General features: G+C 33.7%; 47 protein-coding genes, 6 tRNA genes and 1 pseudogene (1 of these 54 running past the window's edge). 18 read left to right on the top strand and 36 right to left on the bottom strand.

Annotation, left to right across the window (positions count from 1 at the left end; genetic code table 11):
• Positions 1-372 carry the 3' portion of a ribosome-associated heat shock protein Hsp15 gene (gene hslR, locus JMI89_RS04450; protein WP_187754343.1) on the top strand. 21 nt of this gene lie to the left of the window's left edge, so 372 of the gene's 393 nt are visible here — the last part of the coding sequence; its start codon lies off the left edge, out of view; its stop codon occupies positions 370-372.
• A 44-nt stretch (positions 373-416) separates the two neighbouring features.
• On the top strand, positions 417-1,283 hold the full coding sequence (gene hslO, locus JMI89_RS04445; RefSeq protein WP_343066761.1) for an Hsp33 family molecular chaperone HslO: 867 nt from the start codon (positions 417-419) through the stop codon (positions 1,281-1,283).
• A gap of 464 nt (positions 1,284-1,747) precedes the next feature.
• On the opposite strand, the gene argF is transcribed toward hslO, so the two are convergent.
• The gene (gene argF / locus JMI89_RS04440; protein WP_220679421.1) at positions 1,748-2,755 is read right to left on the bottom strand and encodes an ornithine carbamoyltransferase; all 1,008 of its coding nucleotides are present in this window, start codon (positions 2,753-2,755) and stop codon (positions 1,748-1,750) included.
• A gap of 293 nt (positions 2,756-3,048) precedes the next feature.
• Between argF and carA the strand changes: the two genes are divergently transcribed.
• Positions 3,049-4,209, top strand: coding sequence for a glutamine-hydrolyzing carbamoyl-phosphate synthase small subunit (gene carA / locus JMI89_RS04435; protein ID WP_255562849.1), 1,161 nt, complete (start codon positions 3,049-3,051; stop codon positions 4,207-4,209).
• Between the two features lie 5 nt (positions 4,210-4,214).
• Positions 4,215-7,430 (top strand): carbamoyl-phosphate synthase large subunit, encoded by a 3,216-nt coding sequence (carB, locus tag JMI89_RS04430; protein ID WP_220679419.1) that lies wholly within the window; start codon positions 4,215-4,217, stop codon positions 7,428-7,430.
• A 62-nt stretch (positions 7,431-7,492) separates the two neighbouring features.
• Here the strand turns inward: carB and smrB are convergent, their stop codons facing one another.
• Both smrB and nth read right to left on the bottom strand, forming a co-directional pair.
• Positions 7,493-8,041, bottom strand: coding sequence for an endonuclease SmrB (gene smrB, locus JMI89_RS04425; RefSeq protein WP_220679418.1), 549 nt, complete (start codon positions 8,039-8,041; stop codon positions 7,493-7,495).
• Positions 8,042-8,045: 4 nt separating this feature from the next.
• Positions 8,046-8,684 (bottom strand): endonuclease III, encoded by a 639-nt coding sequence (gene nth / locus JMI89_RS04420; RefSeq protein ID WP_187754338.1) that lies wholly within the window; start codon positions 8,682-8,684, stop codon positions 8,046-8,048.
• Between the two features lie 438 nt (positions 8,685-9,122).
• Between nth and JMI89_RS04415 the strand changes: the two genes are divergently transcribed.
• The 7 genes and pseudogenes from JMI89_RS04415 to flgL all read left to right on the top strand — a co-directional run bounded on the left by JMI89_RS04415 (position 9,123) and on the right by flgL (position 15,666).
• Positions 9,123-9,836: an RNA polymerase sigma factor FliA gene (locus tag JMI89_RS04415; RefSeq protein ID WP_220679417.1), complete on the top strand. Its 714-nt coding sequence runs from the start codon at positions 9,123-9,125 to the stop codon at positions 9,834-9,836.
• A 198-nt stretch (positions 9,837-10,034) separates the two neighbouring features.
• On the top strand, positions 10,035-10,352 hold the full coding sequence (gene flhD, locus JMI89_RS04410) for a flagellar transcriptional regulator FlhD (protein ID WP_370633715.1): 318 nt from the start codon (positions 10,035-10,037) through the stop codon (positions 10,350-10,352).
• 8 nt (positions 10,353-10,360) lie between these two features.
• Positions 10,361-10,876, top strand: a pseudogene (gene flhC, locus JMI89_RS04405) (flagellar transcriptional regulator FlhC); the annotation flags it as partial.
• 161 nt (positions 10,877-11,037) lie between these two features.
• Positions 11,038-11,937 (top strand): flagellar motor stator protein MotA, encoded by a 900-nt coding sequence (gene motA / locus JMI89_RS04400; protein WP_220679416.1) that lies wholly within the window; start codon positions 11,038-11,040, stop codon positions 11,935-11,937.
• Positions 11,938-11,946: 9 nt separating this feature from the next.
• Positions 11,947-12,903, top strand: coding sequence for a flagellar motor protein MotB (motB, locus tag JMI89_RS04395; RefSeq protein WP_220679415.1), 957 nt, complete (start codon positions 11,947-11,949; stop codon positions 12,901-12,903).
• Between the two features lie 148 nt (positions 12,904-13,051).
• Entirely contained in the window at positions 13,052-14,695 is a 1,644-nt protein-coding gene (gene flgK / locus JMI89_RS04390) for a flagellar hook-associated protein FlgK (protein ID WP_187754332.1), read from the top strand.
• 14 nt (positions 14,696-14,709) lie between these two features.
• Positions 14,710-15,666 (top strand): flagellar hook-associated protein FlgL, encoded by a 957-nt coding sequence (gene flgL, locus JMI89_RS04385; RefSeq protein ID WP_220679414.1) that lies wholly within the window; start codon positions 14,710-14,712, stop codon positions 15,664-15,666.
• A gap of 404 nt (positions 15,667-16,070) precedes the next feature.
• Here flgL and JMI89_RS04380 read toward each other — a convergent pair whose 3' ends face one another.
• From JMI89_RS04380 to JMI89_RS04325, 12 genes are all read right to left on the bottom strand, one after another.
• On the bottom strand, positions 16,071-18,221 hold the full coding sequence (locus JMI89_RS04380) for a polysaccharide biosynthesis tyrosine autokinase (protein ID WP_220679413.1): 2,151 nt from the start codon (positions 18,219-18,221) through the stop codon (positions 16,071-16,073).
• A gap of 29 nt (positions 18,222-18,250) precedes the next feature.
• On the bottom strand, positions 18,251-18,682 hold the full coding sequence (locus JMI89_RS04375; RefSeq protein WP_187754329.1) for a protein tyrosine phosphatase: 432 nt from the start codon (positions 18,680-18,682) through the stop codon (positions 18,251-18,253).
• A 13-nt stretch (positions 18,683-18,695) separates the two neighbouring features.
• Entirely contained in the window at positions 18,696-19,865 is a 1,170-nt protein-coding gene (locus JMI89_RS04370; protein ID WP_220679412.1) for a polysaccharide export protein, read from the bottom strand.
• Positions 19,866-20,009: 144 nt separating this feature from the next.
• Positions 20,010-20,086, bottom strand: a tRNA-Arg gene (locus tag JMI89_RS04365).
• Positions 20,087-20,106: 20 nt separating this feature from the next.
• Positions 20,107-20,183, bottom strand: a tRNA-Arg gene (locus tag JMI89_RS04360).
• Between the two features lie 17 nt (positions 20,184-20,200).
• Positions 20,201-20,277 (bottom strand) — tRNA-Arg (locus JMI89_RS04355).
• A gap of 12 nt (positions 20,278-20,289) precedes the next feature.
• Positions 20,290-20,382: transfer RNA gene (locus JMI89_RS04350), tRNA-Ser, on the bottom strand.
• A gap of 150 nt (positions 20,383-20,532) precedes the next feature.
• Entirely contained in the window at positions 20,533-20,724 is a 192-nt protein-coding gene (gene csrA, locus JMI89_RS04345; RefSeq protein ID WP_187754327.1) for a carbon storage regulator CsrA, read from the bottom strand.
• Positions 20,725-20,751: 27 nt separating this feature from the next.
• A complete protein-coding gene (alaS, locus tag JMI89_RS04340) occupies positions 20,752-23,385 on the bottom strand; it encodes an alanine--tRNA ligase (protein WP_220679411.1) in 2,634 nt (877 codons plus the stop codon).
• A 289-nt stretch (positions 23,386-23,674) separates the two neighbouring features.
• Positions 23,675-24,166: a regulatory protein RecX gene (locus JMI89_RS04335; RefSeq protein ID WP_187754325.1), complete on the bottom strand. Its 492-nt coding sequence runs from the start codon at positions 24,164-24,166 to the stop codon at positions 23,675-23,677.
• Positions 24,156-25,199: a recombinase RecA gene (gene recA, locus JMI89_RS04330; protein WP_187754324.1), complete on the bottom strand. Its 1,044-nt coding sequence runs from the start codon at positions 25,197-25,199 to the stop codon at positions 24,156-24,158. Before recA ends, JMI89_RS04335 begins: the two co-directional genes overlap by 11 nt.
• Before the next feature lie 375 nt (positions 25,200-25,574).
• Positions 25,575-25,901, bottom strand: a complete 327-nt coding sequence (locus JMI89_RS04325) for a helix-turn-helix transcriptional regulator (protein ID WP_187754323.1) — start codon at positions 25,899-25,901, stop codon at positions 25,575-25,577.
• 278 nt (positions 25,902-26,179) lie between these two features.
• Between JMI89_RS04325 and JMI89_RS04320 the strand changes: the two genes are divergently transcribed.
• Positions 26,180-27,337 (top strand): MFS transporter, encoded by a 1,158-nt coding sequence (locus tag JMI89_RS04320; RefSeq protein ID WP_370633714.1) that lies wholly within the window; start codon positions 26,180-26,182, stop codon positions 27,335-27,337.
• 108 nt (positions 27,338-27,445) lie between these two features.
• Here the strand turns inward: JMI89_RS04320 and JMI89_RS04315 are convergent, their stop codons facing one another.
• Positions 27,446-27,883, bottom strand: a complete 438-nt coding sequence (locus tag JMI89_RS04315; RefSeq protein ID WP_220679409.1) for a hypothetical protein — start codon at positions 27,881-27,883, stop codon at positions 27,446-27,448.
• Between the two features lie 124 nt (positions 27,884-28,007).
• Positions 28,008-28,586, bottom strand: coding sequence for a hypothetical protein (locus JMI89_RS04310; protein ID WP_187754321.1), 579 nt, complete (start codon positions 28,584-28,586; stop codon positions 28,008-28,010).
• A 1,041-nt stretch (positions 28,587-29,627) separates the two neighbouring features.
• Here JMI89_RS04310 and JMI89_RS04305 point away from each other — a divergent pair.
• Positions 29,628-30,131 carry a hypothetical protein gene (locus tag JMI89_RS04305; RefSeq protein ID WP_220679408.1) on the top strand — a complete coding sequence of 168 codons (504 nt, stop codon included), beginning with the start codon at positions 29,628-29,630 and terminating at the stop codon, positions 30,129-30,131.
• A 790-nt stretch (positions 30,132-30,921) separates the two neighbouring features.
• On the opposite strand, the gene JMI89_RS04300 is transcribed toward JMI89_RS04305, so the two are convergent.
• The 6 genes from JMI89_RS04300 to JMI89_RS04275 all read right to left on the bottom strand — a co-directional run bounded on the left by JMI89_RS04300 (position 30,922) and on the right by JMI89_RS04275 (position 39,879).
• A tRNA-Asn gene (locus tag JMI89_RS04300) sits at positions 30,922-30,997 on the bottom strand.
• A gap of 75 nt (positions 30,998-31,072) precedes the next feature.
• A complete protein-coding gene (locus JMI89_RS04295) occupies positions 31,073-31,702 on the bottom strand; it encodes an MBL fold metallo-hydrolase (protein WP_187754319.1) in 630 nt (209 codons plus the stop codon).
• Positions 31,702-33,135 carry an MFS transporter gene (locus JMI89_RS04290; protein WP_220679407.1) on the bottom strand — a complete coding sequence of 478 codons (1,434 nt, stop codon included), beginning with the start codon at positions 33,133-33,135 and terminating at the stop codon, positions 31,702-31,704. The genes JMI89_RS04295 and JMI89_RS04290 overlap by 1 nt, the downstream gene beginning before the upstream one ends.
• A 477-nt stretch (positions 33,136-33,612) precedes the next feature.
• Positions 33,613-34,398, bottom strand: coding sequence for a TatD family hydrolase (locus JMI89_RS04285; RefSeq protein WP_187754318.1), 786 nt, complete (start codon positions 34,396-34,398; stop codon positions 33,613-33,615).
• Complete coding sequence (gene recC / locus JMI89_RS04280; protein ID WP_220679406.1) at positions 34,395-37,712, bottom strand: exodeoxyribonuclease V subunit gamma; 3,318 nt, start codon at positions 37,710-37,712, stop codon at positions 34,395-34,397. The genes JMI89_RS04285 and recC overlap by 4 nt, the downstream gene beginning before the upstream one ends.
• A gap of 196 nt (positions 37,713-37,908) precedes the next feature.
• Positions 37,909-39,879 carry a TonB-dependent receptor domain-containing protein gene (locus JMI89_RS04275; RefSeq protein WP_187754316.1) on the bottom strand — a complete coding sequence of 657 codons (1,971 nt, stop codon included), beginning with the start codon at positions 39,877-39,879 and terminating at the stop codon, positions 37,909-37,911.
• A 168-nt stretch (positions 39,880-40,047) separates the two neighbouring features.
• On the opposite strand from JMI89_RS04275, the gene JMI89_RS04270 reads away from it, so the two are divergent.
• Positions 40,048-40,971 (top strand): siderophore ABC transporter substrate-binding protein, encoded by a 924-nt coding sequence (locus tag JMI89_RS04270; protein ID WP_187754315.1) that lies wholly within the window; start codon positions 40,048-40,050, stop codon positions 40,969-40,971.
• Positions 40,972-41,651: 680 nt separating this feature from the next.
• On the opposite strand, the gene fabF is transcribed toward JMI89_RS04270, so the two are convergent.
• From fabF to mrcB, 9 genes are all read right to left on the bottom strand, one after another.
• Complete coding sequence (gene fabF / locus JMI89_RS04265; protein ID WP_187754314.1) at positions 41,652-42,896, bottom strand: beta-ketoacyl-ACP synthase II; 1,245 nt, start codon at positions 42,894-42,896, stop codon at positions 41,652-41,654.
• Between the two features lie 144 nt (positions 42,897-43,040).
• On the bottom strand, positions 43,041-43,274 hold the full coding sequence (gene acpP / locus JMI89_RS04260) for an acyl carrier protein (protein ID WP_065561838.1): 234 nt from the start codon (positions 43,272-43,274) through the stop codon (positions 43,041-43,043).
• Between the two features lie 150 nt (positions 43,275-43,424).
• Positions 43,425-44,159, bottom strand: coding sequence for a 3-oxoacyl-ACP reductase FabG (fabG, locus tag JMI89_RS04255; protein ID WP_187754313.1), 735 nt, complete (start codon positions 44,157-44,159; stop codon positions 43,425-43,427).
• Between the two features lie 20 nt (positions 44,160-44,179).
• Complete coding sequence (gene fabD / locus JMI89_RS04250) at positions 44,180-45,115, bottom strand: ACP S-malonyltransferase (protein ID WP_220679405.1); 936 nt, start codon at positions 45,113-45,115, stop codon at positions 44,180-44,182.
• 49 nt (positions 45,116-45,164) lie between these two features.
• Positions 45,165-46,118, bottom strand: coding sequence for a beta-ketoacyl-ACP synthase III (locus JMI89_RS04245; RefSeq protein ID WP_220679404.1), 954 nt, complete (start codon positions 46,116-46,118; stop codon positions 45,165-45,167).
• Positions 46,100-47,140 carry a phosphate acyltransferase PlsX gene (plsX, locus tag JMI89_RS04240; RefSeq protein WP_187754310.1) on the bottom strand — a complete coding sequence of 347 codons (1,041 nt, stop codon included), beginning with the start codon at positions 47,138-47,140 and terminating at the stop codon, positions 46,100-46,102. Before plsX ends, JMI89_RS04245 begins: the two co-directional genes overlap by 19 nt.
• A gap of 24 nt (positions 47,141-47,164) precedes the next feature.
• The gene (rpmF, locus tag JMI89_RS04235; RefSeq protein WP_039103400.1) at positions 47,165-47,332 is read right to left on the bottom strand and encodes a 50S ribosomal protein L32; all 168 of its coding nucleotides are present in this window, start codon (positions 47,330-47,332) and stop codon (positions 47,165-47,167) included.
• Positions 47,333-47,348: 16 nt separating this feature from the next.
• Positions 47,349-47,870: a 23S rRNA accumulation protein YceD gene (yceD, locus tag JMI89_RS04230; protein ID WP_220679403.1), complete on the bottom strand. Its 522-nt coding sequence runs from the start codon at positions 47,868-47,870 to the stop codon at positions 47,349-47,351.
• Between the two features lie 180 nt (positions 47,871-48,050).
• A complete protein-coding gene (gene mrcB / locus JMI89_RS04225; RefSeq protein WP_220679402.1) occupies positions 48,051-50,408 on the bottom strand; it encodes a bifunctional glycosyl transferase/transpeptidase in 2,358 nt (785 codons plus the stop codon).
• Between the two features lie 96 nt (positions 50,409-50,504).
• On the opposite strand from mrcB, the gene sfsA reads away from it, so the two are divergent.
• Positions 50,505-51,218, top strand: a complete 714-nt coding sequence (gene sfsA / locus JMI89_RS04220) for a DNA/RNA nuclease SfsA (protein ID WP_187754307.1) — start codon at positions 50,505-50,507, stop codon at positions 51,216-51,218.
• A gap of 149 nt (positions 51,219-51,367) precedes the next feature.
• Here sfsA and mepM read toward each other — a convergent pair whose 3' ends face one another.
• The gene (gene mepM, locus JMI89_RS04215) at positions 51,368-52,756 is read right to left on the bottom strand and encodes a murein DD-endopeptidase MepM (RefSeq protein WP_220679401.1); all 1,389 of its coding nucleotides are present in this window, start codon (positions 52,754-52,756) and stop codon (positions 51,368-51,370) included.
• A gap of 34 nt (positions 52,757-52,790) precedes the next feature.
• Positions 52,791-53,663 (bottom strand): zinc ABC transporter substrate-binding protein ZnuA, encoded by an 873-nt coding sequence (gene znuA / locus JMI89_RS04210; protein ID WP_187754306.1) that lies wholly within the window; start codon positions 53,661-53,663, stop codon positions 52,791-52,793.
• A 129-nt stretch (positions 53,664-53,792) separates the two neighbouring features.
• On the opposite strand from znuA, the gene znuC reads away from it, so the two are divergent.
• From znuC to JMI89_RS04195, 3 genes are all read left to right on the top strand, one after another.
• Entirely contained in the window at positions 53,793-54,554 is a 762-nt protein-coding gene (gene znuC / locus JMI89_RS04205) for a zinc ABC transporter ATP-binding protein ZnuC (protein ID WP_187754305.1), read from the top strand.
• Positions 54,547-55,347 (top strand): zinc ABC transporter permease subunit ZnuB, encoded by an 801-nt coding sequence (znuB, locus tag JMI89_RS04200; protein ID WP_187754304.1) that lies wholly within the window; start codon positions 54,547-54,549, stop codon positions 55,345-55,347. Before znuC ends, znuB begins: the two co-directional genes overlap by 8 nt.
• A 160-nt stretch (positions 55,348-55,507) precedes the next feature.
• Entirely contained in the window at positions 55,508-57,031 is a 1,524-nt protein-coding gene (locus tag JMI89_RS04195; RefSeq protein WP_220679400.1) for a YifB family Mg chelatase-like AAA ATPase, read from the top strand.
• Position 57,032: 1 nt separating this feature from the next.
• On the opposite strand, the gene JMI89_RS04190 is transcribed toward JMI89_RS04195, so the two are convergent.
• Together JMI89_RS04190 and JMI89_RS04185 are read right to left on the bottom strand one after the other, a co-directional pair.
• Complete coding sequence (locus JMI89_RS04190; RefSeq protein ID WP_187754302.1) at positions 57,033-57,371, bottom strand: DUF413 domain-containing protein; 339 nt, start codon at positions 57,369-57,371, stop codon at positions 57,033-57,035.
• 138 nt (positions 57,372-57,509) lie between these two features.
• Positions 57,510-57,585: transfer RNA gene (locus JMI89_RS04185), tRNA-Trp, on the bottom strand.
• Positions 57,586-57,671 lie beyond the last annotated feature (86 nt).

Below are 57,671 nucleotides of genomic sequence, written 5' to 3'. Positions count from 1 at the left end.
ACTCGGCTCGATAAGTGGCTTTGGGCGGCACGTTTTTATAAAACCCGTTCGATTGCTAAAGAAATGGTCGATGGGGGTAAAGTTCATTATAATGGACAAAGAACAAAGCCAGGAAAAATCGTTGAAGTCGGAGCTGAATTAAAACTGAGACAAGGTCATGATGAAAAAACAGTCATCATTTTAGCCATAAGTGAACAGCGTCGTTCAGCGAGTGAAAGTCAACGACTTTATCAAGAAACCCAACAAAGTATTATTAAACGTGAAAATATAGCCCAAGCACGTAAACTTGGTTCTTTAACCATGCCCCACCCGGATAGACGGCCGGATAAAAAAGAACGTCGAAATTTAATTAAATTTAAATATGGTGAATAATCTATTCACTTGGAGTTACTATGACACAATCGCATAATCCAACAATTTTACATGATAAGTTATCTCGTTTTTTATTCGATAATCACGCAGTACGTGGTGAGTTGGTTAATTTAAATGAAACCTATCAACATATTTTAAATACTCAGGATTATCCTTTAGCAGTACAAAACATACTGGGTGAGTTACTTGTTGCCACTAGTTTACTTACCGCGACATTAAAATTTAAAGGTGATATTACGGTTCAATTACAAGGTGATGGTCCATTAAGTCTAGCCGTTATTAACGGTAACAGCGAGCAACAAATGCGTGGTATTGCCAGAGTGAATGGTAGCATTATAGAGAGTACCTCTTTAAAAGAAATGGTAGGCAATGGTTATATTGTGATCACAATTATGCCGGAACACGGAGAACGTTATCAAGGTATCGTTGCACTAGAAGCAGATACCATTACAGGCTGTATTGAAAATTATTTTAAGCAATCTGAACAATTACCAACTCGTTTATTAATTAAAACTGGTATATATCAAAATCAAGTTGTTGCAGCTGGATTACTTTTGCAAGTTTTACCTACCAGTGACGAAACACATGATGCATTTGATCATTTATCAACTTTAGCAGAAACCTTAAAACCTGAAGAACTTTTTGGTCTACCTGCCGAAGAAATCCTATTTCGACTCTATCATCAAGAAGAGGTCCGGCTTTTTGATGCACAAAATGTCGTTTTTAAATGCCGTTGTTCCAAAAAGCGTTGTGAAGACACCTTGGTTACTTTGCCAAAAGAAGAAGTTGATACAATTTTGGCAGAAGATGGTAAAATTGATATGCATTGTGATTATTGTGGTACACATTATATTTTTGATAAAATTGATGTTGAAAACCTTCGTCATCAACAACGAACCATTAAACATTAACAGATCTGATTTTAGCAATTCATAATGTGATTTAACTTAAATGAGTATTTTTCCATATAGTTACATAACTTTCGAAAGATACTCATATTCAGTTTTGCCAGTCACTTTCAATAACAGTTAATTATCAGTTATATTTTTTTCAAATAGGTTTGAAATTATATCAATAAGATAAAAACGTCAGTTTAAAAAATACCATAGCGAATAATCTTTCATTTCTTGTAAAACTTTCATCATAGCTTGATTTGTTAGCGCATACCCAAAATATAGCAAAATCAAGTGAGGTAAACTAAACGATGGTTTTAAGTATCTTGCGATAAATAATATTTAAAATGGAATCGATTAACAACGATTCCTTTGCATTTGTTATAAGAATCAATTTTCATTTGACTAAATCAATCGTTAAAACGTCAATAAGATGATTGAACCCAATGTTCTTATTTAAAAATAGTGACTTGACCTTATCATCAGTCCTTACTTAATGTTGCAACCATGACCGCTTTGATGGTATGTAAACGGTTTTCCGCTTCATCAAACACAATACTATAATGTGACTCAAATACATCATCCGTAACTTCAAGTCCATTAGTTAACCCATATTGAGCTGCCATTTGCTGACCAACCGTTGTCTTCATATCATGAAACGCAGGTAAACAATGCATAAATTTAACATTTGGGTTTTGAGTTAACTGTATGACATTCTGATTGATTTGATAAGGTGCCAACAATTTTACACGTTCATCCCAGACTGTTTTTGGCTCTCCCATTGATACCCATACGTCAGTATAAAGAAAATCAACCCCTTTAACGCCTTCAGCAACGTCTTCGGTTAAAATAATTTTAGCCCCCGTTTTGGCTGCAATCGTTTGACATTGTTCAACTAAACTTTGATCGGGTTGACAAGCTTTCGGTGCAACTAAGCGAATTTCCATTCCCATTAATACCGCGCCTTCCATTAACGAATTACCCATATTATTACGAGCATCGCCCAAGTAAGCAAATTTAACACTCTCTAATTTTCGGTTACCAATATGCTCTTGCATGGTCATAAAATCAGCAATAATTTGCGTTGGATGAGCTTCGTTAGTTAACCCATTCCACACCGGAACACCAGCATATTTGGCTAATGTTTCGACAATTTCTTGCCCGTGACCACGATATTCAATACCATCATACATTCTTCCTAGTACTCTTGCAGTATCGGCAATAGATTCCTTATGACCTATTTGACTACCATTTGGTCCCAAATAAGTAACACGAGCACCTTGGTCAAACGCCCCTACTTCAAAAGCACAACGAGTTCGAGTAGAATCTTTTTCAAATATCAGCGCAATATTTTTACCTGCTAAATATTGTTGTTCTGTTCCTTCCCGTTTAGCGCGTTTTAAATCGATAGCTAAAGCAATAAGTGTGTAAATTTCAGTTGGTGTAAAATCTAATAATCGTAAAAAATGACGTTGATAAAACCCATGCATATGTTGCTCCTATATTTGACTTATCATTTATATTAATCGATATCGGACAAAAATTAGCAAAATTCTATTTGAATAATTATTCAATATCAAGTTAAAGTACTATTTTTTACTATATATTAGAGTATCATTCATCCCGATCTCAAATTTTAGACTATTTTTGTCAATAATTAATTATATTATAACGATCAAATATTTTATGATAAATATATTGCTATTCTCATTTTGCAAGCTAAAATAGAATGAATATAAATTCATAAATAATGACTTATTATTCAATAAGAGAGTTGCAAATCATGCATGATCATGCCTTACTGATATTACAAGATGGTACTCAATTTCATGGAAAATCAATTGGTGCAGAAGGATATACCGTTGGTGAAGTGGTTTTTAATACCTCTATGACGGGTTATCAAGAAATTTTGACCGATCCTTCTTACTGCGAACAAATCATCACATTAACTTATCCACACATTGGGAATGTTGGCACAAATCCTGCTGATGAAGAGTCGGATCAAATTCATGCCAAAGGCCTTATTATTCGCGATTTACCTTTATTAGCCAGTAATTTTAGAAGTACTAATAACTTAAAAGCTTATCTTAAGCAACATAATGTTATCGGTATTGCTGATATTGATACCCGCAAACTAACCCGTATTCTTCGTGAAAAAGGTAGTTTACATGGCTGTATCATGACAGCTGCTAATCAAGAAGACCTAATGAAACAAGCGGATAACATATTGTTTAACGCACAAAACTTTCCTGGCTTAAATGGCGTTGATCTCGCCAAACGCGTTAGTACTAAACATATTTATCACTGGCAAAAAGGTTCATGGTCATTAAATCATCCACATCCTTCAGCCAAAAATAAAGCTGAATTTACTTATCATGTTGTCGCCTATGATTTTGGTGTAAAACGCCAAATTTTAACCATGCTTGTCGATCGCGGATGTTATTTAACGGTGGTTCCAGCACAAACTCCTGCTGATGAAGTGTTAGCGCTTAATCCTGATGGAATATTCTTATCTAACGGTCCTGGCGATCCAGCCGCCTGTCATTATGCTATTGCGGCAATAAAACAGTTGCTAACCACTGATATTCCCATTTTTGGTATTTGTTTAGGGCATCAGTTATTAGCATTAGCTTGCAATGCGAAGACACTTAAAATGAAATTTGGTCATCATGGTGGTAACCATCCAGTCAAAGACATTGAAAAAAATGTGGTAATGATTACCGCTCAAAATCATGGTTTTGCTGTCGATGAAACTACTTTACCGAATGATTTAAGGGTAACTCATAAATCTTTATTTGATAAATCACTACAAGGTATTCATCATAATGTTAAACCGGCTTTCAGTTTTCAAGGTCATCCAGAAGCGAGTCCAGGTCCCCATGATGCAGCTCCATTATTTGATCACTTTATTGAACTTATTTCTAATTATAAACAAAGGCAATAAGCAAAATGGCAAAACGTACTGATATTAAAAGTATTTTGATTATTGGCGCTGGACCAATCATTATTGGTCAAGCATGTGAATTTGATTATTCTGGTACTCAAGCATGTAAAGCGTTACGAGAAGAAGGTTATCGGATAATTTTAGTTAACTCAAATCCTGCAACAATTATGACCGATCCCGATTTAGCAGATGTTACCTATATCGAACCTATTCACTGGCAAACCGTCAGTAAAATCATTGAAAAAGAACGACCTGAAGCAATCTTACCAACTATGGGTGGACAAACGGCATTGAATTGTGCGTTAGATTTAGAAAAACATGGCATTCTTCAACAATTCAATGTTGAAATGATTGGCGCAACCGCAGATGCTATTGACAAAGCTGAAGATCGTAAACGTTTTGATCAAGCCATGAAAAAAATTGGTCTTGAAACAGCACGCAGTGGCATCGCTCATAATTTAAAAGAAGCGCATCTAGTACTCGATAAAGTTGGTTTCCCTTGCATTATCCGTCCATCATTTACGATGGGAGGAACCGGGGGGGGAATTGCCTATAATCGTAGTGAATTTGATGAAATATGTTTACGTGGATTTGATCTATCACCAACCAATGAATTACTCATTGATGAGTCTCTCATTGGTTGGAAAGAGTATGAAATGGAAGTGATAAGAGACAAAAATGATAATTGTATTATTGTCTGTTCGATTGAAAATTTTGATCCAATGGGAATACATACTGGTGATTCAATTACGGTTGCTCCTGCACAAACACTAACAGATAAAGAGTATCAAATAATGCGTAATGCATCATTAGCTGTGCTACGTGAAATTGGTGTTGAAACAGGAGGCGCTAATGTTCAATTCTCAGTTGATCCTAAAAGTGGTCGTTTAATTGTAATTGAAATGAACCCTCGTGTATCGCGATCTTCTGCTCTGGCATCGAAAGCAACTGGATTTCCAATTGCCAAAATCGCAGCTAAATTAGCTATCGGGTATACACTTGATGAATTAGCAAACGATATTACAGGTGGTAAAACGCCAGCATCATTCGAACCTTCTATTGATTATGTAGTAACTAAAATACCTCGTTTCAATTTTGAAAAATTTGCCGGTTGTAATGATCGGTTGACCACTCAAATGAAATCGGTAGGCGAAGTGATGGCCATTGGACGAACATTTCAAGAATCATTGCAAAAAGCATTACGTGGTTTAGAAGTTGGTGTATCTGGACTGGAATCGAAATTCAAAAGTGAAGTTAACAATGAACTACAAACCATTATTCGACACGAGCTACAAGAAGCTGGCAGTGATAGAATTTGGTATATTGCTGATGCTTTTCGTTCAGGTTTCACTTTAACAGAAGTGTTTGAACTCACACATATTGATCCATGGTTTTTAGTACAAATTGAAGAACTAATTAAAATTGAACAAATTATTAGCCAATTAGATATCAATCAACTGGATGCAAAACAACTACGATATTTAAAACGTAAAGGATTTTCCGATATCAGACTTGCACAGTTACTTAATGTAACAGAAGCAGATATTCGCCAAAAACGTTGGCAATTTAATCTCCATCCAGTTTATAAACGTGTTGATACCTGTGCAGCTGAATTCGCTACGCAAACAGCCTATCTTTATTCGACTTATGAAGATGAATGTGAAGCTCAACCACAGTTTGAACGTAAAAAAATCATGATCTTAGGAGGTGGACCGAATCGAATTGGTCAAGGAATTGAATTTGATTATTGTTGCGTTCATGCCGCACAAGCACTTCATCAAGATGGATATGAAACCATTATGGTTAATTGTAATCCAGAAACTGTCTCAACCGATTATGATACGTCAGATCGCCTGTATTTTGAACCGGTTACCCTTGAAGATGTACTAGAAATTGTCCACCTTGAACAACCGAATGGCGTTATCGTTCAGTATGGTGGGCAAACACCTCTGAAATTAGCTAAAGCATTAGCTGAAGAAGGTGTTGCTATTATTGGTACGTCACCAGATGCTATTGATCGAGCGGAAGATCGACAACGCTTTCAACAAGTGGTGACTAAACTTAATCTTAAACAGCCGGTTAATGCTACGGTGACTAACCTAGAACAAGCCTTACATGAAGCTGAGCGTATTAGTTACCCATTAGTTGTTAGACCATCTTATGTTTTGGGTGGTCGTGCTATGGAAATTGTTTATAACCCCAACGATTTACAACGCTATTTTGATACTGCTGTTAGTGAATCAAATAATGCCCCAGTATTACTAGATCATTTTCTAGATGATGCTATTGAAGTTGATATAGATGTAATTGCAGATGGTGATAGTGTTGTCATCGGAGGGATTATGGAACATATTGAGCAAGCTGGCGTTCATTCTGGTGATTCTGCATGTTCATTACCAACGTACACTCTTTCCGATGAAGTATTAGCAGGATTACGTGAACAAGCTAAACAGCTTGCTTTAGAATTAGATGTTAAAGGATTAATGAATGCCCAATTTGCTATTAAAGATCAACAAGTCTATTTGATCGAAGTCAATCCACGTGCTGCACGAACAGTTCCATTCGTTTCAAAAGCGACAGGTGTTGCATTAGCCAAAGTTGCCGCTCGAGTGATGGTTGGGCAATCCTTAAAACAACAAAATATTACTCATGAAATCATACCAAATTATTATTCAGTCAAAGAAGTTGTGCTACCATTTAATAAATTTAGTGGTGTTGATCCTATTTTAGGACCAGAGATGCGTTCAACAGGCGAAGTTATGGGAATCGGAAAAACATTTGCGGAAGCCTTTGCTAAAGCGCAACTTGCTAGCTTATCCACGATGAAAAAACAAGGCAAAGCATTATTATCTGTTCGAGATCAGGATAAAAAACGGGTGTATGAAATTGCAAAGCGTTTAATTAAACATGGATTTACTCTTGATGCAACCGATGGTACAGCTAAATATCTACAACAAGCAGGTATTCTATGCCAAAAGGTCAATAAAGAGACGCAAGGTAGACCAAACGTTCATGATCATATTAAAAATGGCGAATATAGTTACATACTTAATACCACGTCTGGACGGGCTGCAATTGAAGCATCTAAAATATTACGTCGTAGTGCCATTATGTATAAAACCCATTACGATACCACAATTAATGCCGCATATGCCACAACGGCGGCTCTCGATTATGATGCAACAGCTCAAGTTACTTCATTACAGCAATTATACCAATAAAAATAATCGCAAATTACCATTACCGAATCATTCTTAAACTTGATTCGGTAATATCCACTTCATTATCGGAAAAATTCATCAATCTGTTTATTGAGATCAAATACAACTAGTAATGCAGCACTACCGCCAAAAGCTTTTGGAGCCTGATGAAAACAGATAATATCAGGATGCTGTGCTAACCACATTGGTGTTTGCTTTTTTAAAATATTCTTGCCATGTCCATACATAATACAGGCACATACAGCCCGTTCACGTAGACAAGCTGTAATTAAAGCTGATATCTCTTTTTTGGCTTCAAGTTGTGTTAAACCATGTAAATCCAGAAAAAATTCGGGTTCATAATAACCATGTTTTAACTTTTTAAGTTCATTAGGGTCAGCTGATTCTCGTAAGTAACGTATAGGATCATCCTGCAATAAGGGTTGGAAATCATCGGAAAAGTAGAATTCATTATTTAAAGCTTCTTGCTGATGTTTTTTAACCCGGATTTCACGTTTTATCTGCTTGTTGGGTTTATGCACAACCGTATCTTGTTCTATTTTTTTAGTCTTACCGATAACACTTTTGAATAACGCGACATCCTCATCACTAAGATTAAATTTATTTGACATAATATTACTCTGGATAGACCTTATCTTTAAATTCACATAAATCTTCAATCACACATGAACCACAACGCGGTTTCCGTGCAATACAGGTATAACGACCATGGAGAATAAACCAATGATGACAATTTATTTTATAATCAGCAGGCACTACTTGCAGCAGTTTATCTTCCACAGCTTCTACCGTTTTTCCACAAGCAAACCCAGTACGATTACATAATCGAAAAATATGCGTATCAACCGCTATTGTTGGCCAACCAAATGCAGTATTTAATACAACATTTGCGGTTTTCCTTCCAACCCCCGGTAAGGCCACTAAATGAGCAAAATCTTCTGGCACTTCACTATGATGCTGAGTAATCAATATTTGACAGGTTTTAATAATATTTTGCGCTTTGCTATTAAAAAGACCAATAGTACGAATGTATTCCTTTAAACTCTCAACCCCTAATGCTAACATCGCCTCTGGCGTATTCGCGACGGCAAAAAGCGATTTAGTCGCTTTATTGACACTGACATCCGTTGCTTGAGCGGATAACAATACCGCAATTAATAATTCAAACGGAGTATGATATATCAATTCAGTGGTGGGATCTTTTATGTGCGCTTTTAAGCGTTCAAGAATTTCTATACGTGTTTTTTGTTTCACAATATTATATTAAAATCACTATTATTCATTAATTATTATATCAACTATTTAAATCTTTGGTAAGTTAGTTAATGCTAACTTAACCAAAGTTAGTTATGATGATATTAAATACAATTATTACTAAATAAACTAGCATTTTTATCAAAAAGACAGATATTTTTGATTAGTCAATCAAACAAACCTTAGCATTCTAAATACATTTAACATTATTAATTGGCAAGTCATAATGCTAATTTTTAATTAGAAAGCACAAAAATATGAAAAATTTTAACTGATTAAAAATATATATGATTATTGAGAAAATATGATTTAAGTGAATTTTTATTTTTCTTAATAATCATAAATACCTATTTTTTACTTCCCTATTTTGCCAATTAAATTCTTATAACATCGGCATAATACCAATAATCATTTTTTTCATATTGGTTTAGTACCAAAATGAGTGTTAGTTTATATAACTCGCAAGGGATAGTTGATGATGTTGATTGGCAACAATATATTCCATTAGTTCGCCATGAAGCATTAAAATTAGCAATTAGATTACCTTCAACGGTTGAATTGGATGATTTACTGCAAGTTGGTTATATCGGATTATTAAATGCTCTTGAACGTTACGATCCGGCACATGGCACTACTTTTAGTACTTTTGCAACGCAACGAATCAAGGGGGCAATGTTAGATGAATTACGCAGCCGTGACTGGTTACCGCGTGGAACTAGACAAGATATAAAAAAAGTTACCAAAGCAATTAGTGAATTAGAACATCAATTAGCTAGAGCGCCAGAAGAACAAGAAATTGCTGATTATCTCGCAATATCAATTGAGCATTATCGTAAAATATTATTGGATTCAAATAATTGTCAAATTTATTCTTATGACGAAATGAGAAGAAAATTAGGTGATGGTATCGATTCAATTATTGATCAACAAGAAGATAATAATCCATTCTTGGACATTATAAACGAAGAAATACGACACATTGTTATGGAACAGATTAATCGGTTACCGGAAAAAGAAAAGATGGTATTGATGCTCTATTATCAAGAAGATCTTAACTTAAAAGAAATAGGTAAAATCATCAATATCAGTGAATCGCGGGTTAGTCAACTACATAGCCAAGCGATAAAAAGAATAAAAAGTAAAATTTCTTGATAAAAATATAAAAATTAAATTAAATTTTATTAAATAAATGTAAATTATTGGTAAATATGAGTTTTTGCGAATTTTCCATTGTTTTTTCGTTGATATTTCGCGGAAAAAATATATTTTGCGTTTTAAAATAAGAAAATTAAGTGTTATCCTGTTGGTAATTTTAATAAATTTGGATTGGTGATTAAATTGGATGATGTAATCGACAATGACACGCTAAAATGCATACATCATTTAAATCTTTCTACGCTCTTGCTTAGTCAGAGAATGCTTGAAAAAGATAAATATGCGGCGATGTATCGTTTAGGAATCGATGAAGAAACAGCTGATGTTATAAGTAATTTAAATGCTCCTCAGATGTTAGTTTTATCGGAAACTAATCAATTGATTTTTCAACTAAGATTCCAAAACTCCGATATGGTTAAAAAGTTAACTGAAGACTCACGCGTTGGTGATATTAAACAGATGCATACTGGGATCCTATTATCAAGCTTACTTTTAGATTCCTTAAGTAAATAGGAAAGACGATGAAAGAGAAAAGTATTATAAAAAAATACAATGATATTCAATTGGCTATGCGGTTGATTTCACTCGGAGCCAGAATTCAAATGTTAGAGAGTGAAACCGATTTAAGTCGAGGGAAATTGATAAAACTTTATAAAGAAATTCAAGGATGCCCGCCGCCTAAAGGATTATTACCGTTTTCCACTACTTGGTTTATGACTTGGGAACCGAATATTCATTCTAGTGTATTTTATAACGCGTACCGTTTTTTGGTTAAAAATAGTGGGCTATCGGGTGTTAAAGCGATTATAAAAGCTTATCAGCTTTACTTAGAACAGTGTCCACCACCAGAAAAAGGGGAACCCGTTTTAGGTTTAACCCGAGCATGGATATTAGTCAAATTTGTAGAAAGTAAAGTAATGCAACAATCATGTTGTAAAGGATGTACGGGACGTTTCATTACTCACGCTTATCAACCTCGTAACACTTTTATTTGCAGTTTATGCCAACCACCGTCACGGGTGGAAAAAAACCATAAAACTCACAAAGAAAATCAGGCCAAATTTTTACAAGTACTCTCTTCATCCATCTCACATACTTTTAGTCCTGCAAGCATTGAACGGATCTCTATTTAAACTAAAAAGTAATGAATTTTTTGATGAATAACATTGACTGTTTAAAATTAAAATAAGGAAAATTAATGCCAATTATTATCGGTTATATTATTGTAATTGCTTCTACCTTACTGGGTTATGTGCTAAGTGGTGGCTATTTAGCAGTACTATTTCAACCGTTAGAATTTCTGATTATTGGTGGCGCTGCATTAGGTGCATTTATTGTCAGTAATAATGCCAAAGTACTCAAAGCGACGCTTAAAGCAATCGGACAATTATTTAAGCCTGCAAAACACAATAAAGCACTTTATTTTACATTAATGAGTTTATTGTATAGCGTTTTGAATAAAATTCGTCAAAGTGGCATGTTATCCATTGAATCTGATATTGATAACCCTCAAGAAAGTGAACTTTTCAAACAATATCCACAAATTTTGGCCGATGCTCCTGTTTGTGATTTTATTACCGATTATCTACGTTTGATGATTAGTGGCAATATGAATGTTTTCGAAATGGAAGCATTGATGGATGAAGAAATCACCACTTATAATCATGAATTAGAAAAACCCGCAGATGCAATTGCCAGTATTGGAGATGGTTTACCTGCGTTTGGTATCGTAGCTGCTGTTATGGGGGTCATTAATACCTTAGCACAGGCAGATCGTCCAGCAAGTGAGCTAGGTGAACTCATAGCTCATGCGATGGTAGGCACATTTCTCGGTATATTACTGGCTTATGGATTTATTTCACCTTTAGCGGCATTGTTAAGGCAAAAAAATGCCAATGCAACCAAAATTCTCGAATGTATTAAAGTGATATTATTAACGAATATGCATGGCTACGCCCCACAAATTTGTATTGAATTTGGTCGGAAAATATTATTTTCGACTGAACGTCCTACATTCTTTGAGTTGGAAGAACATATTCAACAATCAAAAGATAAAGCAGCGAATAGTAATATTGAAACAAATAACGCAACAAATTAGACGCTAGCCATGAAAAAACCACAATCTACCACAATTATTATTCGTAAGAAAAACATTCAACATGCTGGTGGGCATCATGGCGGTTCATGGAAAATCGCTTATGCTGACTTTATGACAGCAATGATGGCGTTATTTTTAGTGATGTGGCTAATTAGTAAAGCAACTCCACAGGAACTTCAAGGTATTGCGGAATATTTTCGTACGCCATTAGTAATGGGTTTTACCGGTGGTAACAAAATCAGTGATAGTGAAAGCCCTATCCCTGGAGGCGGTGATGATCTAAGTAAAATGGATGGTGAAGAAAAAAACGATAATATTGCGCAACAATCAATTGAATTAGAACAAAAACATCTCGAAACTCTACAATTAATCGCCGCAGCACAAAAAATTTTCGAAGTTTTTCATCTTGATCCTCGACTTGAAAAATTAGCGCCTAATTTAATTGTCGAGTTAACTGAATTGGGGTTACGTATTCAAATATTATCCTCAAATAATGAACCCATGTTTGATATTGGTAGCGCAAAAATTGATCCAAATATGCAAAAAATTTTGCAAGCACTAGCCCCTATCCTCAATACTCTTCCCAATAAAATCACTATTTCTGGTCATACAGATGAACGTAAGTATCGTAATGGTGATCGGGGATATAGCAATTGGGAACTATCAGGCGATAGAGCAAATGCTTCAAGAAGAGAACTTATTAATAGCGGGTTAGATTCAAAGAAAATTATTCGCATTATTGCATTAGCCGATACTGTTAGTTTAAATCACAAAAACTTTAATCAGGATTCTAATCGTCGTATCAGCATTTTAATTCTCAATAAAACAGCACAACAATATATTGAAGATGAAAATACGATGACCGGTATCGATTTATTAAATAAATTTAAATCTCAAGAAGAATTTGAACAATCAACACCATCTCAATTTGAACCAGTGGCAACTGAACAAGATAATGTGAATTGACAAGTTTATACAACATATTGACCATTATTTATTCTTTTAAAATAGAAACTAAAATTTTTACTAAAGTTTTTACTGAATTCGTCGATACCTTATATAACTTATTATTTTTTAATAACATGGTTAATCACAATTTTCCTTAGGAGTTTTCATGGCTAATTCATTAATAAACACCGGTATAAGTGGGCTCAATGCTGCGCAAAACATGCTTAATGTAATTAGTAATAATATTAGTAATGCCCACACTATTGGTTATAATCGCCAGCAAATCATTTTAAGTCAGGCAAATGGCACGCACTCAGGAAAAGGGTTTACCGGTAATGGTGTAAAAGTGAATGCTATAAATCGTAGTTATAACCAATTTATGGTAGATCAATTACGCCAAGCACAATCACAACATAGTTCAATTAATGCTTATTATGGCGAATTATCTAAGGTTGATAATCTCTTTTCAGATAAAGAAAATAGTTTATCTGCACAAATCAGTAATTTATTTGCCAATTTGAATAAATTGACAAATAATGCAGGCGATCCAGCCACACGCCAAACGGTAATGAGTAGTTTGGAATCATTGGTTAGTCAATTTAATAAGACTGAAATTAACCTAAAAAATCAAATTAACAATGTCAATACAGAATTGAGCAAAAACGTCGATAAAATAAATAGTTATACCAAGCAAATCGCTGAATTAAATCAAAAAATTGCTAGATTACAATCTGTTAGTGGCGGCCAGCAACCTAACGATTTACTTGATCAACGTGATCAATTAGTCAATGAATTAAATGAAATTGTCGCTGTGAACGTTACCCAACAAAATGGTCAATATAATCTTTCTTTAAATAATGGCTTAAATTTATTACAAGGTTCAGCGGTTAATTTATTAAGCGTTCAACCATCATCAGCAGACCCATCACTTAACACCATTATTTATACTCATAGCTCGGGTGCTACCCAAGAATTAACACGTGAAAACATCAATTCCGGCACAATACACGGTCTATTAACCTTTCGTGATGGTCCTTTGACTGAAGCGCGTAATCAGATTGGTTTAATTGCTTTGAATCTTGCAGAACGCTTTAATGAAATACAATGTGATGGTGTCGATATTCATGGCAATAAAGGTGAAAAATTATTTGATTATTCTCGACCAATTGCCATTGCTAATCGTAAAAACCATGGTAATGCAACTATTACTATCGACTATGAAAAAGTTACAGATATTAAAGCCTCGGATTATGAAATTACTTTTAATGGCACTGATTGGATCGTCACTCGTTTATCGGATCATCAACAAATTAATGTAAAACAGGAGGGTGATAAATTATTATTCGATGGTTTAGCAATTACAATAGATGGCACTTTAGCTAGTGGTGATTCATTTGTGGTTAAACCTGTAGCGGATATTGCCAGTTCATTACATTTATTAACTAAAGATCCGAATAAATTAGCTAGTGGAATTTTAGACGATGAGAATGGAGCAGGAGATAATCGAAATATTGCTAAATTACTTAATATTCAAAACGAAAAACTGATCAATGGGGATACAACACTATCCAATGCTTATGCTTCATTGGTTAGCTATATTGGAAGTGAAACTCAATCAGCAAAAATATCTGCTACGGCAAGTAAGAATATCGTTAATCAAATTAATGAACAAAATCAATCTGTTTCTGGCGTTAATATTGAAGAAGAATATATCTCCATGCAAGTATATATGCAATATTATCAAGCTAATGCCAAAATCATTGATACCGCAACGACCCTATTCGACACAATATTAGGTTTAACTAAGTGATAAAAGGATAAAATATGCGCATCAGCACCAATTCAATGTACCAAAAGAATTTACAGAATATTTTAAATACCCAAAGTCATTGGCAAAAATCCGGTTTACACTTAGCAACGGGTAAAAAAGTCCTCTGTCCATCAGACGATCCAATGGCGGCATCACAGGCACTAGTTGTAAAACAAGCACAAGCTCGCAATGAGCAATTACAAGCAACACGACAAAGCATCGAAAAATCACTAGCACGTCAAGATACAATTTTAAAAGAAGCGACTACGATTGTACAAAATATTCAAGAAACATTAGTTTATGCTGGTAATGAAACATTGAATGATACTGACAGAGCGGATTTGGCCAATAAGTTACAAGGCTTCAAAGATCAACTTATTTCCTTGGCAAATTCACGTGATGCTAATGGACACTATATTTTTGCTGGCTCAAAAAATGATACCCCACCTTTTATAGTTAATGAACAAGGTCAAGTCAGTTATGTTGGTAGTCAAGAGACATTAAACGTTTTCATTGATGAGACTCGTGAAATACCAATCAATTTTACGGGTAATAACATATTTTTAATAGGATCAAATATTAAAGAATCAGATGATTCGACATCTGAAATTGATCTTTTTGCCAGTATTGATCAGGCACTCTTAGCATTAAATATGGAATTAGATCAAGGTACTGAAGCCGATGCTGTAGCTTTCCGAGATTTATTAGCAAAGGCTAATAAAGGAATTGATAACTGTTTTAGCCATATTTCAAGTGTTCGTGCGCAAGGTGGTTCACTTTTAGCAGAAGTGGAAAATTTAATAACATTAGGTAAAACCTTAGATATTGATTTCCAGACACAGATCAGTGAACTTGAAGATGTTGATTGGTATGAAGCAATTTCCGATTATGTAATGCTTCAAGCCAGTTTAAAAGCCGCTCAACAAACATTTATCAATATGCAAAACATGTCTTTATTTCAGCAAAAATAGGGCTTAATCGAGTAGCTCACTAATTTGAGCTACCTAATTAATATCATTCAATTTTCTATATAAACTTATCATCTAAACTCTAAAGCAGATGGTTTATGATGTTCATCTTTATTACCAAGGAATTAGATAGTTCTAATTTAGCTTTTGTTCAAACAACTGATCAGAAATTGTTTAGTTAATAGTTAAACAGATGAAGGTTATTTATTTTAAGCTCTAATCAATCTTTTAGCATGTTAATTAAGATCACAAGTTCTATTTTTTATGAAGATTATTAAGGTTATTGCACAAACCACTGTAAATAACGCAAATATTTATCTCAAATAAAAAACACCTTAAAGTTTAGATCAACTTACTAAATTTTAAGGTGTTTTTTAGAACTTTATTTAAAATTAATGGATTAATAGCTATTTATAATTATACCCATATTGATAATAGTTACCAGTTTTACGCACAACACAGTTTAATATCGCGCCCTTAACATTAATATTATTTTGTTCAAAACGTTGTAGACCTAATTCAACTTCTTTTACAGTATTTTGTCCATAACGAACGACCATCATCACAGTACCAGCATATTGGCTAGCAATACAGGCATCCGTCACAGCTAATACGGGCGGTGTATCAACTAATATAATATCATATTGTGTCTCAGCCCATTTTAACAATTCTTTAAATCGGGGATGCATCAAAAGCTCTGATGGATTAGGCGGAACCATACCTCTTGGGATAAAATCCAAATAATCATTTAATTGACCTTTATGAATCATCTGTTCGATGTTAAGCCTTCCTGATAAATAATCTGATAAACCAGGCTTTGCATCAACTTTCATCAATTCATGTAGATAACCTTTGCGCATATCTGCATCAATTAATAACACTTTTTTACTTAAATCGGCAATAACAACCGCTAAATTTGCGGTAATAAAAGTTTTACCTATTTGCGGACTACAACCTGAAATAGCTAAAATATTATTCTTGGCTTCCATCATCGCAAAATGTAAACTCGTTCTCAAACTTCTTAAAGCTTCAACAGATAGATCGCTTGGTGAACCAATTGAAACTAACTGACGTGCCCGTACATTTTTACGTTTATGCCCTTTTAATATACGCTTTAACGTCTGATTTTGTTTGAACTGCCAATCAGAAACAGGAATACTCGCATAGACATTTAAACCAATATCATCTAACTGTTCAACACCATCAATCGTTTTTCTAAATACAACAGACGTAATTATCGCACCACATGATAAAATAAGTCCAAGTAAAAAAGAGATGGCAATGCTCAATATTCGTTTTGGTTTCAGCGGTCTTGGCTGAGTCAAAGCATTATCGATTATCCTAACATTACCAACAGTACTTGCTTGAGAAATATTGAGTTCTTGTTGTTTATTTAAAAGTTGAATATAAATTTCGTTGTTTGCTTTAACATCACGAGTTAGTCTTAATATCTCTTGTTGAGTTTGCGGTAAAAAACTAATTTTTTCACCTAATTTCGCCCGTTCATTTAATAAAGTTTGACGTTTTTCTAATAAAGAACGATATGCTGGATGCTCTTTAGTATATAGTTTAGATACTTCTGCTTCTTTAAACGTCAATTCATTCAACTGAGCTTCAAGTTGAACAGAGGAATCAAGTACTGACTTAGCTTCTAACGATAAATCCACTGAGTCATTTTTTTGTCTAAATTCATTAAGTTTATTCTCTGATTCATCAAGTTCTGCACGAATGCGCGGTAATTGTGTCTTTAAAAATTCAAGACTTTTGGCGGCTTCTTCTGATTTACGTTCGACATTTTGTGATAAATAGTTAGCACAAATTTGCGCTAAAATTACCTGAATCAATTTTGGATCTTCACCTAGCAAACTTAACTCTAGCATGCCAGTATCCTTACCTTTATCTGCAACCGATAAATTATCTAAAATATCATCATTAATGACTTTTAAATATGAACGTTTGGTAACTTTAAATACGGTATTTGGTTCAGCCTGAATATCGCTTACTAATAATGAAACGTATCGATTAGTTTCATACTCGCCAACAACACCTGATAAAATCTCATCACTATCTTTCAATATAACATAATGTTGATTATCAATAACTTTTAAAGTTAGTGGGACATCTTCCAAATCTTTATCAACGTTATAACGGGTCAACGCAATTTTATTATTATTACCCATTATCCGAGCCCAACCTTTACCAAAGAAAGGGAAAAAAGATTCCTTCACCTCGATATCTAATGATAAATCTTTTATCGTTTTACCAATTATCATTCGTGAACGAATCAATTCTATCTCGGTTGTTGAAGTTGGTTTGCTCCCAGTTATAACACTACTGAAATCTTTAAGTAGCGAGTTACCTACTTTTTGTTCCACTTGTACAAGTGCATCAGCTTTATATATTGGTGTTGCAAAAATAGCATATAATATCCCGCAAATCGTGGTTATACAGGTAATTGTTACAATAATTTTCCATTTGTCGACTAGTGAATAAAATAAACTTAGTAGATCGATTTCTTCATTACTACTGGATAATTTATCTGATTTTGTCGTAGACATTTTTATAATTAAACCTTATGTATTAATACTTATTTTAGTTTCTCTATCCATGCTTTATTAGACTTATCCAAATCCAGGTATGTTTTTTCAAATAAATCTAAATCGCCGCCATACGGATCAAGAATTTCAAATTCATTAAGCCAATGACCATATAGCATAACTTTACCTCTAACTTCTGGTGCTATGCGACAAACGGCCTCTATATGAGGCTTTTCCATAACTAAAATGAGGTCTTGTTCAGCACAAATATTGCTCGTTAATTGACGAGCACGATGACCTGCCAGCGATAAATTATTTTGTTCAGCAACCCACTGAGAATTTTCATGCGCCGGATCACCGACTACAGCCGCAATACCCGCTGAAGTGATTTTTTTATTCGGAAAAGACCGTTGTAATAACCTTTCGCCAATTGGTGAACGGCATATATTACCAATACAAACTACACAAATAGAATCAAACATAAAATACTCTTCTTTAATTCGGCCAGTTGCGAATCCAACGAATGGTTTCAGTTAAGCTGTTAGCACTTTGAATGGTTGGGAGTAATTGCATAATTGTACGATTCCAACGTTCAATCGGTGCAGTGGTAACATACACGACATCATAAGGCTCTAACTGAAAATTAGTTGCTAATGCCATTGCTGTCGCATCTTTTAAATTAAGCTGATATACATTTGCGATTTTTTCATTTTTAGCGGTTGTGTTTTCAGTATGAGTTGCACGAATGACAAATACACCTGATGTATCACTAGTTTTTTGATTAATCCCATAGGCACTGCCTAACGCTTCGGCGAGTGTCATACCAGATCTGTCCATAACCAGAGTTGATTGTTTCTCTACTTCGCCCATCACAAATACTTTTAAAGTATCATTCGTTGGAATATAAAGAATATCTCCACCGGTTAATAATCTATTTTGCGTTAAATCACCATATTGCATTAACGATTGTAACGAGATATGCTCCTTGACACCTTTGTGTGTTAAAACAACATTACGCCAATCAGCCTTGTTGGTCAAACCACCAGCATTATTTACAGCATCTAAAATAGTTAAAGGTACATTACTAACCGGCTGCTTTCCTGACTTCACTACTTCACCTGTTACATAAACTTTTTGTGAATTAAAGGACGAAATACTTATATCAACCTGAGGGCTTTCAATATAAGTCGACAGCTTGGTGGAAATAATGTTGCGTATTTCCTCTAATGTTTTACCTACTACCTTTAATTTACCAACATAAGGATAAAATATCGTGCCATCAGCATGTACCCAGTTACCCGCTTCACTCGCACTACGATAAGAACCTGCAGGTATAGTCAATTCAGGATGATCCCATACGGTTACGTTAATGATGTCTCCAACGCCAATTCGATATTGATATTTTTTGATTTCATCATCCAATTTAGGATTATTTTTGGCAATTACGGGGACATTATGTAAATCACGTATCAGCAAAGGTGTGAGTGGATATATATTAACTAATTTATTTAGATCAAAATCATGATCGGCTTGCTTGACTATATTCTTGTGATTAGTACTTATATCAGAACCAGTTAATGTACAGCCATTGATAATAAAAGAGAGACTAATACTTGTTAATAATGCTATTTTTCTTAGTCGTAGGTAAGGAATTGATTTTATCATAGTTATTAATCAATAGTTTATAGGAAGTGTCGATTATAATAACATAGCACCAATATATTATGGAAGGCAAAATTAGAATAACTCGTGCTAATTTTATAAATAAAATAATCGGTTACCAATAAATACTCGATATTATAGAATCTATGGCGCACCCGAAGGGATTCGAACCCCTGACCGCTCGGTTCGAAGCCGAGTGCTCTATCCAGCTGAGCTACGGATGCTCGGAGAAATGAATATAAAATGGTGCATCCGAAGGGATTCGAACCCCTGACCGCTCGGTTCGTAGCCGAGTACTCTATCCAGCTGAGCTACGGATGCAAATATAAATTTAAAAATGGTGCATCCGAAGGGATTCGAACCCCTGACCGCCCGGTTCGTAGCCGGGTACTCTATCCAGCTGAGCTACGGATGCATATTTATAAAATGGCGGTGAAAGAGGGATTCGAACCCTCGATAGAGCTTTTGACCCTATACTCCCTTAGCAGGGGAGCGCCTTCAGCCTCTCGGCCATCTCACCGTTATTTTAAAAATACTTTTTATAAAAGGATTTATAAAAAGTATGTGGCGCACATATTACGATTTATAGAAAATATGTCAAATATTTTTTACTATAATCTTTATCGTTTGCATATTTAGCACCCAATTATAGCCAAATAAATGGAAATTATCATTTGTCATTGTCGATTTCAGGGGGTTGGTACTGGTGAATTCGATTATAAATCTCTTCACGATGAATAGACACATTTTTAGGCGCATTGATTCCTATCCTAACTTGATTTCCTTTCACACCTAATACTGTAATCACAACATCATCACCGATTATCAGTGTTTCACCTACTCTCCTGGTTAAAATTAACATTAGAACTCCTATTCTTAATTATCCAGACTATATCGCTTTTAGCTTCTCACCTAACTCGTTCTTTATCAAAGATAATGCTTCAGGTAATGCAGAAATATCTGAACCACCAGCTTGAGCAAAATCAGGTCTTCCGCCGCCTTTACCACCAATTTTCCCTGCTAACTGGGAGACTAATACACCAGCTTTAATTTGGTCTGTTAAATCTTTTGTAACACCTACAGCCAAACTAATTTTATCTTCATTAATTGTTGCTAACACAATAACACCAGATTTTAATTGGTTTTTTAATCCATCAATCATTTCACGTAAAACTTTAGCTTCAGTATTATCAATTTGAGCAACCAACAATTTAATATTATTAATGGTAACAACTTTATTTAATAATTGAGCACTTTCTTGCGCAGCCTGCTGTGATTTAAGTTGTTCAATGGATTTTTCAAATGATTTCATTTGTTCCATTACCATAGACAATCGAGTTACAATATTATTCTTATCCACTTTAAGCAAAGACATTACATCACTTAGACGTTTATCATCTCTATGAGCATGATCTAATGCCATTTGTCCTGTTGTTGCTTCGATTCGTCTGACACCAGATGCAATGCTGGATTCTGATATAATTTTGAAAAAGCCGATATCGCCGGTACGAATAACGTGCGTTCCTCCACATAACTCAATGGAAAAGTCACCCATAGTCAGAACACGCACAATATCTTCATATTTTTCACCAAATAATGCCATTGCCCCCCTATTGCGAGCTTCATCAATTGGCATTAATTCTATTGAAACCGGATAATTACGACGAATTTGTTGATTAACTAAATTTTCAATTTGCTGAAGCTGTTCTAAAGAAATCGATTGCAAATGCGAAAAATCAAAACGTAAATAGCTATCGTTAACTAACGAACCTTTTTGCTGTACATGATCACCCAAAATACGTTGTAAGGCAGCCTGTAATAAGTGAGTCGCTGAATGATTACGACGAATTCGTGCGCGTAATTCACTGTCAATTGCTGCTGTGACCTTATCGCCAACTGTCAAATGCCCCTGTGATAACTTGCCGATATGACCAATGTTTTTACCATATTTTTGACTATCTTCCACATTAAAACGCGTCTCAGCGGTAGTTAGCATACCTTTATCACCGACTTGTCCACCAGACTCACCATAAAATGGTGTTTTATCGAGAATAATGACTGCCTCATCTCCTTGCTTAATTGCTTCAACTTGTTTACCTTGTTGAAAAATTGCAACTACCGTTGCCATTAATTCATCTTGTTCGTAACCCAAAAACTCTGTTTGCCCATCGAATTGAATCGTAGTGCTATAATCTACACTAAAATTATCCGATTCACGTGAACGACGACGCTGTTGTTCCATACAGCGATTGAATCCTGCTTCATCTACAGTGATATTTTTTTCTCGACAAACATCAGCAGTCAAATCAAATGGGAAACCATAAGTATCATATAATTTAAACGCAATATCCCCGGATAATTGATTGTCAGTAATTTTAATCAATTCTTGATCGAGAAGTAGTAATCCTCTTTCTAACGTTTTCAAAAACTGTTCTTCTTCGACTTTTAATGTTTCTTCAACCTGTTTTTGATTTTTGGTTAATTGACTAGCTGCACTTTCCATCACACTAATTAAAGGTTGTACTAATTTATAAAAGAACACTTCTTTTGCGCCAAGCATATGACCATGTCTAACTGCTCGACGAATAATTCTTCTTAATACATATCCTCGTCCTTCATTAGAAGGTAACACGCCATCAGCAATCAAAAATGCACAAGAACGAATATGATCCGCTATAACACGTAGGGATTTATTCTGTAAGTCACTAATACCTATAACCTTAGCTGTATTTTGAATAAGGGTTTTAAATAGATCTATTTCATAATTAGAATTCACATGTTGTAAAACAGCCGAAATTCGCTCCAGCCCCATACCTGTATCAACTGAAGGTTTAGGCAATGGCTCCATTGAGCCATCGGATAGACGATTAAACTGCATGAAAACAATATTCCAAATTTCAATAAAACGATCACCGTCTTCTTCGGGACTACCTGGGGGGCCCCCCCATATATGATTACCATGATCATAGAAAATCTCACTACACGGGCCACATGGTCCAGTATCCCCCATTTGCCAGAAATTATCCGATGCATAAGGTGCACCCTTGTTATCACCTATACGTATAATTTTTTCTTGCGGTATACCAATTTCATTTGCCCAAATGTTATAGGCTTCATCATCTGTAGCATAAACAGTGACAAGCAATCGTTCTTTTGGAAGATTAAACCAACCTTCTCCCGTGAGTAATTCCCATGCAAAATGAATCGCATCACGTTTAAAATAGTCACCAAAACTAAAATTACCTAACATTTCAAAAAAAGTATGATGGCGAGCGGTATAACCTACATTGTCTAAATCATTATGCTTACCACCTGCACGAACACAGCGTTGTGCGGTAGTTGCTCTTGAATAGGATCTTTTATCCATGCCAAGAAAAACATCCTTAAATTGATTCATCCCTGCATTGGTAAATAATAGCGTCGGGTCATTATGTGGAACAAGTGAGCTACTAGCAACGACCTCGTGTCCTTTACTATGGAAAAAATCAAGAAACATTTGACGAATTTCTGCGGTACTTTTCATTTCTAAATCCGATTATTATTAAAATTAAATTTTGCTTAATATACTTATATACGCATTGTACTTCAAGAAGTAGTTTTAAATTGTATTTATTAAAACTACTGTTTGTAATATTAATTTAAATAACGCATAAGCTCATTTAGCAAAATAATACCATTGTCATTAAGTTACTTAATCAACATTAAAATCTAATCCAAAATATTTAAAAGTTTTCAATTAGATAGAGTATAATTAAGTTATTGAACCAAGTATACTTATTTACAATAATTTATAAATAGTTATTTGAAAAATATTACGAAATTAATGTTAAAATACAACGGATTTCTTCCTGGCAAAAGCCTCGATAAAGTAAATATTGATTAATTTTTGATTTTTGCTGTATATTTCGCAAATTGATATTTGTGAATTTTTTATTTACCTGATTTAGTGCTAGCTGATACCAATCAATATCTTTTTGATTTATGACGGCAAGAATTAAGCTCTTGTCTAAACCTTTTTGCTTAAGTTCCATAAAAATTCGATTTTTGCCATACCCTTTGCGAACGCGTATATCGATATACTGACTAATATAGTTATTATCATCAAGCCAATGACGTGATAAGCAGTATTGAATAACTGCATCTATTTGGTGAGAAATTTGATCGGAATTACCATGATAATTATCACTCTTTTTTGTAATAAAAAGTGATAATTTTTGTTTCAATTCAAATGTAGAATGGTTACGCTGTGCAAGCAATTGCACAGCTTTAGAATATAAAGTTTTATTAAGGCTGTTATAATCCATCTTCAGTAGCCGAACTATCTTCTTCTGAAGCGCTAAAACTTGCAGGATTAGTTAATAGTAACTCTCGGATTTTGGTTTCTAATTCATTAGATATCTCTTCATGTTCTTGTAGGTATTTAATTGAATTAGCCTTACCTTGGCCAATTTTTTCACCATTATAGCTATACCACGCGCCAGCCTTATCAACCAATTTATTTTTAACACCTAAATCGATTAATTCACCATATTTAGATATCCCACAACCATATAAAATTTGAAATTCTGCTTGTCTAAATGGTGCAGCGACTTTATTTTTAACCACTTTTACTCGAGTATCACTACCAATTACGTCTTCTCCTTCTTTTACGGCGCCAATACGACGAATATCTAGCCGTACAGATGCATAAAATTTCAGTGCATTGCCTCCTGTTGTGGTTTCAGGATTACCAAACATTACACCAATCTTCATGCGGATTTGGTTTATAAAAATCACCAGACAATTAGCATTTTTAATATTTGCCGTTAATTTTCTTAATGCTTGCGACATTAAACGCGCTTGCAGCCCCATATGTGAGTCACCCATCTCACCTTCAATTTCAGCACGAGGTGTCAATGCCGCTACTGAGTCAACAATCACAACATCAACAGCACCAGAACGAACTAATGCATCACAAATTTCAAGTGCTTGCTCTCCTGTATCGGGTTGTGACACTAATAAATCATCAACTTGAACTCCTAACTTAGCAGCATAAATCGGATCAAGTGCATGCTCTGCATCGATAAAAGCACAAGTTTTCCCTTGTTTTTGTGCCTGAGCAATCACAGATAACGTTAATGTGGTTTTTCCTGATGATTCAGGGCCAAAGATTTCAATAATTCGCCCCATTGGCAAACCACCAATGCCTAATGCTATATCAAGTCCTAATGAACCAGTAGAAATCGCATCAACATCTAAAGTTTGAGTATCACCTAAACGCATGATAGAGCCTTTACCAAATTGTTTTTCAATTTGACTTAATGCTGCTGTCAGCGCACGTTGTTTATTTTCGTTCATAAATAAGGTTCCAATATAAAAATTCATCATCCACAATAGATAATTATTATACTGTATACTAATACAGTATCAAGAGATTTTTATATAATATGTTATAAATTAATTTAACTAACTGATTTGTTAAAATATTGCGATTAGCTTAATAAATTCGAAAAACTTAATGAAAGTTTTGACATAAATATTATCAAAGATAAAAAATAATATTATATATTAGACTTAGAAAGGAGGTTTGTAGATTTTAGAAAGACAAACACATTATTTTCTAAGAATTATAAAATAGGCAATGTTTTCTTGTAAAAACTACTTTTACCAAACTAATATCGTACTCATAATATCCCCTATTGATAACTAAATATGCCAGTATATCAATAAGTATTATTCAGATTTTGATAAAATATCCAATAATCCGGGATACTGCTTTTCTATTTCATCCCGTCGTAACATAGTCGTAGAGTGATTGCCGTTATCATACTGATTTATCAGTCCTGCATTTCTTAATATTTTAAAATGATGTGAAATTGTTGGTTTGGATAATGTTAGATTAAACGTTGTACAATGTCTAGGGACTCCAGGTTCATCACCGATTAGCGTTTTAATTATATATAGACGCGTTGGATCGGAAAGCGCTTTTAAAACCGAAAGTAAATTATTTTTCATGTCATCGTTTTTTTTTGATTGTTTTTTGTTCTCTTGAACGTTCATTACTGCTCCAATAATTTTTTTAATTGACATTTGAAACAATTACGATGAATATTAAAGCATATAACGTTCCAAATTTTTGGAATGTTATAAAATCATAAAACGTTAGTTTTGTATCAAATGAGTAAAACACAAAGCTACTTGACCATTAAGATCAGTTAAATAGTAACATTTTAAATAAATACTGTCATTCATGGGAAATATAACAAATTAAATTTGGATTAATTAACTCATTGTAAAATTAAGTTAATTTATAGGAGGAAAAAATGTCAAATCACAACATGCCCATGGGATTATATGCTCTTGCATTGGGCGCATTCGCGATAGGATTAACTGAATTTGGTATTGTTGGTTTATTACCACAAGTAGCGAATGAATTTCATGTTTCTGAACAAGTCGCAGGATATTTAGTGTCAGGATATGCCTTAAGTGTGGCAGTAGGTGCAATAGTATTAACTGCAATTATGACTAGATATGAACGCCGAATTACACTAATTATGTTAATGGCTTTATTTATTCTTGGTAACTTAACCTCTGCAATAGCTGAAAACTACTCAATACTTATGCTTGGACGCATAATCGCAGCTTTATGTCATGGCGCATTTTTTAGTATTGGAGCAGTTGTTGCAGCAGGAATGGTTCATACGAATAAGCAAGCTGCAGCAATATCAATCATGTTTTTAGGATTGACCGTTTCGAATGTTATGGGTGTACCTGTTGGAACTTTTTTAGGTTTAAAATTTGGGTGGAGATCAACGTTCTGGGTATTAGCTATTATTGGTATAATCACTATGTTTGGTATCCGTTTACTAGTACCTGTAATAACAGTAGATAATAAATCAAATTTAAAAAATGAATTTCGCGTATTTAAAAGCCCCCAAGTTTGGATATCTATTTTTATTAGTATATTTACATTTGGTGGTGTAATTGGTGGCTTTACTTATATCGCATTTATCCTGACGAAAGTCAGCCAATTTCAAACATCATCAGTACCTTGGCTTTTAGTTTTGTTTGGGTTTGGTACATTTATTGGCAATATTATTGGCGGAAAAATGGCTGATAAAGCATTAAATAAGTCTATTGCAATACTTTTAACCTTTTTGGCAATCGTACTTGCTATCTTTGCATTAACAGCAGAAAATCAAACAATGACTGTCATTTCACTATTTCTGATGGGGAGCGTTGGTTTAGCTATCGCACCAGGGTTACAACTTAGAATAATGAGGTATGCGCCGGATGCCCCAACTGCCGCATCAGGCGCAAATATAGCAGCATTTAACATTGGTAATGCTCTTGGTGCATGGTTTGGAGGTATCACGCTTAATGCTGGATTTGGTTTCACATCACCCTTATGGGCTGGTGTTGTTTTAAGTTTAACCGGTCTGATTATTTTAAGTATCGGTGTGAAATTAAATACTAACAAACCATCATATTATTAAATGGATAGGTAAATACTGTTTTCCTTAGATATAATAGAAACAAATTATTTCAAATATGTTATTTTAAAAACCGCATAGTCGGTTTTTTCTTAATTTTATAGCCCAATATTAAAAATAGTATTTTAATTTAAAAAAGAAATTGGGCACACTTAGCAGAAAATAATCTACAAGTTTTGATATTCCAAACTCATATCCACAATCAAGTGATGATGACTTAGATAAATTCGAAAGCTCTTTTAACTCAACTTCATACAAATCATCAAAGTTATAAATTTTTTTCGAGATGATTTTATTTTTTTCATATTGCGTAATAATTTTATAGTCTTTTCCAAACTCGTCGGGTTGGTAATACGTCGTTTCGATCAATTCGCCTTTTTGATTATATTTGTTCCATAATCCAACTTGGATTCCTGTTCCATTATAAATCCCTTGGCAACCTGATAATTTTAATGTTCCATTTGGAAAATATTCTTTTATAGTTTTTTGACATGAGACATTTTCAGTGGATAAAGTTTGACTAAAATCGCGTTTATTTTCGTCAGCCAAACTTGAATTACATGAACATGAAATGAATACTATTGCGACTAGTAAATATAAATTTTTTTAGAATTACTCATCTTTTAAATTTCCCATGTTTTTTAGCTGTTTATCTTTCTTTCGAACTTAAACTTTATTCGCCATCAAATTCGACTTGTCCATTACTTATCCATTGATTATCTTTCCACTCACCATCACACATTTGTACCCCAGACCAAACGACTTCTGATTTTTTGATATCGATAATGACACATTGATAGTTTTCGTGTAGCCTTCGCTCATTGTCTGATATTTCAACATAACCTTTGATAATTGCATCCATTTTAACATAATGTTTATTATCAGATATTTTAATATCTATTGAGTCAATACCAGTATATTGGTCATCATCATATCCTTCGATTTTAGATGTAATCTCATTTTTAATTAATCTTGGATCTGAATAAAGATCGAATTCTTTATTATAAGTTAAGAAGATTAATTCTTCCTGTTCGTTGATTTTTAGTTTATAAGCATAGCAAGGTTTACCTAATAAATACGTATCAGATTGCAAAATTATCTCAGGAGAAGAAATATCTAAAACATTAGTCGCTACGTAACCATATTCGATGGGAGTGGAATGATTAACAGCTTTTTGACTGCATGTTATGTTAGCCAAAGAACATAGAATTAGTAATAATATTCTTATTATAAAATTGTTTCCTTTTACCATTAGATCAACCTATTAATATTATTTAGAACTAATTCTTTTTTATTTCTATTATTTTTTGCTAGTTCAGCTAGAAAGTAAAATCTTATCAGGGCTAAAAAAAGAACAACATTATCAAGTAAAAATCCTCGTGCTTATATTGATGATATCTTTCTCTTTTAATTCATTACATGGATTAGAAATATGTGATATCTCTTTCCATTTATTTTTTCAAATTTGATTAGCTTACTATTACTTTATAAAGTACAAATACTTTGTATCACATTCAGGAAAAAATTTATATTCATTCATTGAATTACCGTAATTTTGTATAAAAATGGAATCTATTTATAAAATCCTTTATATCAATCCATCTGCAAATAGGTATTACCGTCATCTTATATTCATTTATAGTTTCCTTTATTTTTTAAATTAACACCTTTATAAATAAAAAATGAACTCTTTGGTAATTCAATTTTTAAAGCTTTGTTACAAACGCTCTTATCAGATAATGAATAAATAACTAAAATATTGCTATTTGCACATCCTATTACTAAAAGTTTAATATTATTAAAATATATTTCATTGAGTTTAATCTGATAATTCAATAATCGGTTATTTTTTCCAACTAAATTTTTTACCTGATTGTTTTTTTAAAACAATCCTCAGTAGTATATTGTTGTGGGTAAGCAGATGAAAAAAATGTTATTTATTGCGGTTCAAATGATGGCAATGATACTGGAAAAATGTATGGCTAAACCAAGAAGGTAAATGGTTTACTGTTACAGGTGTTATAGATATTATTACTTATTATATATACTAAAACACTGAAGGTAAAATATAAAAAAATAGTACACATAAAACAGACTAACATCGCCATTTACATCTGAAAAAAAGAATATAATCCAAATTATATAGAGATAACCCAAAAATGATAAAATACTTTTCCTTATATATTTTTTTATTGGTGATATGTAGTTATACAACACATAGTGAAGCTAATAGCTTAAAAAAGCTTTCAATAAGCTTTATAGAAAAAAAAGTAACGCACAAGAATTTAGTCATATGAAAAAAATTTATGACCCAATGATTGAAAAAAATGACAAAAGATTTATAAAAAAAGAAGAATATCTAAATGTTAATAATAAAATTTATACAAATAATTTAAATGATAATGAATTCATGAAAATTTATGATTATTACGGCTATTGGAAGCCATTGAATAGGGATATTATTACAGTTTCATATTATGAAGATAGCGAGGTTAAGATTCAGGATGACAAAAATAATACAATTACTTTACAAGCAATACCCTATATAAATAAGGCAAAAACGCAATTTACTACCTTTTATATAAATTATGAAGAATCAAAATCCATTATAGACTTATATGAGATTAAAAATAATCATATAAAGCATATTTTTCATTTCGAAACAGAAAAATGGATTATTTGGGATTTGGTTTGGAATCACAATATCTTATACATAAAAGTAACTCATACTATTTGGAACGAAAAAGGTTTTTTTAGTACTGATTATAAATATAAAAAATTAGTTATTGAGCAATAAAATGAAGTAATGATAGTGTAGTAAACAATAATTTAATCATCCTATAATGGAAAATGAAAGCCTTCTGACAGAAAAATAAAATCCTCTAACGATCAAACCGAAATAGTAGATTCTTATTCAGCAAACCCCAATCAAATTGTTTATGATTTATTACATCAATCTGATTTTGATATTAATGTAGCGGATGGATAGCCATTTAGCAAAAAAGTAAATGCTCCAAATAAACCCAATGAATATACCTATTTAAAATTAAATCAAGCCTCTTTAGGTGACAAAGTTTATCTTGTTGTTAAATGTTACGGTAAACACCCTAAAGGATCTTTGGTTATCAACATTCGGGAACTTGAAAAATAAGGTACTAAGCTAAACTGATATCCACAAAAATCTATTCTCTTTTTAGTGAATAAGTTGAAAAAACCGAATTATATCCAAAAGATTGAAATTTTTCCTAATGGTGATAAAAAGTATCAGGAATTACAAGACAATTTGAATAGTCTTGAAAATAAATGTACCCATTTAACCGTAAGAACAAAACCATTGCCGTCTCTTAGATACAAATCTTTATCAGCTGCTCGAATATTTTTCGATTTGATTATTAGTTAATCTTTTAATTATTTTTGGCATAAAATTCTTTTCCTCTTGAGAAAAATGAGAATTTTTGCTGTACCCTCATTCTTACCCGAAAAAAATTAAATTGATAAATGTATATGGATAATAGACATATAAAAAAATATAAGAAATTGATTTATAATCAAATAGAGATGTATAGATATGAGATAAAGTGGAAAGTTGGCTCCTCCAACTGGACTCGAACCAGTGACATACGGATTAACAGTCCGCCGTTCTACCGACTGAACTATGGAGGAACCGAAAAGATAGCGCGAATATTATAGATTTATGTGGCACCTGTCAATAGCAAAAGCCACATTTAATAAAATTATTTAGGTTAAATATGGATTGTTGATGCGTTCTTGACCAAATGTTGATATTCCACCATGACCAGGAATAAAAGTGAAATCATCACCAAGTGGAAATAATTTAGTTTTGATTGAAGAGATAAGATCGGGATAACTTCCTCTTGGAAAATCTGTACGACCAATACTGTTATGAAATAAAACATCACCTACTAAAGCAACTTTTTGTAAATGATTAACAAACACAATATGCCCTGGTGTGTGCCCTGGACAGTGTAATACCGACAATTGCTCCTCACCAATTTTAATAATATCTCCTTCGTTTAACCAATTATCAGGTTCAAAAGCCTCGCAGAATGGAAAACCGAACTGAACGCATTGTTGAGGTAGATTATCCAATAAAAATCTATCTTCTTGCGAAGGTCCATAAATTTTAATTTGATAATGATTTGCTAAGGCTTTTGCTCCTCCAACATGATCAAGATGACCATGAGTTAATAAAATTTTAGTTATAGTTATATTTAACTTTTCTACTGCTTTAATCAAAAGTTCAGACTCACCACCTGGATCAACAATGGCTCCTTGTAACGTTTTTTCACACCAAATGATCGAACAATTTTCTTGAAATGATGTTACTGGGATAATTTGAAATTGCATTATTTGCTCCTTACTGTTGATGAATCAGAGTTTGATTGACTAATAAGATTTCGACCATCTTCAGGATATAATTGCCTGAATATAAGACCTGATAAACAAGTAAATATACCTAATACGACAAAAGTAATTTTAAACGCCATAGTGATATTGTGATCAGTCACTTCATCTAAATTACTGAAGATTCTGACAAGTACCGCCCCACAAGCTATACCAAAACTAATAGCCAATTGTTGATTCACAGCCATAAGACTATTACCACTACTAGTTAGATCATTAGGTAGGTCTGCTAATGTAATACTATTCATTGCGGTAAATTGTAATGAATTGGTGGCGCCCAAGCAAAATAACAATAATCCAAATAATATTATGGATGAGTCTCGTTCCAAGGAAACCATTGCTATAATAACAAGACCGATAAGGGTAGTATTGGTAATTAAAACCCGTCGATATCCATAATGCCGGAGTACCGGCTGTACTAATGATTTACCTAGAAATGAAGCTACCGCCATTGGCATTAACATCAGTCCAGCATAAAGTGCTGAATAACCAAAAGCAACTTGTAATAATAGCGGGACTAAAAAAGGAGCCGCTGATATGCCAAGCCGGCTAATTAAATTACCGATTATTCCAATTTTGAACGTATGAATTTTGAATAAAATTAAAGGAAAAATGGGGGAAGGAGACTTTTTGGCGTGTTTAAAATATAAAATTAAAGAAATTGAACAAACAGCAAACAATCCAATTGAAAATTGGATCTTCATATTCTGATTAATTAATTCAATAGCTAACGTTGCACAAACTACAGCTAAAGCAATAAGTATTACACCTGAGGTATCAAAAAAACTATTTTTACCTTTGATATTTGGCATATATTTCCATCCGGCTACCATACCTAATAATCCAATTGGTAGATTAATCAAAAATATCCAATGCCATGAGATATATTGCACAAAATACCCACCAAGTAATGGTCCAACTACAGGACCGACCAATCCTGGAATAGTTGAAGCATTTAATGCAGCCAAAAACTCACTACGTTTGAATGATTTAATTAAGACTAAACGTGAAACAGGTACCATCATCGCACCACCAATCCCTTGAATAATTCGAGAAATATCTAAAATAAGCAGTGACGGTGATAAAGCACAAAATAATGAACCACAGGAGAATAAAAACACAGAAAAGATAAAAATATTGCGAGTGCCAAATCGATCTGATAGAAAACCACTCACTGGAATAAATAATGCTAATGCTAATGCATAACAAATAACCGCTGATTGCATATTTAAAGGTGATTCATCGAGATCTCGCGCTATAGCGGGTAAAGCTGTATTTAAGATAGAGCTATCAAGCATTTGCATAAAAAAAGCCATTGCGGCAATCCATGGCATCATTTTATACATAATTGGGGTTATGGGATGTGTATTTGTCATTTCAGTTCTTAATTCATGATGATCGTTAATAAAATGCTTAACCTTAACATTTGATATTTTTTTACCGATTGGCCTAACCTCTAACTAGTTAATAAACAACTAGAAATAATGTGCCAAACAGAAAGTGGCTGATAGAGCAGATAAAACCTCAAAAAGTTATACCTAATAGTATCGCAAATACTGTTTTTTGCATATCCACCTCAAGAGTCATTGTTCTAATAATGTCTTTAACAATATCAAGTTATTTCTCTCATGGGAGAAATAACTTGGTTTGTAAAGCAATGGTACCACAAATAATTTTTGAAATGGTTAAACATAATTTACTTAAAAGCGGTGAATCAACATGAATCAGCTTAATATCAAAATTTAAAATCTGCAATATTTTTGATATTAGGTTTATTTTGTTAATGATATGTCTTTCTTCTGTTATTACTCTATATTGAAAAGCTAACTTTTCTAACATATTGCAATAATAGACTATATGGTATTCATTGTATTAATTCTCGGAAATAGCGTCAACGTATTGGTTAAAATGGTATTTTGAATATGTTCAGCAGATTCACTTCGAAGCGAAACCAAAATATCAAATACTTTTGCCACGTTTTCCGGTCGATTAGGTTGCCCTTGATAACCACTTAATGGCATGTCTGGTGCATCAGTTTCTAATACAATATACTCTAACGGAATTCGACTAATAGCATTGCGAGTTTTGTTGGCGCGTTGGTAACTAATAATGCCACCTACACCAATATAGAATCCTAAACGAATAAACTGCATAGCCTGCTCATAACTGCCTGAAAAACCATGAATCACCCCCTTATTCGGTAATTTTGCTTGTTTTAATAAAACATATAGTAAAGCATGCGTTTTACGTGAATGTAAAATCATAGGTAAATGATACTGTTTGGCAAATTCAAACTGACGTAATAAATACTGTTGCTGCTGAGCAAGATTGGCATTTGAGATATAATTGTCTAAACCTGTTTCGCCGATCGCAACCAATTTAGGCGGCAAATTTTCCAGCATATGCTCTAATAACACTAAATCTTCCTGATTATGTGGATAAATAGGATGCAACCCTAAAGCATAATAAATAGGTTCATGGTGCTGGGATAATAGTTTTATTGTTGCAAAATTTTGACTTGATACAGCAGGAACAATAATTTTTTCCACTTTAGCTTGTCGAAACTTTTTTATTGAATCGATCATTGCATGAGTAAAAGGTGGCGCATCTAAATGACAATGGGTATCAATAAATATCATGATATATCCTTAACGTGATGTTGAATAATGGGCAATAAATAACGTTCTATTGAGACTATTGCGTTATCAATCAATTCATCATTGAGTTCTGGATATAGGCGATGGTAGTAATCATCATCTTCTGCAGTCAAACCAATCCCCCCTTGCCATTTTGCTATAAAATGGTTTTTCGCTTTGGATAGGATAGCCATATCGTCTGTAATAATTTGTTTTTCTGCATCATAAGCAGTTTCAAGCCAATACCATGAACTTTGTAATGGCATAAATAAAGGTTGATTTAGACCATTTATATAACCATTAACTAAATCACTAAGTAAATTTAAGGCCTTATCAGGTGAAATGGGATCAAAACACCATTGTGATTCATCCCGACCATACATACGGTTATAAAATGGCACATCATTTGCTTGCAAAATACAATAAACCAAGTGTTCAATCCATAGTGACACACCATCTTTTACTGTTAATTTGGCGCTTCGCCATTGTAAAATACCATCTGGTTGTAAATAATTTATTCTGCCGACTAAAGATATCTCATCAATCATTAAATTAATATCTAATGATTTAAATTCCCCCGTTTTTGCTTGCTTAATTCGTTCTATCAATAGTTGCATCAAGGATTTCTGTTCGGCATATAAGAGTTGCCCAAACGCACCATAAGGTAATTGATTACTTAACAACATTTTTTGAAATAATTTATCATCAAGTTGCGTCGTGATATCTTGTTGCAACATAAATTGATTTAAAATTTGATTATTAATATAAAATCGTTGCAAACCATCTAAATTAAAATTTTCAGTATCCGGTAATTGTTCATCATTAGTATTTATCGTATAGCCCAATCTTTTTTTTGTAAACTGTTTAATAGGATGCCGATAAAACTGCTTTAATTCGTCCAATGTAATCGTATTAATTATTTGTTTAGGTAATGGTTGCTGAAACAGAGTTGAAGCGCCCTGACATTTAGCTGCTGGTAACCATTCATCAGCATAACTAATTGTTTTTAAATGGTAACCGTCCGATTTTTGAAAATTATATCGATGAAATGGCATTCGTGTATGTTGTTCTATCAAATGAGCTTGTAACTTATCAACCGCTACTTCTAATGTTGCTAACTGATCACCATCTAAACGATAACCTTGTCGTATATAATGCCATAATTCATCTACTAAAATTGATGGATAACGTGGCTCATTTGTCTGTATATCGTGTCCAATATAACTAATATACAATTTTTTTTCTGCCGATAATAATGCTTCTAAAAAAAGATATCGGTCATCATTCCGTCGACTTCTATCGCCTATTCGAGCGTGACGACTAATCAGATCAAAACCGAAAGGCGAAACAGCCCGTGGATAAGCACCATCATTCATCCCTAAGAGACAGACCACCTTGAATGGTACAGAACGCATGGGCATTAGGGTACAAAAATTTATTTTTCCGACTAAAAACCGATGAGAAAGATAATGATTATCAAATTTAGTTTGCATAAAATTCTTCAGAATAACAATATCAATTGCTTTACCATAATCGGCAATGTTGGCTTGATGAAGAATTTTTTGCCACTGTTCTTTAATCATTAATAATAATGGTTCACTATTAACATCACTTATAAAGAAATCAGCTAATAAATCAGCGCATAAATGTAGCCACTGACAACTTGAATGTGATTGAGTCAAAAGATTACGCCATTTAGCAATCATCAAAATAAAATCGGATAAAAACCCGACCAGTTCAGCATTCAAACCTGTCGACTCATCATACGGGAAAATATTTTGCCAACTCTCTAGCTTACTCTCCATCATATAGCCAAGTAACATGCGATTTAATCCCATTAACCAACTATGCGGCTTATCAATGGCTGATTCAAGTCCCCAACGTATACCTGAATCGATAATCCAATTACGTAATTGAACTAAATTTTCTTCATTTAATGAGAATCGTTTAGCAATACTTGGAATTTCTAATATATTAAAAATAAACTCAATCTCTAATCGACTATGTGGTAGCTCTAGTAACAAGAAAAAACCTTGTACAATCGGATCAATATATTTAAGTTTTTGGTCTGCAATAGTATAAGGTAAATAACGATGTTTAGGAGCATTATCAAATACCGCTTGTATATATGGCGCATAATGATCGATATCAGCAACCATTACTACACATTCATTTAAGTGAATATCTGGATGTTGATCTAATATTGCCAATAAATTGTCATATAACACTTCAACTTCCCGTTGTTCACTATGACAAACATGGAATTCAATGGAATGATCATTTTGTTCAATGTATTGTTGTTTTGTTTCTGTAAACGAATCGGAATAATTGAGAACACTTTGCATGTCCAATATTGATTGCTGTACTTTTGATAATAAACAATTGCAATCATAATCTACAAAGGCCTCAATATCATTTTTAGTATTATAATTTTGTAATAATGCTAGATGATCACGCCCTAATTTCCCCCAAGAAGCTAACAATGGGTTTGTAGTTTGGATCAGATTATCAATCGTATCATTAGAATTAATATGCTTAGTTAAAAAAGAATGATCAATGATATCGCCCCAATATTGCCGGCACGGATTCATAAACATAAAATGTACATCGATATGCTGGCTTAAACTATAAAAAAGTTCTAAATATAATGGTGGCAGTGACACAATGCCAAAAACAAAAATACGTTTTGGTAATTTTTCAATAATTAAGCTATCCGATAAATTATTCAACGCCTTTATTACATTGACATGAATTTCAGCTCGGTGAACAAAAGGTATTGCTAAGGATTTTGAATAAGCTACCAGTTCTTGCCATAATGCAGCCTGCCAGTTTTGGGCATGATCTAAACCACTAACCAATTGGCCATTTTCCCAAGTTTTTAACCAATCAACACGATAAACTAGATATTGATCAAATAGCTGAGCAATTGAACTAGCAAGCTGGTAATATTTTTGTTCATCATCAGCAAAATTGAAATAATTTCGTAAGGCTGTAAATTGCGTTTGTTTGATTAATTTCGGTAAAATATCTAATAATGCCCATGTCATAAAATCGGTATTAAAGATATTATCTTTCGGTAAATTAGGATCAAATACCCGATAAATATCCCAAACAAATTGGGTTGGAAAAGGATATTGAATATTGGCAGCGATACCTAGTTTTTCGGCCAATTGAATTTGTAACCACTGCCCCATCCCCTGACTTTGCACTAAAATAATCTCTGGTGCAAATACCCCATCCAAAGGCTGAATAGTAATTAATTGGGAAGTTAACTCTTTTAGAAGATCTAGCTGATTTGAGTGATAAACCGTAAACATAATTAACCAATTGTTAGACAATTAAAAGAAATTATAGAGGATTAACTATCAAATGCCTATACTCGATAACTGAGTTTGACATAACATTAACGTCATGAATCAACGAGTCATGTTTAAATAAAGACGACATAACTTTATGAATAATTAAAAGAGGGGATTTATTCCCCCTCTGAGCTAAACTTATATTGAAAATTTATTAAAAATTAATTTCTGTACCAACCCAATAACGACGTCCCTCTAGGGTTTTACCAAAGTCTTCATTTTTGACTTCTTTATCAAATATATTATAAATACCTGCAAAAATTTTAGCACCCTTATTGACCTGATAAGCTCCTCCTAGATCCCAAAATGTATAACCAGGATAATTAATTTTTGTACCGCTACGATTTGTTGAGCTTTCTACACCATAATAAGCTATCTTCGCCCATAAGTCCCATTGTTCAGTAACATACCAGTCTAATTGCGTGTTAAATTTTTGTTTTGGTGTTCGATTTAATGATCGGCCCTTATATTTACCGGTTTTTTGTTCTGTTTTCGTCCATGTATAACTGGAATTTAATGAAAATTGGTCAAATAAAGGTGTTTTTAGCATAAGCTCAAGCCCTTTTAAATCTGCTTTATCAACATTGACCCATTCTTGAATAAAATCAAAATTGCCTACACCATTAATATTACATTGCTGGCTATTCGTTCTATCATTACAAAGATCATTACTTTGTATTTTATTTTTATATTTGGTATAAAACACCGTGGCAGACGTATTTAATCCATAATCATTACTATAAGCGATACTCATTTCATAATTATCACTTTTTTCTGGTTTTAAATCTGGATTACCTAATATAACGCCATTTCTATAACCACCGCCTGTAGCTTGTCCCCAATCGGTTACAACTTGCCTTAACATTGGTGTGCTATAGCCCGTTGAAAAACCACCCTTTAATGTAAAATTGTCATTAATATCCCAGGCAGTATAAATCCTTGGATTCCAATTACTACCATAATTTTCGTCTTTATTAAATCGTAAACCTAAAGTAAGACTCCAATTGTCTAATAATTGTATTTCATCTTCTGTAAAGAGAGCATAATCCCAACGTTTTATTTTATCTACGTTATTTTCAAGTTTATTACCTTTATCCTGCAGTTCCTGATGACCATATTTACCACCAATAGTTAACGTATTAATGCTAAAAGGAATAATGGCACGAGTATCAACTATTGTATTTTCAATTTTCATATCCCTTTTCGGATTATTATTAGCTTCATATGTTACGAATGATGTGGTTGAAAAATGATCGAAATAACCATTATGGGTTAATGATAATGAATTTCTACGATTATCACGAACATTTGGTCTAGAACGAATTGAACTTGTTTTACCCGGCGTGTTTTTACTATTTTGTAATGATCGACCAAAATCTAAATCAAATTTTTGACTTTCCGTGGCATTTAAAGATAGCTTACCATTAATACTACGCAATTTCTGTTCAGCATGACCACTCACAAATTCATCTTCTGGATGATCAGTATACTGTCCATATAATTGGATACCAAGGATATCTGAAATTATGGGCCCCATCACTGAAAAATCACCAGTATAATAATTACTTGCTTTTGAATTATCCTGAAATGTTGATTCCAAACGTACACTTCCTTGCCATTTATCTGTCACTTTTTTAGTAATGATATTAATTACCCCTCCCATCGCATCGGAACCATAAAGTGAAGACATTGGTCCTTTAACTACCTCAATACGTTCAATTGCTGCTAATGGTGGTAACCAACCTTGTTCAAAACCGGGATTATCACTATTTGGTCTAGTCTCGCGTGTGCTGACTTTTTTACCATCGATAAGAATAAGCGTATATTTTGCATCCATACCACGAATACTAATATCTGACTTATCGCCTCCACCAGAAATATTTACCCCAGGAATATCTTTTATTGCATCAGTAATATCTCGATAGGGTTTATTACTAAGTTCTTTAGATGTGATTACAGAAATACTGGCTGGGGCATCTTTAATTTGTTGTTCAAATCCTGATGCAGTTACAACCATAGTATCCATATCCGTATCTATTGCAGCCATTGATTTTGTAGAAAAGGTGAACAATAAACTTAAATTTATTGAATAAGTAAGTAACTGTAATTTTTTTTTCGAACTCATTTCCTTAACCTTACATTTAGTAATGATAATTATTTGTATTTATAAAATAAATTTAAAAGTTACACTACATGATAATAATTATCAATATATTTTTAAAATTTAAAAGTAGACATCTTGCCACCTTTAAATAATAATAATTATCATTTTCATAATTATTGGAGAAAAAGAATGAACAAGAAAAAAAAATTAATTTTAAGCACTATTGCGGCTGTAATACTAGGTTTAACAGGCTGCCAATCTTCAAATACAATTACAGTTAAAACTAATGAACAAACTGTAGTTGTACCAAAAACACCACACAAAATAGTGGTAATGAATTATGGGGCTTTAGATACCTTAGATGCTTTAGGAAAAGGAGCATTAGTAGTGGGAACTTCACAATCTGTGATTCCTGATTATTTAAAACAATACAAAAATATAAAAGTTACCGATACCGGTAGTATGAAAGACTCGAATATTGAAATAATCAAACAATCAAAACCCGATTTAATTATTATTGATGGTCGTCAGGCAAATAAATATCAAGAATTAAGTAAAATCGCACCAGTATTAAATTTAAGTGTCGATTCTAAAAATTATTGGCAATCTACTGAAGATCATATTCGTTTATTAGGACAAATCACAAATACCAACGATTTAGCGAATGATATCATTCAATCACTAAATAAAAAAATTCAAAATGCACAATCTATAACTCAAGTAAGCAATAAAAAAGCTATAGTGGTTATTCATAATGAAGGTAAAGTTTTTTTAATCAACAATAGTTCAAGCGCAACTTTAATCCATGATGTATTGAAAGTAAAACGAGCAGTACCATTAACAGCTATTAATGTTAATACTAAGGAAAGACCAAAACCAACCTTTATCGATAATCAATATATTGCCGAAAATAAACCAGATATTATTTATGTCGTTGATCGTAGCAAAGCCATTGGTAAGCAAGCTATGGTAAATGACTATTTCGATCAGAAAGTGCTTACAAAAGCGAAAACTAAAGTGGTAAATTTAACATCTGATATTTGGTACTTATCAGGCGGTGGTGCGGAAAGTTTAGATCGCCAAATTGACGAAGTGATTAATGCAATAAAATAATAAATTATTAAAACATAATTTACATTTCCCTAATACCAAAGCTCTTTAAAATTGAGAGCTTTTATTTAATTAAAGGAAGCAAATATTAACCATCATAACTACAGATGTTATTTTACCCGCTGACATGATAAATGAGAGGTAAACTGGTACAATCTTATATGTTAAAATACTTTTAATATAGTTTCTCAAGATAGCATTATAATCAGAATATGTCGTCAAAATCATTAACCTTCTGATTAATGATTTCTGAGATAAAGTAATCAATCTGAAGCTTTTTACCCTCAATTACCAAAAATTAATACACTTACTTTATAGCGATGATATTGTGATAAATAAGGATTAATATTATTTATAACTAATAATTAGAAAATAATATTAACTTTACATAGAGTTATAGCTTTTTTCTAATTTAAGTGAGCATTTATTTAACAAATTGATTTGCAATGATTCTAACAAAATCATTAAATAAGATTTTAACTACTTTGATTTTAATTGGTTAATAGAGTAAAAAAACGATCAAATAAGTGACAATAGGCTAATGCCGCAAAAAGCAATAAATTACACAGTATTAGAAATAAAGCGTCTCTTAACTATTTTTTTATATATTTAAATGATGATATAAAATAATTATATAATAAAAAAGCCACGTTAAAACGCAGCTTTTTATCGAATGGTATGAATTATATTTTCTTAAATAATACCGAACCATTGGTTCCACCAAATCCGAATGAATTACACACAGCGTATTTCATATCTTTCACTTGGCGAGCTATATGAGGTACATAATCAAGATCACACCCCTCATCTGGATTATCTAAATTGATAGTCGGTGGAATTGCTTGATCACGTAATGCTAATATAGTAAAAATAGATTCGACTGCACCAGCGGCGCCTAATAAATGACCTGTCATCGATTTGGTTGAACTTACCATAACCTTGTGGCTGTTTTCTTTGAAAATAGATTTAACCGCTTGTGTTTCAGCTTTATCACCAGCTGGTGTTGATGTACCATGTGCATTAATATAACCAACTTGTTCAGGAGTAATACCTGCATCACGAATAGCACATTCCATCGCTAATGCCGCACCACTACCATCTTCTGGTGGTGAAGTCATATGATAAGCATCACCGCTCATGCCAAAACCAACTAACTCTGCATATATTTTGGCGCCACGTTTTTTAGCATGCTCATACTCTTCTAAAAATAAGATACCAGCACCATCACCTAATACAAAACCATCCCGATCTTTATCCCAAGGACGACTAGCTGCTTGAGGATTATCATTGTTAGTCGATAATGCACGGGCTGCACCAAAACCACCAATTCCCAATGGTGTACTTGCTTTCTCGCCACCACCTGCCAACATACCATCGGCATCACCATAAGCAATCATACGCGCGGCATGACCAATATTATGCACACCTGAAGAACAAGCCGTAGCAATAGTAATACTTGGACCTTTTAACCCGTAGATAATGGATAAATGACCAGCAATCATATTGACAATCGTTGATGGTACAAAGAAAGGACTGATTTTACGAGGACCGCCATTAATTAAAGCACTATGATTTTCTTCAATTAAACCTAATCCGCCAATACCTGAACCAATTGCACAACCAATACGCTTAGCATTTTCTTCAGTTATTTCAATTCCGGCATCTTGCATTGCTTGGATACCCGCGGCAATCCCGTATTGAATAAAATAATCCATCTTACGAGCATCTTTACGAGTAATATTATAATCTTCGCCATTGAAATCTTTTACCATAGCGGCGAAACGTGTTGCGAAAGGGGTTGTATCAAAATGTTCAATAAGTCCTACACCACTTTGACCAGCTAACAATGCTTGCCATGCTGATTCAATGGTATTACCTACCGGAGATATTAGCCCCATTCCAGTCACAACAACTCTGCGTTTAGACATGTTGTTTCTCCTGAAAAGGATTAAAATATGATCTGCGCTTATTCATCATAATAAGGCAATTTTTGAAATTAATATCAAGTGAAATTATATGAAAACAAACTGACGATCACCAATATGATCGCCAGTTTAAGGTTCTGACAAACCTTATTGATTTGCAGTAATATAATCAATCGCTGATTGAACAGTAGTGATTTTTTCAGCTTCTTCATCAGGAATTTCAGTATCGAATTCTTCTTCTAAAGCCATAACTAATTCCACTGTATCAAGAGAGTCGGCACCTAGATCTTCAACAAAAGAAGACTCATTTCTTACTTCATCTTCTTTAACACCAAGTTGCTCAACTATAATTTTCTTAACACGCTCTTCAATAGTGCTCATACTCTTTTCTTTCCTATAAATATCGCCAATAATGGCTGAGACTGTAAGTTTATAAAATGTTGAAAAAATTGCAAACAAATTTTCAACCTGATTATTTAATTATTACTCATTTTATCAAAATTGCGGCTTATTCTACACTAAATTTCAAGATTAAACCATATACATTCCACCATTGACATGTAAAGTTTCGCCAGTGATGTAAGATGCTTCATCTGATACTAAAAATGCTACTGCATTAGCAATTTCTTTTGGATCGCCTAAACGATTAGCAGGAACTTGCGATAAAATAGCTGTCCGTTGCTCATCATTTAATGCTCTAGTCATATCAGTTTCGATAAAACCTGGAGCAACAACATTTACCGTAATGCCACGTGAAGCAACTTCACGGGCAAGTGATTTACTAAAACCGATTAGACCCGCTTTTGCCGCAGAATAATTTGCTTGGCCGGCATTTCCCATTGTCCCTACAACAGAGCCAATTGTCACAATTCGCCCATAGCGTTTTTTCATCATCGTACGCATAAGTGCTTTAGATAAACGAAATACTGAAGTTAAATTAGTATCAAGAATATCTTGCCATTCTTCATCTTTCATGCGCATTAAAAGATTATCACGGGTAATTCCTGCATTGTTAACAAGAATATCAATATCGCCAAATTGGGATTTAACGGCTTCAATTACCGATTCTATTGATTTTTCATCAGTCACATTAAGTGCAAAGCCTTTACCGTTTTCACCAAGATACTGACTAATAGCATTCGCTCCGTTTTCAGTTGTTGCTGTACCAATCACAGTTGCGCCGCTTGTTACAAGCCTTTCAGCAATTGCGCGACCTATACCGCGACTAGCACCTGTAACTAAAGCAATTTTTCCTGCTAAATTCATACAAACTCCTCTTATTTTATTTATTTTACACTTTCAAGTGCTAGATTTAATGATGTTGGATCATTAACTGCACTTCCTGAAAGTGTATCGACAATGCGTTTGGTCAAACCTGTTAAAACTTTTCCTGGCCCCATTTCAATTAATAAAGCAGTGCCTTGAGCAGCCATGAATTCAACAGTTTCTGTCCAACGTACTGGACTGTATAATTGGGCGATTAAAGCCTCTTTAATCGCCTGTGCATTTGTTTCCATTTTCACATTCACATTGTTAATAACCGGATAAAGAGGTTCATTAAATGCAATACCTGCTAATGTTTTTGCCAATTTATCGGCAGCAGGTTTCATTAGTATACAATGTGACGGTACGCTCACCGCTAAAGGTAATGCCCGTTTAGCGCCAGCTTCTTTACATAATGCTCCAGCTCGTTCTACAGCTTCTTTATTACCTGCAATAACAACTTGACCTGGCGAATTAAAATTCACAGGTGAAACAACCTGATCTTGTGCAGCTTCTTGACACGCTTTTAGAATGGCTTCATTATTTAAGCCGATGATAGCATACATTGCTCCTGTGCCAGCAGGAACCGCTTCTTGCATTAATTTACCACGCAATTCAACTAATTTGATCGCATCTTTAAAATCAATAACACCTGCACAAACAAGTGCTGAATACTCACCTAAGCTATGTCCAGCCATAAAGTCAGGTTTAGGACCTTGTTTTTGCTGCCATACTCGAAAAATTGCAACGGATGCGGCTAATAAAGCAGGTTGAGTAATCCAAGTTTTACCTAATTCTTCAACAGAGCCTTCCTGTATAAGCTGCCAAAGGTCATATCCTAATACAGACGATGCTTGCGAGAATGTTTCCTGAATAACTGGGTATTCTTTGCTTAACTCCTTAAGCATACCAATTGTTTGTGACCCTTGACCGGGAAATACCATAGCAAATTTAGTCATTAACTTACCCTAATTTTTATTATCAAACGATAATTGCCTATTTATAATTTTAGAATCGAACTAAAATCGATCCCCAAACAAAACCACCACCAAATGCTTCTAATAACAATAATTGTCCACGCTGGATTCGCCCATCTCTTACACCAATATCTAATGCACATGGTACAGATGCCGCTGAAGTATTCCCTTGTTTATCTAGAGTCACAATCACTTTACTGAGATCCATATCTAATCGCTTAGCGGTAGCGGCAATAATGCGTAAGTTAGCTTGATGTGGCACTAACCAATCTAATTCCGATTTACGAATGTTATTTTCTGTTAAAATTTCGTCGACTAAATTGGATAATTCACGAACCGCAACTTTAAATACTTCGTTACCATGCATCACCATGTAAGCAGGATCAGTTAAATTACGGCGATCTACATTTGGATATTTAAGTAAATCGCCATATTTTCCATCTGCATGTAAACGAGAAGCAATAATACCTGGTTCCGCTGAAGCACCAATAACTACAGCACCCGCACCATCACCGAAAATGATAACAGTTCCACGATCTTCGGGATCAACTCCTCGAGTTAACATATCAGAACCTACTACCAATGCACACTTAACTATACCTGTTTTGACATATTTATCAGCGATATCCAATGCATAAATAAAGCCTGAACAGGCCGCAGAAACATCAAAAGCAATTAAATCAGTTAATCCCAATTTTGCCTGTAATTCAGTTGCTGAACTTGGGAATGCATTAACTGAACTAGCTGTTGCCACAATAATTAACCCGATTTCACTTTTATCAATTTGCGCCATATCAATCGCTTTGATTGCTGCTTCGTAAGCCATTGAAGTAACTGTTTCATTATCAGCAGCAATGTGTCTTTCTTTAATTCCAGTTCGAGTTGTTATCCATTCGTCACTGGTATCAACCATTTTTTCAAGATCAGCATTAGTTCTGATTTGCTTAGGAAGATAACTTCCCGTTCCTAAAATTTTTGTAAACATTGATTATTTTCACTCTTAGGTAATACAGAAGAAAGGCTTGACGCAATTCTTTCAGGTATATTATTTTCGATAGCTAAAATGGCTTGTTCAATAGCAGCAAGAAACGAATTTTGATTTGCTCCGCCATGACTTTTTATGACAATACTTTGTAATCCGAGCAAACAGGCACCATTATAATGACTGGGATTTAAATGACCAAAATAATTTGCCATCTTTTTTTGTACCCAATGCCCAGCTAATTTAGCGAAAATTGAATTTCCTTTGCTCATTAATTGCGTTGATGATAAAAAGATTTTAATTAATCCTTCTACTGTTTTTAATGTGACATTTCCGACAAATCCATCACAAACTAACACATCAGTTTTACCTGTCAGCAGTTCATCACCCTCTAAATAACCAACAAAATTTATCCGTTCATCTGCTTTTAATATATTAGCGGCAGCTCGGATTCTATCCAAACCTTTAATATCTTCTTTACCAATATTCAATAACGCTACCCGGGGTTTCGTAATATCGGACATTGTACTAGCTAAAATAGATCCCATAATAGCAAATTGAACTAACATTTCACTATTACATTCCGCATTCGCGCCTAAATCTAGAATAACCGTATTCCCTTTTTTGATCGTCGGCAAGGTAGCAACTAAAGCTGGGCGCTCAATACCTGGTATGGAGTAAAGTAATAACTTTGATAATCCCATTAAAGCACCAGTATTACCTGCGCTAACACACGCCTGAGCCTGCTTTAATTTAACTTGCTCTATCGCTACACGCATCGATGATCCCTGACTGTGTCTAATTGCAAACGAAGGTTTCATCTCGTTTGTAATAACGCTTGTTGACTCAACAATCGTTAGACGTGGGTGATTTTCAGATAAAAAGGGACTTATTTCAGATGTATTACCAACTAAAATTATCTTAAGATTTTGATGGTGATCAAGTGCCTTTAAAGCGGCAGGGACAACGATACGAGGACCGAAGTCCCCGCTCATAGCATCTAACGCAATGGTTAGATTATCCAAAATATCACCTTGATATAAGGAAAACTATTTATTTACAACCTTACGACCGCGATAATAACCGTCAGCGGTTACGTGATGGCGTAAATGAGTTTTCCCCGATTCATCAACTGAAATATTAGCTACTGTTAATGCATCATGTGCACGACGCATACCACGTTTTGCACGAGTTTTACGATTCTGTTGAACGGCCATGGACTTACTCCTCTCTCTAGGGCTTATTTTTCAAACTGACTAAAATTGCAAACGGATTTGGTTTACCTTCTTCAGTAGGAATCTCACCAAATACCAATTCTGCTTCTGACACTTCGCAGTGTTTACTATCATGCACCGGCGCAATCGGTAGACTCAGAATAATTTCATCTTCTACCAATGCCAAGATATCGACTTCGCCAAACTCATTAAGCATGGCGGGTTCATAATATTCCGGTAGTGCCTCTATTTGAGCATCACTCTTAACAGGGCTAAATTTATTTTCTACGTGAATTCTACTGACAAACGGCTGCTGACAACGTTGACAAATTAAAGTTACTTCAACTTCTGCATCAACTGCAATTACACAAAGTTTCTGTTCATCATAGCCAAACGACAATGAGCAATGAATATCGCTATTCACGTATTCAACTGACTCAGATAAGCGACCAGCATTTTTAGCTAGATATACACCCGTATAATCTAATCTCTTTTGAGCCGCTTTAATCGGGTCAATAGTTAAAGGCAATCTATTTTGCATAAGGCGCGCATCTTACCGTTAAATCCCATTTTCGTCAATGGGGTTTAAGTTAATTTATTGTGATAATTAAATAAGATTAATTTTTAGTTCGGCTATTTTAATCAAAAAATAAGCTTTGTTAAATTAATTTTTGATATTTTTAATTATGCTTTAAATTTATTCAAACATTTTATTATTTGTTTAAAAGTTAAACATTCTTTTCAACCAATTAGGTGCTTGATCTTCAGTTTTTTGGTAATCAGATATTGAATTATCATTACTACATAACCCATTTTTATCACTTGCCCACACCGGTAGCTGCATTACACCAACGCCAGCACATTGCCATCTTCCCTGAGCATCAATATTTATCATTTTAATATTTGCTGGTTGATTTTGATAAAAAGATTGTGGTGGATTGTAATGTAAATATTTCTGGTAGATTTTTAACGCTCCAGCAGAACCAGTTAATTGCATCGGTTTGTGATCATCTAACCCCACCCAAATAACTACAACATTTTTTCCATCAATTCCGACAAACCAACTATCACGTAAATCATTTGTTGTACCCGTTTTTCCCGCTAAATGAGTCGACGGATAATCACTGCTTAGCGCTTTAGCTGTACCTCGTTCTATAACTTGTTGCATTGCATAAGTTGTTAAATAAGCTGCTTGCGCAGAAACTGCCTGAATAATATTAGGATAACTTTGAAAAACCAATTGGTTTTGATTAGAAACAACAGCATTTAAAATAGATAATGACGACTTTTTGCCGGTATTGGTAATCACTTGATAGATTTGTGCAGTTTCTAAAGGAGTGAGTTCTAATGATCCTAAAAATCGCGATGGAACAGCTTTAATTTCAGACTCGGGCACCCCGAGCGAAAGCAAAGTTTTCTTTGTCGCAGATAATCCTACGGACATGCCAAGATTAACAGATGGAACATTGAGTGATTTAGCCAGAGCATCGACTAATAACACTTTATTACGATATTGTTTATCAAAATTATTTGGTTTCCATATAGTATGATTATCTAATTTTATCGTTATCGGTTTATCCTCAAGAATAGTATTGAGTTGGTATTGTTGTGGATGACTTAAGGCAGTTAAATAAGTCGGCGGTTTCGCCAAAGAGCCGATAGGCCGTCTTGCAAATAAGGCGCGATTATATCCTGGATATTGTGGATCTTCACCACCAATTAATCCCCGTATTTCTCCTGTCTGACGGTCAACTATCACAATCGCTGCTTGTAAATATGGATTATTCGTAATTTTTTTTAAACGTGCTATTTCTTCGGTAAGTGCCTGTTCAGCAGCCTGTTGTACTAACGGATCAAAAGTTGTGAAAATTTTCATACCTGATAAATGATTAGCATGTTCACCGAGCTGTTTACGTAAATCTCGCTTTACCAATTGAACAAAAGCGGGATGTGGTGAAATTACGCCACCTTTAGGTAGAATAGATAGGCTGCGACGACATAATAATTGATATAATTCTTCATCAATTATATTTTGCTCTTGAATCAACTTTAGAACAAGATTACGACGCTCTAGCACTCTATCTGGTTTGGACCAAGGATTATAATAGGAAGCCCCTTTTACCATTGCAACTAATAGAGCTTGCTGATCCAAGCTTAATTCATTAACGGGTCGACCAAAATAATAAAGACTTGCTAAAGGAAAACCATGAATTTCTTGATCGGCAACCTGACCGAGATAAACCTCATTCAGATAGAGTTCTAGAATCCGTTCCTTACTGTAACGAGAATCTAAAATAATCGCCATATAAGCTTCACGTAATTTTCTCACATAAGAGCGCTCGTTCGTTAAAAAAAGATTTTTAACTAATTGTTGGGTTAAAGTACTTCCACCTTGCAAGGTTCTGCCAGAAATCAAATTAGCATAAATTGCGCGTAATATTGAATAAATACTAATACCATCATGTTGATAAAAACGCTTATCTTCTGTCGCAATTAACGTTTGCACTAATGATTCAGGAAAATCTTTTAATGGCACAAATAAACGTTGTTCATTATTTGAAGACCGTATTAAAGTAATAAGTTTAGGATCAATTTTTAATGAATCGATTTTCCGACCATTATTAAGATTGATGATTTTGATGATATGATTTTGCTTAAAAGTGATTCTGGCATAAAAAGGCTCTTCATCAGCATCGGGAAAGGAAAATGGTCTACGATAAATATCGATGTAATTTGGCTTTACTATAAACTCACCAGGTTTAGTTATGACCGAAACTTGCCGATAATGAGAACTATTTAGCTGAGCGATGATTTCATTCTGACTAAAAACGTCACCTGATTCAAGTATAATAATCCTACCATAAACCGTAGCAGGTAATTGCCAAACATTACCATCGATTTTTTCTTTAATCTGCTGATCTAAATATATACCACTTACAATAATTACAGCGGTAATAACAAGCAATAATTTTAACAATAACCAACCAAAATAGCTTTTTTTACTAGTTTTAGTATTTTTTTTCTTACTTTTTTTAGAACGTTGTTTTGTTTTTTGCTCGGTCTTCGTCTTCTTAGCCAAATATCACCTGTTTTCAATCACTTTTACGTTTAATTCGCACTATAAATATAATTAGGTTTATAATAACATACTTTTTCATATCCAGAGTGAATGTCAATGCTTTTCCCTTCTCAGTTACAATCAGCAACGTTAATTAAGCGCTATAAACGCTTTTTAGCGGATATTCAACTAAATAATGGTGAAATTATCACAATTCATTGTGCCAATACAGGAGCAATGACAGGTTGTGCCAATGAAGGGGATACGGTTTGGTTTTCAACCTCTAACAATTCCAAACGAAAATTACCTAATAGCTGGGAATTAACCTTAACAAGCCAAAATCATTGGATATGTGTAAATACTATTAGAGCGAATCAAATAGTTAAAGAAGCCATTATTAAACATAAAATTCCAAAATTGATAGGTTATAACAATATCAAATCTGAAGTTAAATATGGCTCAGAAAATAGTCGTATCGATTTATTATTATCTGATAACAAACGAAATCAGTGTTATGTTGAAATAAAATCAGTGACATTATTTAACCCAAATAATCAATATGGCTATTTCCCTGATACAATCACAACCAGAGGTCAAAAACACCTTCGGGAATTGATCTCTATCGTGAAAAAAGGAGAACGCGCTGTGGTTTTCTTTCTTGTCATGCATACAGGAATAGAACAGTTTTGCCCTGCATATGATATCGATCCGGCTTATAGCAGTCTTCTTAAACAAGCTTACCAAAATGGCGTTGAAGTTATTTGTTATAAAACGACAATATCGCCGGCAGGAATTTGGATAAAACGGCCACTAGCCATTACCTTTGATTAACTTTTAACACTGTTTATTAAGGATTAAAGTTTATTTGCTAATTTGATTTGATTACAACCAAAATTAAATTTTAATAATTGCATAAGCTAAACTTTTTTATTAAAAAAGGCCAATAAATATTATTGACCTTTTAGCATTGATATCTAATATTAATTACTATTGTGTTCAGATTCAAATGCAAGTTTTGGTTTAATTTTCTTAAACTGCTCCAAGAACGTTTTTTTAGACTTACCGGTTAAACCATCAGAAATAGGTAAATTTGCTGTTAACGGATTTACTGGTTTACCATCAATATGTAATTCAAAATGTAGATGTGGTCCTGTTGAACGCCCTGTGTTGCCAGATAAACCAATTTTATCACCTTTTTTTACTATCTGCCCAGCTTTGACCAGTATTTTATCAAGATGCATATATTTAGTTGTGTATTGTCGACCGTGGCGAATTGCTATGTAATTACCGGCTGAACCACTATATTTAGCAATCATAACTTCCCCTTCGCCTACAGCTAGCACTGGCGTACCACGCGAAACAGCAAAATCAACACCATTATGAGGCGCTATTTTTTTAGTAACAGGATGTAATCGTCTAGGATTAAATCCTGATGAAATTCTCGCTTGTTTTACCAAAGGATAGCGTAAAAAGTTTTGTGATAAACTTGCGCCATGCATATCATAGTAATGACCATCTTCAGCTAAAACCGCATAATAGTTTTTAGAGCCATTTTGGATTCTTACTGCCAATAATTGACTTTTTTCATGTTTATCACCGAACATCTCTCTAGATAATAAAACTGAAAACTTATCACCTTTTTTTAACCGTCTAAAATCTAATTGCCATTGTAACGCTTTAGTAATATTGGCTATTTCATTACTTGTTAGACCTTGTTTTCTAGCATCTGCTACAAAGGATGTTTCAATCTGACCTTGTGCATTATAAGGCTTCCAAATACCTTCTCGAGTTTCTAAACGCTCAACAAATTTATTATTCACTTTTTCATAAATGCGCATATTATTATTAGAAATAATCCAGCTAAAACTTTTTAAGTTATGCTCATTATCAACAGTCCAACTGATTTGTTGCCCGATTCTTAAATTGGTTAGTTGTTTGAATTGTTTTGTTAGTATATAGACATCATTACGATTGACACCGTATTGAGCCATAATACCAGATAGAGTATCTCCACGACTCACAGTGTATTGAACATTACTATCATCTTGCTCTATTACTTCATCAATTTCATCTTTAATTACTTCATCTTCAGGCTTCGGTTGATCTAAAGATTCCTCAGTATTTTGCTCGTTATTAATACGTTCTTCAAGCCTAACAATTGCTGCATTACCTACTGATGTCGGCAATTGTTGTTTTTCAATCACAGTCGTTTGAACTTGGGGATTTAATGGAATATAACTTGTCCGCTCAGGGTTAAGCGGACGCCATAAATTGAAAAATAATATAAAAATAAAAAAAACAACTAATATTGCAATATAAGGAAATTTAAATTCTTTTTCAACAACATCAGATGGGTCAATCTGCTGCACTCAAGTAACCTTTTTGATTGATTATAATTTTAGCTCATTCTAAACAATTTAATAACTGCTGTGTTATTTTTAACAAAAATTTACAGTATGCATCTTTTGTCATAACAATATCCATCCCCAAGGGATCCAGTTCCCCGACTTTAACATTAGTACCATCTATTAATTTATTAACAATGACCGGACTAAATTGAGGTTCCCTAAAAATACAAACTGCATTCCTGTTTTTTAATTCTTTTTGAATTTCGTAAATCTTCTTTAACCCAGGTTGAATTGAGGGATTGATTGTGAAACTACCTAAATTATTCAAGTTAAATTGAGCTTCAAAATAAGCATAAGAATCATGAAAAACGAAATATCCCTTATTTTGTACGCTATTCAATTTTTTTGCAATATTTTGTTCTGTTTGTTTTAGATTAATTAAAAAATCATGCAAATTTTGTTCAAGAAGAGCTGCTTTTTGGGGATAAATTTTCTGCAATTTATCATGAATGATTTGTGCAGAAATTTCAGCTATTTTAGGTGATAGCCAAATATGATTATCAAATCGCCCATGTTCATGGTGAGCATGATGCTCGTCAGCATGATTCAACTCTCCATGTTTCTCTCCTGATTTGAGGAGAGCTTCAATTGTTGGGTATTCAGTTAACTCAATCGTTTTATTATTGTCAATATCCTTTAAAACACTTGGCATAAATGTTTCCATATCTTCACCAACCCAAATGATCAAGTCAGCCGAATTTAATTTTATCAAGTCAGAAGGTTTTAAAGAATAAGTATGAGGGGATGCTCCATCTGGTAATAAAACGTCTGTCTCTGAGACGCCAGAAGCAATAGCTTCTGTAATAAACCCTAAGGGTTTAATAGAAGTAATAATTTTAGCCTGACAAAAAGAGGTAAAAAATATCATGTTGATTATCAATAAGATGTAAGATTTTTTAATTAATTTTTTGATAAACATATATAATAGATGTACTAAATGAAAATTAATGTTATGTTATAATATAACATTAAATAAGACAAGTGATTTATAAATAAAATGCAACCGTTAGTTTCTATTAAAAATGTATCTATCAGCCTTAATCAACAGAACATTTTAAGCAATATCTCGTTTACGATTGATACAGGTAAAATTATTACAATATTAGGTCCAAATGGTGCTGGTAAATCCACACTCGTAAAGCTTGTATTAGGTCTTCTTAAACCATCTAATGGTTTGATTGTTCGTAAAAAAAATCTTACTATTGGCTATGTGCCGCAAAATTTACAAATTGATAAAACCTTACCTATAACAGTAAAGCGTTTTATGCAACTCAATCCGACTATCAATAGCCACAATATTGAAAAAATGTTACATCGTGTCAACGCATTTGGTTTGATTAATAAAACCATGCAACAATTATCGGGGGGGGAAATGCAACGTGTTTTACTTGCACAAGCTTTAGTTAAAAAGCCAGAACTTTTAATCTTAGATGAACCGACTCAAGGTGTTGATGTAAATGGACAAATCACTTTGTATAATTTGATTGCTAACGCTAAAAATGAATTTAATTGTGCGGTGTTAATGATTTCCCACGATTTACATTTAGTAATGGCAAAGACCGATGAAGTGATTTGTTTAAATAAACATATCTGTTGTTCTGGTACTCCAGCATTAGTCTCAAACGACCCTGAATTCATTGCACTGTTTGGCCGTAATGCAGCTAATCAACTTGCCGTTTATAAACATCACCATTTGCATCAAACTAACTATCAGGGACGCATTATGTTACCAAATTTTGGAGCAAAGAAAAATGTTTGAACTATTACTACCACCTTTGCTTGCTGGAATTATTTTATCATTAATAACCGGACCATTGGGAACATTCGTAGTATGGAGGAAGATGTCGTATTTTGGTGATACCCTCTCCCATGCAGCCTTACTTGGTATAGCATTAAGTTTTTTATTAAATATAAACCCATTTTATGCGGTTATTTTTCTCACCGTAATACTTGCTGTTGGTCTTATTGTACTAGAATTGCAACAAAAATTAGCGATTGATACACTATTGGGAATTTTAGCGCATAGTTCACTATCACTTGGCGTGGTAGTTATCAGCTTATTAAATAATATTCGAGTCGATCTTATGGGATATCTATTTGGTGATTTACTTTCAATCACTCTAAATGATATTTATTATATTCTTTTTGGAACGATTATTGTCAGTATTATATTGTATCTCAATTGGAATCGTTTTTTATTCATAACAGTAAGTGAAGAACTAGCTTTTAGTAATGGTATCAACATTATCAAAACAAAATTTATTCTCACTTTACTATTAGCATTAACGATTGCTTTAGCCATGAAATTTGTTGGCGCATTAATTATCACTTCTTTACTGATTATTCCAGCCGCAACCGCCCGTTGCTATGCAAAATCACCAGAACAAATGGCAATTTTTGCGATTATTATCGGTATTATATCTGTGATAGGTGGTTTAATTATATCTGCATATTATGATAGCCCAACCGGACCTTCTGTTGTTATTACAAATGCATTTATATTTATTTTATCTTTAATGATTTCAAAAATATTTAAACTTAGTAACTCTTAAAAAAATTTAATAAATGCCAAAATAAACCGAAAGCATTTGACTAATCTACAGAAAAATAATTATGAAATATATGAAATAAATCGCAAAGAAACACTAAAAAAATTTATTTGTCTAATATCCAGCTAAATTAATCTTATTTCAATTGATTTAGGATTATTCAATGTCGCTTTTCACAATATATACCCGGGCTTGTATTGGCATTCAAGCCCCTAAAATTGATGTTGAAATACATATCAGTAACGGAATGCCAAGCTTTACTCTAGTTGGATTACCTGAAACATCTGTTAAAGAAGCAAAAGATCGCGTGAGAAGTGCAATTATAAATAGTGGTTTCACTTTTCCTAGTAAAAAAATAACCATTAATCTCTCACCAGCAGATCTACCGAAAGAAGGTAGTCGCTTTGATTTACCGATTGCTGTGGCAATTTTAGCTGCAACATTACAGATCAAAACGGATCAATTATATCAATATGAATTCCTAGGAGAGCTAGCGTTATCAGGTGAAATAAGAGCGATAAAAGGCGCAATTCCTGCGGCTATTTCTGTTCAAGAACATGATAGAATTCTTATTCTTTCAAAAGAAAATTCGTCAGAAATAGCATTAATAAATCATAGTAATGCATTGGTATGCGAAAATTTGCTCCAGTTATGCCAACATTTCTCTGGTGAAACACCGCTAACGAATGTAACTTATAATGTCCCGTTAGATATTCAACAGAATTTAAACGATTTACAAGATATTATAGGACAAGAACATGCCAAACGTGCTTTAGAAATAGCTGCCGCTGGAGGACATAATCTGTTATTAATAGGTCCGCCAGGAACAGGAAAAACAATGTTAGCTACTAGATTAGTTGATTTATTACCACCTCTAAATGATAAAGAATCACTTCAAACAGCAACAATAAACAGTTTAGTTAATCAAATAAATACGAATAAAAATTGGCGTTGTAGACCCTTTAGAGCACCTCATCATAGTGCATCGATAGCTGCACTCGTTGGTGGCGGCTCAATCCCCAAGCCTGGTGAAATTTCTCTAGCGCATAATGGCATTTTATTTTTAGATGAATTACCGGAATTTAATCGTAAAGTGTTAGATGCATTACGAGAACCTTTAGAATCTGGAGAAATTATTATCTCAAGAGCAAACGCCAAAATTACGTTCCCAGCTAGTATTCAGCTTATTGCTGCGATGAACCCAAGTCCTACAGGACATTATCAAGGTACCCATAATAGAACAACCCCCCAACAAGTAATTCGCTATTTAAATCGTTTATCAGGCCCATTTCTAGATAGATTTGATTTATCCATCGAAGTCCCTCTTTTACCAAAAGGAGCGCTAAGTAAAAACATGAATCGTGGTAATACGACAGCTGAAGTAAAAAAACGAGTCATAATTGCTAGAGAAAAACAAATTAGCAGAGCAAATAAGATTAATAGTAAATTAACAACATATGAGATTAATACTTATTGTGTTCTCACATCTGAGGATAGCGAATTTTTGGAACAGGCTTTAATGAAGTTAGGTTTATCGGCTAGGGCATGGCATAGAATATTAAAAGTTTCAAGAACGATTGCTGATTTAGATGGAAAAATAGCCATAGAACGAAAACATTTAATTGAAGCATTAAGTTATCGTTCTATGGATAAATTATTAATTCAATTACATAAAAATATTGGTTAAATTAATCATCACTATCAATGAAATCATCGGCAATATCTACTTGTGGTTTACCACCTGATAGGGTATGAAATTTTTTTGCTTTATTAATACAATGCAAATATTTTAACCAAACCTTTTCAAACTCATTAGAAGCTTCCTTGCTGCCTCGGCAAACTGATACAAAAGACTTTTCGTCGGCAGTTACCGGTTTTCGAACCTCATTATCTAAATCCTTAAACGCACAGCCATATTTTTCTAAAAGCTGAGATTCTTTAATGGTAAAATCACCATGACGTGAAAAACCTCTTGGATAATTTTTATTATCAAAAAAACGCTGTTGTGAAAGAAAACTTTCTACCATTTTCGACCCTCAATAATTTAAGTTCAATAATATTGTTGTGCGGATTATAATCGAGATGAGTATTCTGTAAATAAAAATTTTAAATGTTATCACATGTAAAACACTAAGTGATTAATAATTATTCAGATATTACTGATATGGCAGGGGCGGAGAGGCTCGAACTCCCAACACCCGGTTTTGGAGACCGGTGCTCTACCAATTGAACTACGCCCCTAAATAGAAATTGGCGGAACGGACGGGGCTCGAACCCGCGACCCCCTGCGTGACAGGCAGGTATTCTAACCAACTGAACTACCGCTC

This window comes from Frischella sp. Ac48, assembly GCF_019641635.1.
GTDB classification, from domain to species: Bacteria; Pseudomonadota; Gammaproteobacteria; order Enterobacterales; family Orbaceae; genus Frischella; species Frischella japonica.
The sequence above is the reverse complement of the archived record's forward strand: the minus strand, read 5'-3'. Positions and strand labels throughout refer to the sequence as shown.

Coding starts and splice junctions, on each gene's coding strand:
- argF (WP_220679421.1), bottom strand. CDS start 2,755: ATGCATGGGTTTTATCAACGTCATTTTTTACGATTATTAGATTTTACA.
- carA (WP_255562849.1), top strand. CDS start 3,049: ATGCATGATCATGCCTTACTGATATTACAAGATGGTACTCAATTTCAT.
- carB (WP_220679419.1), top strand. CDS start 4,215: ATGGCAAAACGTACTGATATTAAAAGTATTTTGATTATTGGCGCTGGA.
- smrB (WP_220679418.1), bottom strand. CDS start 8,041: ATGTCAAATAAATTTAATCTTAGTGATGAGGATGTCGCGTTATTCAAA.
- JMI89_RS04415 (WP_220679417.1), top strand. CDS start 9,123: ATGAGTGTTAGTTTATATAACTCGCAAGGGATAGTTGATGATGTTGAT.
- motA (WP_220679416.1), top strand. CDS start 11,038: ATGCCAATTATTATCGGTTATATTATTGTAATTGCTTCTACCTTACTG.
- motB (WP_220679415.1), top strand. CDS start 11,947: ATGAAAAAACCACAATCTACCACAATTATTATTCGTAAGAAAAACATT.
- flgK (WP_187754332.1), top strand. CDS start 13,052: ATGGCTAATTCATTAATAAACACCGGTATAAGTGGGCTCAATGCTGCG.
- flgL (WP_220679414.1), top strand. CDS start 14,710: ATGCGCATCAGCACCAATTCAATGTACCAAAAGAATTTACAGAATATT.
- JMI89_RS04380 (WP_220679413.1), bottom strand. CDS start 18,221: ATGTCTACGACAAAATCAGATAAATTATCCAGTAGTAATGAAGAAATC.
- JMI89_RS04375 (WP_187754329.1), bottom strand. CDS start 18,682: ATGTTTGATTCTATTTGTGTAGTTTGTATTGGTAATATATGCCGTTCA.
- JMI89_RS04370 (WP_220679412.1), bottom strand. CDS start 19,865: ATGATAAAATCAATTCCTTACCTACGACTAAGAAAAATAGCATTATTA.
- csrA (WP_187754327.1), bottom strand. CDS start 20,724: ATGTTAATTTTAACCAGGAGAGTAGGTGAAACACTGATAATCGGTGAT.
- alaS (WP_220679411.1), bottom strand. CDS start 23,385: ATGAAAAGTACCGCAGAAATTCGTCAAATGTTTCTTGATTTTTTCCAT.
- JMI89_RS04335 (WP_187754325.1), bottom strand. CDS start 24,166: ATGGATTATAACAGCCTTAATAAAACTTTATATTCTAAAGCTGTGCAA.
- recA (WP_187754324.1), bottom strand. CDS start 25,199: ATGAACGAAAATAAACAACGTGCGCTGACAGCAGCATTAAGTCAAATT.
- JMI89_RS04325 (WP_187754323.1), bottom strand. CDS start 25,901: ATGAACGTTCAAGAGAACAAAAAACAATCAAAAAAAAACGATGACATG.
- JMI89_RS04320 (WP_370633714.1), top strand. CDS start 26,180: ATGCCCATGGGATTATATGCTCTTGCATTGGGCGCATTCGCGATAGGA.
- JMI89_RS04310 (WP_187754321.1), bottom strand. CDS start 28,586: ATGGTAAAAGGAAACAATTTTATAATAAGAATATTATTACTAATTCTA.
- JMI89_RS04305 (WP_220679408.1), top strand. CDS start 29,628: ATGAAAAAAATTTATGACCCAATGATTGAAAAAAATGACAAAAGATTT.
- JMI89_RS04295 (WP_187754319.1), bottom strand. CDS start 31,702: ATGCAATTTCAAATTATCCCAGTAACATCATTTCAAGAAAATTGTTCG.
- JMI89_RS04290 (WP_220679407.1), bottom strand. CDS start 33,135: ATGACAAATACACATCCCATAACCCCAATTATGTATAAAATGATGCCA.
- JMI89_RS04285 (WP_187754318.1), bottom strand. CDS start 34,398: ATGATATTTATTGATACCCATTGTCATTTAGATGCGCCACCTTTTACT.
- recC (WP_220679406.1), bottom strand. CDS start 37,712: ATGTTTACGGTTTATCACTCAAATCAGCTAGATCTTCTAAAAGAGTTA.
- JMI89_RS04275 (WP_187754316.1), bottom strand. CDS start 39,879: ATGAGTTCGAAAAAAAAATTACAGTTACTTACTTATTCAATAAATTTA.
- JMI89_RS04270 (WP_187754315.1), top strand. CDS start 40,048: ATGAACAAGAAAAAAAAATTAATTTTAAGCACTATTGCGGCTGTAATA.
- fabF (WP_187754314.1), bottom strand. CDS start 42,896: ATGTCTAAACGCAGAGTTGTTGTGACTGGAATGGGGCTAATATCTCCG.
- acpP (WP_065561838.1), bottom strand. CDS start 43,274: ATGAGCACTATTGAAGAGCGTGTTAAGAAAATTATAGTTGAGCAACTT.
- fabG (WP_187754313.1), bottom strand. CDS start 44,159: ATGAATTTAGCAGGAAAAATTGCTTTAGTTACAGGTGCTAGTCGCGGT.
- fabD (WP_220679405.1), bottom strand. CDS start 45,115: ATGACTAAATTTGCTATGGTATTTCCCGGTCAAGGGTCACAAACAATT.
- JMI89_RS04245 (WP_220679404.1), bottom strand. CDS start 46,118: ATGTTTACAAAAATTTTAGGAACGGGAAGTTATCTTCCTAAGCAAATC.
- rpmF (WP_039103400.1), bottom strand. CDS start 47,332: ATGGCCGTTCAACAGAATCGTAAAACTCGTGCAAAACGTGGTATGCGT.
- yceD (WP_220679403.1), bottom strand. CDS start 47,870: ATGCAAAATAGATTGCCTTTAACTATTGACCCGATTAAAGCGGCTCAA.
- sfsA (WP_187754307.1), top strand. CDS start 50,505: ATGCTTTTCCCTTCTCAGTTACAATCAGCAACGTTAATTAAGCGCTAT.
- znuA (WP_187754306.1), bottom strand. CDS start 53,663: ATGATATTTTTTACCTCTTTTTGTCAGGCTAAAATTATTACTTCTATT.
- znuC (WP_187754305.1), top strand. CDS start 53,793: ATGCAACCGTTAGTTTCTATTAAAAATGTATCTATCAGCCTTAATCAA.
- znuB (WP_187754304.1), top strand. CDS start 54,547: ATGTTTGAACTATTACTACCACCTTTGCTTGCTGGAATTATTTTATCA.
- JMI89_RS04195 (WP_220679400.1), top strand. CDS start 55,508: ATGTCGCTTTTCACAATATATACCCGGGCTTGTATTGGCATTCAAGCC.
- JMI89_RS04190 (WP_187754302.1), bottom strand. CDS start 57,371: ATGGTAGAAAGTTTTCTTTCACAACAGCGTTTTTTTGATAATAAAAAT.